Annotated in this window: 57 protein-coding genes and 1 pseudogene (1 of these 58 running past the window's edge); 32 read left to right on the top strand and 26 right to left on the bottom strand. The window is 63.1% G+C overall.

The window, feature by feature from the left end:
• A protein-coding gene (locus AC1DX4_RS33640) for a lytic murein transglycosylase (protein ID WP_477224424.1) crosses the window boundary here: on the top strand, window positions 1-717 show its 3' portion. 81 nt of this gene lie to the left of the window's left edge; the window shows 717 of its 798 coding nt (coding positions 82-798); its start codon lies off the left edge, out of view; its stop codon occupies window positions 715-717.
• A gap of 176 nt (window positions 718-893) precedes the next feature.
• Here the strand turns inward: AC1DX4_RS33640 and AC1DX4_RS33635 are convergent, their stop codons facing one another.
• The 3 genes from AC1DX4_RS33635 to AC1DX4_RS33625 all read right to left on the bottom strand — a co-directional run bounded on the left by AC1DX4_RS33635 (window position 894) and on the right by AC1DX4_RS33625 (window position 3,138).
• On the bottom strand, window positions 894-1,481 hold the full coding sequence (locus AC1DX4_RS33635) for a hypothetical protein (RefSeq protein ID WP_477224423.1): 588 nt from the start codon (window positions 1,479-1,481) through the stop codon (window positions 894-896).
• The gene (locus AC1DX4_RS33630) at window positions 1,478-1,792 is read right to left on the bottom strand and encodes a hypothetical protein (RefSeq protein WP_477224422.1); all 315 of its coding nucleotides are present in this window, start codon (window positions 1,790-1,792) and stop codon (window positions 1,478-1,480) included. Before AC1DX4_RS33630 ends, AC1DX4_RS33635 begins: the two co-directional genes overlap by 4 nt.
• A 122-nt stretch (window positions 1,793-1,914) precedes the next feature.
• The gene (locus AC1DX4_RS33625; RefSeq protein WP_477224421.1) at window positions 1,915-3,138 is read right to left on the bottom strand and encodes an argininosuccinate synthase; all 1,224 of its coding nucleotides are present in this window, start codon (window positions 3,136-3,138) and stop codon (window positions 1,915-1,917) included.
• A gap of 381 nt (window positions 3,139-3,519) precedes the next feature.
• On the opposite strand from AC1DX4_RS33625, the gene AC1DX4_RS33620 reads away from it, so the two are divergent.
• Window positions 3,520-5,574: a putative bifunctional diguanylate cyclase/phosphodiesterase gene (locus AC1DX4_RS33620; protein ID WP_477224420.1), complete on the top strand. Its 2,055-nt coding sequence runs from the start codon at window positions 3,520-3,522 to the stop codon at window positions 5,572-5,574.
• A gap of 15 nt (window positions 5,575-5,589) precedes the next feature.
• Here the strand turns inward: AC1DX4_RS33620 and AC1DX4_RS33615 are convergent, their stop codons facing one another.
• Window positions 5,590-6,951 (bottom strand): hypothetical protein, encoded by a 1,362-nt coding sequence (locus tag AC1DX4_RS33615; protein WP_477224419.1) that lies wholly within the window; start codon window positions 6,949-6,951, stop codon window positions 5,590-5,592.
• A gap of 416 nt (window positions 6,952-7,367) precedes the next feature.
• On the opposite strand from AC1DX4_RS33615, the gene AC1DX4_RS33610 reads away from it, so the two are divergent.
• The gene (locus tag AC1DX4_RS33610; RefSeq protein ID WP_477224418.1) at window positions 7,368-8,009 is read left to right on the top strand and encodes a LysE family translocator; all 642 of its coding nucleotides are present in this window, start codon (window positions 7,368-7,370) and stop codon (window positions 8,007-8,009) included.
• Here AC1DX4_RS33610 and AC1DX4_RS33605 read toward each other — a convergent pair.
• The 3 genes from AC1DX4_RS33605 to rlmN are packed head-to-tail and all read right to left on the bottom strand — an operon-like array spanning window position 7,981 to window position 10,138.
• Window positions 7,981-8,463 carry a hypothetical protein gene (locus AC1DX4_RS33605; protein ID WP_477224417.1) on the bottom strand — a complete coding sequence of 161 codons (483 nt, stop codon included), beginning with the start codon at window positions 8,461-8,463 and terminating at the stop codon, window positions 7,981-7,983. The genes AC1DX4_RS33610 and AC1DX4_RS33605 overlap by 29 nt on opposite strands.
• Entirely contained in the window at window positions 8,460-8,909 is a 450-nt protein-coding gene (locus AC1DX4_RS33600) for a hypothetical protein (protein WP_477224416.1), read from the bottom strand. The genes AC1DX4_RS33605 and AC1DX4_RS33600 overlap by 4 nt, the downstream gene beginning before the upstream one ends.
• Entirely contained in the window at window positions 8,906-10,138 is a 1,233-nt protein-coding gene (rlmN, locus tag AC1DX4_RS33595; protein WP_477224415.1) for a dual-specificity RNA methyltransferase RlmN, read from the bottom strand. Before rlmN ends, AC1DX4_RS33600 begins: the two co-directional genes overlap by 4 nt.
• Window positions 10,139-10,267: 129 nt before the next feature.
• On the opposite strand from rlmN, the gene AC1DX4_RS33590 reads away from it, so the two are divergent.
• Window positions 10,268-11,623, top strand: coding sequence for a chloride channel protein (locus tag AC1DX4_RS33590; RefSeq protein ID WP_477224414.1), 1,356 nt, complete (start codon window positions 10,268-10,270; stop codon window positions 11,621-11,623).
• Window positions 11,624-11,676: 53 nt separating this feature from the next.
• Here AC1DX4_RS33590 and AC1DX4_RS33585 read toward each other — a convergent pair whose 3' ends face one another.
• From AC1DX4_RS33585 to AC1DX4_RS33575, 3 genes are all read right to left on the bottom strand, one after another.
• Window positions 11,677-12,180 carry an invasion associated locus B family protein gene (locus AC1DX4_RS33585; RefSeq protein WP_475455703.1) on the bottom strand — a complete coding sequence of 168 codons (504 nt, stop codon included), beginning with the start codon at window positions 12,178-12,180 and terminating at the stop codon, window positions 11,677-11,679.
• Between the two features lie 274 nt (window positions 12,181-12,454).
• Complete coding sequence (locus tag AC1DX4_RS33580; RefSeq protein ID WP_095202663.1) at window positions 12,455-12,817, bottom strand: YkvA family protein; 363 nt, start codon at window positions 12,815-12,817, stop codon at window positions 12,455-12,457.
• 128 nt (window positions 12,818-12,945) lie between these two features.
• A complete protein-coding gene (locus AC1DX4_RS33575; protein WP_477224413.1) occupies window positions 12,946-13,242 on the bottom strand; it encodes a 4a-hydroxytetrahydrobiopterin dehydratase in 297 nt (98 codons plus the stop codon).
• Between the two features lie 104 nt (window positions 13,243-13,346).
• On the opposite strand from AC1DX4_RS33575, the gene AC1DX4_RS33570 reads away from it, so the two are divergent.
• Complete coding sequence (locus AC1DX4_RS33570) at window positions 13,347-13,865, top strand: low molecular weight protein-tyrosine-phosphatase (RefSeq protein ID WP_477224412.1); 519 nt, start codon at window positions 13,347-13,349, stop codon at window positions 13,863-13,865.
• Here AC1DX4_RS33570 and thpR read toward each other — a convergent pair.
• Together thpR and AC1DX4_RS33560 are read right to left on the bottom strand one after the other, a co-directional pair.
• Window positions 13,769-14,365, bottom strand: coding sequence for an RNA 2',3'-cyclic phosphodiesterase (thpR, locus tag AC1DX4_RS33565; RefSeq protein ID WP_477224411.1), 597 nt, complete (start codon window positions 14,363-14,365; stop codon window positions 13,769-13,771). The genes AC1DX4_RS33570 and thpR overlap by 97 nt on opposite strands.
• A gap of 128 nt (window positions 14,366-14,493) precedes the next feature.
• Window positions 14,494-15,138, bottom strand: a complete 645-nt coding sequence (locus AC1DX4_RS33560) for an arylesterase (protein WP_477224410.1) — start codon at window positions 15,136-15,138, stop codon at window positions 14,494-14,496.
• Between the two features lie 88 nt (window positions 15,139-15,226).
• On the opposite strand from AC1DX4_RS33560, the gene AC1DX4_RS33555 reads away from it, so the two are divergent.
• The 4 genes from AC1DX4_RS33555 to AC1DX4_RS33540 all read left to right on the top strand — a co-directional run bounded on the left by AC1DX4_RS33555 (window position 15,227) and on the right by AC1DX4_RS33540 (window position 20,165).
• Entirely contained in the window at window positions 15,227-15,922 is a 696-nt protein-coding gene (locus tag AC1DX4_RS33555) for an ABC transporter ATP-binding protein (protein WP_477224409.1), read from the top strand.
• Window positions 15,922-18,471, top strand: coding sequence for an ABC transporter permease (locus AC1DX4_RS33550; RefSeq protein WP_477224408.1), 2,550 nt, complete (start codon window positions 15,922-15,924; stop codon window positions 18,469-18,471). Before AC1DX4_RS33555 ends, AC1DX4_RS33550 begins: the two co-directional genes overlap by 1 nt.
• A 228-nt stretch (window positions 18,472-18,699) precedes the next feature.
• A complete protein-coding gene (locus AC1DX4_RS33545; protein WP_477224407.1) occupies window positions 18,700-19,473 on the top strand; it encodes a Bax inhibitor-1/YccA family protein in 774 nt (257 codons plus the stop codon).
• Window positions 19,474-19,592: 119 nt separating this feature from the next.
• Window positions 19,593-20,165, top strand: a complete 573-nt coding sequence (locus tag AC1DX4_RS33540; protein WP_477224406.1) for an N-acetyltransferase family protein — start codon at window positions 19,593-19,595, stop codon at window positions 20,163-20,165.
• A gap of 98 nt (window positions 20,166-20,263) precedes the next feature.
• On the opposite strand, the gene AC1DX4_RS33535 is transcribed toward AC1DX4_RS33540, so the two are convergent.
• Together AC1DX4_RS33535 and AC1DX4_RS33530 are read right to left on the bottom strand one after the other, a co-directional pair.
• Window positions 20,264-20,650 carry a DUF2794 domain-containing protein gene (locus AC1DX4_RS33535; RefSeq protein ID WP_477224405.1) on the bottom strand — a complete coding sequence of 129 codons (387 nt, stop codon included), beginning with the start codon at window positions 20,648-20,650 and terminating at the stop codon, window positions 20,264-20,266.
• A 635-nt stretch (window positions 20,651-21,285) separates the two neighbouring features.
• Window positions 21,286-22,071: a DUF1223 domain-containing protein gene (locus tag AC1DX4_RS33530; protein WP_477224404.1), complete on the bottom strand. Its 786-nt coding sequence runs from the start codon at window positions 22,069-22,071 to the stop codon at window positions 21,286-21,288.
• A gap of 178 nt (window positions 22,072-22,249) precedes the next feature.
• Between AC1DX4_RS33530 and AC1DX4_RS33525 the strand changes: the two genes are divergently transcribed.
• Window positions 22,250-22,927 (top strand): ceramidase domain-containing protein, encoded by a 678-nt coding sequence (locus AC1DX4_RS33525; RefSeq protein WP_477224403.1) that lies wholly within the window; start codon window positions 22,250-22,252, stop codon window positions 22,925-22,927.
• Window positions 22,928-23,021: 94 nt separating this feature from the next.
• On the opposite strand, the gene acnA is transcribed toward AC1DX4_RS33525, so the two are convergent.
• The gene (gene acnA, locus AC1DX4_RS33520; protein WP_477224402.1) at window positions 23,022-25,712 is read right to left on the bottom strand and encodes an aconitate hydratase AcnA; all 2,691 of its coding nucleotides are present in this window, start codon (window positions 25,710-25,712) and stop codon (window positions 23,022-23,024) included.
• Window positions 25,713-25,998: 286 nt separating this feature from the next.
• On the opposite strand from acnA, the gene ccmA reads away from it, so the two are divergent.
• The 5 genes from ccmA (at window position 25,999) to AC1DX4_RS33495 (ending at window position 28,341) form a co-directional block, all read left to right on the top strand.
• The gene (gene ccmA / locus AC1DX4_RS33515; protein WP_477224401.1) at window positions 25,999-26,607 is read left to right on the top strand and encodes a heme ABC exporter ATP-binding protein CcmA; all 609 of its coding nucleotides are present in this window, start codon (window positions 25,999-26,001) and stop codon (window positions 26,605-26,607) included.
• A 193-nt stretch (window positions 26,608-26,800) separates the two neighbouring features.
• Window positions 26,801-27,466 carry a heme exporter protein CcmB gene (gene ccmB, locus AC1DX4_RS33510; protein WP_477224400.1) on the top strand — a complete coding sequence of 222 codons (666 nt, stop codon included), beginning with the start codon at window positions 26,801-26,803 and terminating at the stop codon, window positions 27,464-27,466.
• Window positions 27,453-27,602, top strand: a complete 150-nt coding sequence (locus tag AC1DX4_RS33505) for a hypothetical protein (protein ID WP_477224399.1) — start codon at window positions 27,453-27,455, stop codon at window positions 27,600-27,602. The genes ccmB and AC1DX4_RS33505 overlap by 14 nt, the downstream gene beginning before the upstream one ends.
• Window positions 27,599-27,766 carry a heme exporter protein CcmD gene (ccmD, locus tag AC1DX4_RS33500; protein WP_477224398.1) on the top strand — a complete coding sequence of 56 codons (168 nt, stop codon included), beginning with the start codon at window positions 27,599-27,601 and terminating at the stop codon, window positions 27,764-27,766. Before AC1DX4_RS33505 ends, ccmD begins: the two co-directional genes overlap by 4 nt.
• On the top strand, window positions 27,763-28,341 hold the full coding sequence (locus AC1DX4_RS33495; RefSeq protein ID WP_477224397.1) for a DsbE family thiol:disulfide interchange protein: 579 nt from the start codon (window positions 27,763-27,765) through the stop codon (window positions 28,339-28,341). The genes ccmD and AC1DX4_RS33495 overlap by 4 nt, the downstream gene beginning before the upstream one ends.
• A 197-nt stretch (window positions 28,342-28,538) precedes the next feature.
• Here the strand turns inward: AC1DX4_RS33495 and AC1DX4_RS33490 are convergent, their stop codons facing one another.
• Window positions 28,539-28,703, bottom strand: coding sequence for a hypothetical protein (locus AC1DX4_RS33490; RefSeq protein ID WP_477224396.1), 165 nt, complete (start codon window positions 28,701-28,703; stop codon window positions 28,539-28,541).
• 275 nt (window positions 28,704-28,978) lie between these two features.
• Here AC1DX4_RS33490 and AC1DX4_RS33485 point away from each other — a divergent pair, with 275 nt between their 5' ends.
• Together AC1DX4_RS33485 and AC1DX4_RS33480 are read left to right on the top strand one after the other, a co-directional pair.
• Window positions 28,979-29,899: an SMP-30/gluconolactonase/LRE family protein gene (locus AC1DX4_RS33485; RefSeq protein WP_477224395.1), complete on the top strand. Its 921-nt coding sequence runs from the start codon at window positions 28,979-28,981 to the stop codon at window positions 29,897-29,899.
• Between the two features lie 153 nt (window positions 29,900-30,052).
• On the top strand, window positions 30,053-30,259 hold the full coding sequence (locus tag AC1DX4_RS33480; protein ID WP_010912352.1) for a tautomerase family protein: 207 nt from the start codon (window positions 30,053-30,055) through the stop codon (window positions 30,257-30,259).
• Window positions 30,260-30,327: 68 nt separating this feature from the next.
• Here the strand turns inward: AC1DX4_RS33480 and AC1DX4_RS33475 are convergent, their stop codons facing one another.
• The 9 genes from AC1DX4_RS33475 to AC1DX4_RS33435 form a co-directional block, all read right to left on the bottom strand.
• Window positions 30,328-30,858 carry an NADPH-dependent FMN reductase gene (locus AC1DX4_RS33475; protein ID WP_477224394.1) on the bottom strand — a complete coding sequence of 177 codons (531 nt, stop codon included), beginning with the start codon at window positions 30,856-30,858 and terminating at the stop codon, window positions 30,328-30,330.
• Between the two features lie 39 nt (window positions 30,859-30,897).
• A complete protein-coding gene (locus tag AC1DX4_RS33470; protein ID WP_477224393.1) occupies window positions 30,898-31,518 on the bottom strand; it encodes a pyridoxamine 5'-phosphate oxidase family protein in 621 nt (206 codons plus the stop codon).
• Window positions 31,519-31,537: 19 nt separating this feature from the next.
• Window positions 31,538-32,212, bottom strand: a complete 675-nt coding sequence (locus tag AC1DX4_RS33465) for a septation protein A (RefSeq protein WP_172222168.1) — start codon at window positions 32,210-32,212, stop codon at window positions 31,538-31,540.
• Window positions 32,213-32,257: 45 nt separating this feature from the next.
• On the bottom strand, window positions 32,258-34,057 hold the full coding sequence (gene ftsY, locus AC1DX4_RS33460; RefSeq protein ID WP_477224392.1) for a signal recognition particle-docking protein FtsY: 1,800 nt from the start codon (window positions 34,055-34,057) through the stop codon (window positions 32,258-32,260).
• A gap of 12 nt (window positions 34,058-34,069) precedes the next feature.
• The gene (mtaB, locus tag AC1DX4_RS33455; protein ID WP_477224391.1) at window positions 34,070-35,407 is read right to left on the bottom strand and encodes a tRNA (N(6)-L-threonylcarbamoyladenosine(37)-C(2))-methylthiotransferase MtaB; all 1,338 of its coding nucleotides are present in this window, start codon (window positions 35,405-35,407) and stop codon (window positions 34,070-34,072) included.
• A complete protein-coding gene (dapF, locus tag AC1DX4_RS33450) occupies window positions 35,407-36,291 on the bottom strand; it encodes a diaminopimelate epimerase (protein WP_477224390.1) in 885 nt (294 codons plus the stop codon). Before dapF ends, mtaB begins: the two co-directional genes overlap by 1 nt.
• Before the next feature lie 73 nt (window positions 36,292-36,364).
• The gene (locus AC1DX4_RS33445; RefSeq protein WP_027059387.1) at window positions 36,365-36,526 is read right to left on the bottom strand and encodes a DUF1328 family protein; all 162 of its coding nucleotides are present in this window, start codon (window positions 36,524-36,526) and stop codon (window positions 36,365-36,367) included.
• A gap of 97 nt (window positions 36,527-36,623) precedes the next feature.
• Entirely contained in the window at window positions 36,624-37,190 is a 567-nt protein-coding gene (locus AC1DX4_RS33440; RefSeq protein WP_477224389.1) for a hypothetical protein, read from the bottom strand.
• 72 nt (window positions 37,191-37,262) lie between these two features.
• Entirely contained in the window at window positions 37,263-38,282 is a 1,020-nt protein-coding gene (locus AC1DX4_RS33435) for an MBL fold metallo-hydrolase (RefSeq protein ID WP_477224388.1), read from the bottom strand.
• 164 nt (window positions 38,283-38,446) lie between these two features.
• Here AC1DX4_RS33435 and AC1DX4_RS33430 point away from each other — a divergent pair, with 164 nt between their 5' ends.
• From AC1DX4_RS33430 to lpdA, 15 genes are all read left to right on the top strand, one after another.
• Complete coding sequence (locus AC1DX4_RS33430; protein WP_477224387.1) at window positions 38,447-39,856, top strand: hypothetical protein; 1,410 nt, start codon at window positions 38,447-38,449, stop codon at window positions 39,854-39,856.
• A 180-nt stretch (window positions 39,857-40,036) separates the two neighbouring features.
• Entirely contained in the window at window positions 40,037-40,576 is a 540-nt protein-coding gene (locus tag AC1DX4_RS33425) for a protease inhibitor Inh/omp19 family protein (RefSeq protein ID WP_172222184.1), read from the top strand.
• An 82-nt stretch (window positions 40,577-40,658) separates the two neighbouring features.
• Window positions 40,659-41,873, top strand: a complete 1,215-nt coding sequence (gene zapE, locus AC1DX4_RS33420; protein WP_477224386.1) for a cell division protein ZapE — start codon at window positions 40,659-40,661, stop codon at window positions 41,871-41,873.
• The gene (locus AC1DX4_RS33415; RefSeq protein WP_477224385.1) at window positions 41,870-42,721 is read left to right on the top strand and encodes an ADP-ribosylglycohydrolase family protein; all 852 of its coding nucleotides are present in this window, start codon (window positions 41,870-41,872) and stop codon (window positions 42,719-42,721) included. Before zapE ends, AC1DX4_RS33415 begins: the two co-directional genes overlap by 4 nt.
• Window positions 42,722-43,052: 331 nt before the next feature.
• On the top strand, window positions 43,053-44,021 hold the full coding sequence (mdh, locus tag AC1DX4_RS33410; protein WP_477224384.1) for a malate dehydrogenase: 969 nt from the start codon (window positions 43,053-43,055) through the stop codon (window positions 44,019-44,021).
• A 47-nt stretch (window positions 44,022-44,068) separates the two neighbouring features.
• The gene (gene sucC, locus AC1DX4_RS33405) at window positions 44,069-45,262 is read left to right on the top strand and encodes an ADP-forming succinate--CoA ligase subunit beta (protein ID WP_477224383.1); all 1,194 of its coding nucleotides are present in this window, start codon (window positions 44,069-44,071) and stop codon (window positions 45,260-45,262) included.
• A gap of 4 nt (window positions 45,263-45,266) precedes the next feature.
• On the top strand, window positions 45,267-45,638 hold the full coding sequence (locus AC1DX4_RS33400; RefSeq protein WP_477224382.1) for a cupin domain-containing protein: 372 nt from the start codon (window positions 45,267-45,269) through the stop codon (window positions 45,636-45,638).
• Between the two features lie 2 nt (window positions 45,639-45,640).
• Complete coding sequence (locus AC1DX4_RS33395; RefSeq protein WP_477224381.1) at window positions 45,641-46,138, top strand: DUF1579 family protein; 498 nt, start codon at window positions 45,641-45,643, stop codon at window positions 46,136-46,138.
• A gap of 12 nt (window positions 46,139-46,150) precedes the next feature.
• Complete coding sequence (sucD, locus tag AC1DX4_RS33390) at window positions 46,151-47,053, top strand: succinate--CoA ligase subunit alpha (RefSeq protein WP_477224380.1); 903 nt, start codon at window positions 46,151-46,153, stop codon at window positions 47,051-47,053.
• 149 nt (window positions 47,054-47,202) lie between these two features.
• The gene (locus AC1DX4_RS33385) at window positions 47,203-50,190 is read left to right on the top strand and encodes a 2-oxoglutarate dehydrogenase E1 component (RefSeq protein ID WP_477224379.1); all 2,988 of its coding nucleotides are present in this window, start codon (window positions 47,203-47,205) and stop codon (window positions 50,188-50,190) included.
• A gap of 51 nt (window positions 50,191-50,241) precedes the next feature.
• Window positions 50,242-51,531: a 2-oxoglutarate dehydrogenase complex dihydrolipoyllysine-residue succinyltransferase gene (gene odhB / locus AC1DX4_RS33380; RefSeq protein ID WP_477224378.1), complete on the top strand. Its 1,290-nt coding sequence runs from the start codon at window positions 50,242-50,244 to the stop codon at window positions 51,529-51,531.
• Between the two features lie 10 nt (window positions 51,532-51,541).
• Window positions 51,542-52,123 (top strand): hypothetical protein, encoded by a 582-nt coding sequence (locus tag AC1DX4_RS33375; RefSeq protein WP_477224377.1) that lies wholly within the window; start codon window positions 51,542-51,544, stop codon window positions 52,121-52,123.
• A 65-nt stretch (window positions 52,124-52,188) separates the two neighbouring features.
• Complete coding sequence (locus tag AC1DX4_RS33370; protein WP_477224446.1) at window positions 52,189-52,641, top strand: hypothetical protein; 453 nt, start codon at window positions 52,189-52,191, stop codon at window positions 52,639-52,641.
• Window positions 52,638-53,393 carry an SDR family oxidoreductase gene (locus AC1DX4_RS33365; RefSeq protein WP_477224376.1) on the top strand — a complete coding sequence of 252 codons (756 nt, stop codon included), beginning with the start codon at window positions 52,638-52,640 and terminating at the stop codon, window positions 53,391-53,393. Before AC1DX4_RS33370 ends, AC1DX4_RS33365 begins: the two co-directional genes overlap by 4 nt.
• 23 nt (window positions 53,394-53,416) lie before the next feature.
• Complete coding sequence (gene lpdA / locus AC1DX4_RS33360; RefSeq protein ID WP_477224375.1) at window positions 53,417-54,823, top strand: dihydrolipoyl dehydrogenase; 1,407 nt, start codon at window positions 53,417-53,419, stop codon at window positions 54,821-54,823.
• A gap of 20 nt (window positions 54,824-54,843) precedes the next feature.
• On the opposite strand, the pseudogene AC1DX4_RS33355 reads toward lpdA, so the two are convergent.
• Window positions 54,844-55,082, bottom strand: a pseudogene (locus tag AC1DX4_RS33355) (IS110 family transposase); the annotation flags it as partial.

The following is a 55,082-nucleotide window of genomic DNA, read 5'->3' as shown; positions in this document are numbered from 1 at the left end:
GCCAGTTGTGGCAGCACCGGTGCCGGCTTCGATGCTTGGAAGCCGGGGTTCGCCGCAGAGGCCAAGGGCGAAGGTGTCGGCGCCAAGGGTCTGGCCGCGCTGGCTGGCGCCACTTACGCGACAAAGACGATCTCCGTCGACCGCGGCATCCACAAGGCTTTCAGCGGCTCGGTGGAAGCCTTCATGAAGCGCCGTGGCGGGGCGGCGATCATTTCCAAGGGCCGTTCGCTGAAAAAGTCGAATGCGGCGCTGTTCAGCCAGATCGAAAGCAATTACGGCGTGTCGCCGGGTGTGCTGCTGGCGATCTGGGGTATGGAGACCGGCTTCGGTTCGTCCATGGGCAACCAGAATACGGTTTCCGCCATTTTGACGCTTGCCTATGATTGCCGCCGCCCGGCGTTTTTCCACCCACATGCCATTGCGGCCCTGAAGCTGGTTGATCGCGGGGCTTTGAGCTCCTCGTCGGTCGGCGCCGCGCATGGCGAGATCGGCCATACGCAGTTCCTGCCCGGGAATGTCCTGAAATATGGCGTCGGCAGCGGAAACCTGCGCGACAAGGCGACCGCATTGGCTTCCACCGCCAATTTCCTCAAGGCCCATGGCTGGCGGCGGGGTGCGAGCGCTTCGGCCAATATCGGGGCAATTGCCGGCTGGAACGACGCAAACGTCTACCAGCAGGCCATCGTGCTCATCGCCACGGCGATCGATGGCGATTGATTGAAAGCTCTGTTCGACAGAAGAGCCCGGCCATGCGCCGGGCTTTTTTGTTGATGGAACCATCATGGACATTCGGGAATGCCTGAAGCCTCCCCAACTTCGTCATTCTAGGGTCTGCGCCGCGTCGCTACGCTCCTTGCTCCGCCCGTGGATGACGAAGCGATTGATGTTCCCGGCTAATCGCCAACATCAACCGCGTAGGAACAGCCGGCCAGCGTCTTGCCGGGGTGGGTGCCGACGGTCGAGACATTGAGCGTGATGCTCGTGGAAAGACTGATGCCGCCGGTTTCCTCGGTGCTTTCGGTCACCACCTTCTCGCCAAGGAATTTATCCGGCGTCGAGACCATCGCTGGGACCCCGAGCTGCCGGGCGAGGTCGGGCGCGGCGATGCCCTCAAGCACGGCCATCGGCCCTGTCGCGGTAAAGACGATTGTTCCCGTCTCGCGCCCGAAGACGTGGACCGGAGCGGGCAGTTCATATTGGCTGAGAAATGGATTGCCTGATGCAACCCCTTTCCAGCCAAGCGTCTCCACCGCACCCGGCTCGCCGCTCAGCCAAAGGGCAAAGCCGTTATAGGCCGGCACGTCGGCCTTGCATTCGATGAGCGCGGCGAGGTCGAGGGAGACGGGATCGAAATCCTCGGCCACGGCGGTCACGGGACTCGTTAGAACAACCAGCGGCGTCAGCCATCCGCCGAGATTGCGCAGCCAGGCTGGGCACAAAATGCCGACTCCCACCGATGGTTCCGATGCGGCGACGGTCATTTGCCCTTTATGATCCTCCAAACGTCGGTGGATTGGTTGGTCTGCAGCCTGTTTATGTCGGAGAGGGTCAGTCGCCCGCTAAGCATCGCATCGACCAGGCGTCGGCAGAAGACGGTCGGCATGTTTGCCGCCGAAACGCCCATGAAAGCGGTGGCTTCGTGCTTGGCCGTGATGTTCCAGGTCGCGACATTTGCCATGCATCGGCCAAATGCCGCCTTTGGGTCCTGCTTCACAGCCTCCTGGCTGCTCTGGCAGCCAGCCAATGCGACGATCATCGCAGACACTGTCAAAAATCGGACCTTCATGATCAATCGCCCCAAACCCGTTGCGACGAGGCTAGATAAGACCCTGTAAAGATCAAGTAAGAAAGCGCTGATATAGTGGGCTCTTCAATCAAAAACCCGGCATTGGCCGGGTTTTTATTGTTGAACAATCAGCCGTTGCGGTTGCGCGCGGCGAGCGTGCGCAGCCTCAGCGCGTTGAGGCGGATGAAGCCGGCGGCGTCCTTCTGGTCGTAGGCGCCGCGGTCGTCCTCGAAGGTGACCAGCGCGTCGGAATAGAGCGTCTTCTTCGACTTGCGGCCGGTGACGATGACATTGCCCTTGTAGAGCTTCAGCCGCACCGTGCCTTCGACGTCTTCCTGGCTCTTGTCGATCATCGCCTGCAGCATCAGGCGCTCGGGCGAGAACCAGAAGCCATTGTAGATGAGCTCGGCATAGCGCGGCATGAACTCGTCCTTGAGGTGGCCTGCACCCCTGTCGAGCGTGATCGATTCGATGGCACGGTGGGCCACGATCAGGATGGCGCCACCGGGCGTCTCGTAGACGCCGCGCGATTTCATGCCGACGAAGCGGTTCTCGACCAGGTCGAGCCGGCCGATGCCATTGTCGCGGCCGAGATCGTTGAGCGCGGCCAGCATGGTCGCCGGCGACAGCTTCTTGCCGTTGAGCGCGATCGGATCGCCCTTCAGGAACTCGATCTCGATCTCGGTGACCTCGTCGGGCGCATCCATCGGCGAAACGGTGCGCTGGTGGACGAATTCAGGCGGCTCCACCCACGGATCTTCCAGCACCTTGCCCTCGGAAGAGGAGTGCAGGAGGTTGGCGTCAACCGAGAACGGCGCCTCGCCCCGCTTGTCCTTGGCCACCGGAATCTGGTGCTGCTCGGCGAAGTTGATCAGGTCGGTGCGCGACTTGAAAGACCAGTCGCGCCACGGCGCGATGACCTTGATGTCGGGGTTCAGCGCATAGGCCGACAGCTCGAAACGCACCTGGTCGTTGCCCTTGCCGGTGGCGCCATGAGCGATCGCGTCGGCGCCGGTCTCCCTGGCGATCTCGACGAGGTGCTTTGAGATCAGCGGCCGAGCGATCGAGGTGCCGAGCAGGTAGGTGCCTTCGTAGACGGTGTTGGCGCGGAACATCGGGAAGACGAAGTCGGAGACGAATTCCTCGCGCACATCGACGACGCGGATGTCCTTGATGCCCATCATCTCGGCTTTCTGGCGCGCCGGCTCCAGCTCGCCACCCTGACCGAGATCGGCGGTGAAGGTGACGACCTCGGCGCCGAGTTCGGTCTGCAGCCATTTCAGGATGATGGATGTGTCGAGACCGCCGGAATAGGCGAGCACGACTTTCTTGACGTCTTTGGTCTTGGACATTTCTGCTCCGTCGATGGCGGACGCTCGGGCAAGGGCGTCACGGATTGTCGGAGCGCCTTTTAGCAGGAACGGCAAAGCGAGCAAGCGCGCGAGGCGCCAGACTGCTGATCCAGCGCGAGACGGCGGGATCATGCCTGTTTGTTGGAGCATGATCTCAGGACAAACGGAAACCGTTTGCCCGAGAAAACCGGTTGCCACTTTTCGGGATCATGCTCTGGGGAAACAACCTGGTACAATCATGGGCTGCATTTATGCCCAGGATTTAAGCAAGTTTTCATGTCCTGCCGCTAAATCAGCGAGACAGAGCTGCACTGGCCACGCGAGTGCCGAAGCGGCTTTTGCCCGCGCAATGCGGGTGTTCTCGGGCTTGGACCATTCCTGATGCGCGTTATATCATGCATCGTCACGGAGCATAATCTGTGGCTCGTCCTGCTGGCGGCGCTGATGTGCGTCACCGGCTGCTGGGTGACGATCGGTCTCCTGGACCGCGCCAGGAAAACCGTCGGCGTGCAGATGCGGGGATGGCTGTTCCTGACCGCGGTCGCCGCCGGGTCTTCGATCTGGTGCACGCATTTCATCGCCATGCTGGCCTATCAGCCCGGCGCGCCGATCACCTTCGATCCGGCGCTCACCATGATATCGCTGGTCATCGCCATGGTTGGAACCGGCGCGGGCTTCGGCCTTGCCCTGGACAAAGGCCGCGGCCTGGCGCCGGAATGGGGCGGATGCGTCGTCGGGCTGGCGATCTCGGCCATGCATTATACCGGCATGATGGCCTATCACGTGGCCGGCATCGTCGAATGGGACGCCCGCTATGTTGTAGCTTCGGTGCTGATCGCGATGGCGTTCTCCGCCGCGGCGATCGGCCAGGCGGCGCGCCGGCCCTATCGCTGGTCGCACTATCTCGGCATAGGGCTTTTGGTACTGGCGATCGTCGGCCTGCATTTCACGGCGATGGCGGCGGTGGCGGTGACGCCGCTCTCCTTCATCACCACCGGCACCAATCCCGATATCCTCGAAGCGATGGCCGTCGCTGTCGCCGTGGTCGGCATGATCGTCGCGGCCACCGGGTTCGCCAGCTATCTGATCGACGAACGCGGCCGGCTCGACAGCTTCGAGCGGCTGCAGCATCTGGCGCTGAACGACTCGCTCACCGGCCTTGCCAACCGGGTCTCCTTCAATGACCGCCTCGACCATGAGATCGAGCGGGCGGGCGAGGATAAGGACACGAAGACCGCCGTCATCGTCATCGATCTCGACCGCTTCAAGGAAATCAACGACCTCAGGGGACACGCGGCCGGCGACCAGGCGCTCAAGATCATTGCCCGCAGGTTGGCGAAACTGGCCGGCGACGGCGAGTTCGTCGCCCGGCTCGGCGGCGACGAATTTGCCGCCATCAAGCGCTTCAAGGACCAGAACGACCTGCTCGGCCTGGTGTCGCGGCTGGAAAAATCATTGTTCCAGCCGTTGCGGATCGACGATTTCGAGACAGTCACCGGCGCCAGCATCGGCGTCGCCGTTTATCCGCGCGACGGCGCCGACCGGGAGAGGCTGGTCAGCAATGCGGATCTGGCCATGTACCGGGCCAAGAACGATGTGACGCGGGCCGTCTGCTTCTACGAATCGACCATGGACGAGACGGCGCGGGCGCGCCGGGCGCTCGCCACCGACCTTCGCCTGGCGATCGAGCGCGGCGAGCTCTCACTGCACTATCAGGTGCAGACCTCGGTCGCGACCGGCGCCACCTGCGGCTACGAGGCGTTGCTGCGCTGGACCCATCCCGTGCACGGCATGGTCCCGCCGGCCGAATTCATTCCGATCGCCGAGGAGAATGGCTCCATTCTGCCGATCGGCGAGTGGGTGCTGCGCACCGCCTGCCGCCAGGCGGCGTCCTGGGACAATGGCCACAAGATCGCGGTCAATCTGTCGCCGGTGCAGTTCGCCCATGCCGACCTCGCCAAGCTCGTCCATCAGATCCTGATCGAGACCGGCCTTTCGCCGAAGCGTCTCGAGCTCGAGCTCACCGAATCGACGATCGTCGCCGACAAGGTGCGCACGCTGCACGTGCTGCGCCAGATCAAGGCGCTGGGCGTGACGATCGCGATCGACGATTTCGGCACCGGCTATTCGTCGCTCGACACGCTGCGCTCGTTCCCGTTCGACAAGATCAAGCTCGACCGCTCCTTCATGGCCGATGTCGAGCGCAGCCCGCAGGCCAAGGCGATCATCCGCGCCGTGCTGACACTGGGGCGCAGCCTCGACATTCCCGTGCTTGCCGAAGGCGTCGAAACCCACGTCCAGCTCACCATCCTGCAGGTCGAAGGCTGCAACGAGGCGCAAGGCTATTTTCTGGGCCGCCCCAAGCCGATCGATCAGATTTTGTTGACCGGAACGGCAGCCCTAGTGCTGGCCGAGATGGATCTGTCGGCGGCCTAATCCCGTTCGAACGCGTCACGTCCCCGACTTGGCCAGGACAAGTTCGAGGAACATGCGTACGAAACGGGTCTGCACGAACGCGTTGTGGACGGCTGCTGTGACCTTGGTGTCAGGGCTACATCCGTACTGGCAGCTGTCGCTTAGATCATTGCGACAATCGTTGCTGTTTCCCTTGCCGGGTGCATCGATGCCTTCCTCGTTGGTATGCACGTTCCACATCCAGCCTGGCGCGGAGGCATATCTCTCCGGAGGTCCTACACGAGCTAATTTCGATAGGTAGAATTGAGAATCACACTGGGTTTCAGGGCTGAGATAAAATAGCTGTACATTTTTTTCCTGCTTTCCGGCATCAATCTGGTACCATTGCGTCTGCCTCGGATATTTGTCGGCAAAAGGGAAATCCGGCTTCTCCGTGTCTGAAATAAAACACTTGCCGACCTTGAAACATGCGCCCCCGTCTGGACACGCTTCTCCAGATGGGACCCAAGGCATTTCGAGCGTGTGGGTAAGATACGGCGCGTAGTGTCCAATTGATCTGAATGCGCTTTTTGGGAAAATCTTGTCGGTGATGCCGATCTCCAGGCCAAGCATCCGGCCAATGGATGCCCCTATCGGAAAGCCCAAATCAGTGGCCCAATCGTCGCTTGATGTGACGTTGATCCAATAGGGCAGTTTGGAACCGTTGGGATAATGGGCCTGCATGAAGTCGTCGAAGGCATCCGCGCCGATCGCCGGATTGATGGTTGCCACCAGGCTCCTGGGACCAAACGGCTGAACCGGGCCGTGTGCCAGCTTGGCCTGCTTCAACATGTATCGCGATAGCAGCCTGCCGCCGAACGAATGGCCGATGACCAACACAGGCGTTACGACGCCATGTGGTGGGTTGACCGCATCGTTGATGCGCTTCATGTCGGCTGCGAAACTATCTGAATTGCCGATAGCATCTGCTGCGCTGCCAATCTTGCCTGCATTCAGGTAGTTGGAATCCGGCCCGCCATTCCAGCCGATGTAGATACCAAAAACCTTCCGGACTTCTTTCTGTTCGACCTTCTGTTCGCCTTGCTGTTCGCCGAGTTCGTATTTGGTCTTGGCGAGAACATGTTTGAAAGCCAGCAGGTTGCCATCCTGGTTGTAGGGCCGGTCGCCGCCCAACCTGATCCTGGTGCTGTCTTCCCTGGCGTTGTGATGCCAACCGTGCGCGAAGATAACCAGCATGACCGGCCCCTCCGCCACGAGTCTATGAAGCTCGTCGACAATCGCATCGGCCTGCTGGCAATCTAGGAGCTTGCCGGCCTCCGGGCCGCTGGTACTATACTCGAGTGTGGCATATTCGAAAGGCTGCGGCTCAAGTCTGCCATCATCTGGCAAGGCATCCATGCGACTGGTATCCCATCCATCGTTGCCGACACCGAAACACCTATCCCTCTTTTCACCGGTACATTCGTCTCTGTGCTGTATGTATGCTGAAAGAGGAGCACGGTCGACGCTCTTCAGTGTGTTGCATATCGAGTGATAATTGACGTCCGGATCGGAATCGAAGGCCTTCGACAACAGGATTAGATAGAACGGCAAGATCAAGAAAGCCGCGATTATACATCTCTTCCATCTGCTTTTCATATTGATTCCCCCAGGCACCCAAGAAAAAGTGTATAGTGGAATTACCTGAAGGTAAATTCGCGGCCCAATTCCTTGTCTGGTGGCACTGTCGTTATCAGAAGCCGGAAGAAATCTCGGGATATTGACGAGCGATCGGAATGTCAGAATGGTCGGGTCCGCCAACACAGGAACCGCCCATGTCCTTCATTCCCGACACCACTACGCTGATCCAGTTCGCCATAGCCACGGTCATCCTGGCGATCACGCCTGGGCCTGACATGACCTTGTTCGTCTCGCGTACGCTGAGCCAGGGGCGTGCCACCGGCTTTGCCTCGATGGCCGGCGCGCTGTGCGGCACGCTGATCCACACCACGCTGGTGGTGGTCGGTGTCTCGGCGCTGATCGTCGCCTCGCCGATGGCCTTCTTCGTGCTGAAGATTTTTGGCGCCGGCTATCTCGTCTTCCTGGCCTGGCAGGCCATCGCCAAGGGCTCGGCCTTTTCGCCCGAAAAGAAGACGGGACCGCAGATCTCGCTGTTGCGCAGCTGGGCGGCGGGGCTTGGCGTCAATTTGCTCAACCCGAAGATCATCCTGTTCTTCATGACCTTCCTGCCGCAGTTCGTCTCCGCCCATGATCCGCACGCACCGGGAAAGCTGTTCTTCCTCGGCGCCATGTTCATCGTGCTGTCGATCCCGGTAACAGTGCCGATGGTGCTGGCGGCGGAGAAATTCTCGGCGGCGATGAAGGCCAGCCCGCGCGTCACGCGAGTGGTCGACTATCTCTTCGCCGGCGTGTTCTCGGCCTTCGCGCTCAAGATCCTGACGGCCCAGGCGAAATAGGGGCGTTTCCGTCCTTCCACCAGCTTCCGGCCCAGCGACCGGCGCTCAGCCAGTAGAAGATGCCGCCGACCATGCCGCCGCCGATCACCGCCATGATGGCGCTGGTTTCGGTGACCGCGAAGGTGGACTCTTGGGCATGGTCGACCAGGCCGAGGAAGACGGCCGCCACCACCGCACCCGCCAGCGCATAGTACAGCCAGTCACGCCGGCCGAGGATTTCGGCAACCAGGATGACGACTGCCGCCGGCAGGAAGGCGAAATAGGCGACGAACAAAGCGACGAAGGGGATCGAGAAATACAGCGAAGCCGTTGCCGTCGGGTGCGTGTGATCAGGCGTATAGCCGAGCGAGGCCAGGAACAGGATGTTGAGGAAGGCGCTCGCCGCCAGCGAGGCGACGGCATAGCCGAACAGGATCATGGCAAAGCGGACGAGGTAGGAGACGAAGCGGGTCATCCCGCATCCCGCTGTTTGAGCTGACCGGACCCGCGCCCGGCCAGAAGCCAGTAGACCCAACCGGCGGCGGTGCCGGCCGTAGCCAGAAAACCAAGAAAGCCCGGATTGAAAACAAACCCTCCCGCCGAGCCCGGGACCAAGACACCAAAGGCGGTGGAGGTGATCGCGCCCGTGGCTGCGAAGTAGAACCATCCTTGCAGCGACCGCCATTCAGCGAGAACGATGGCAGGGCCGACGATCAGCAGCGCGCAGATCGCCACGGTCAACACGGCGAGCGGAAAGGAGCCCAGCCAGTCGAAGGTGAAGACCAGGGACCAGTTGCCATACTCGATTCCTTCGAGAAGGGTGATCAGCAGCACAGGCACCAGGATTGAGGTCAGCACAGCGGCGATATAGCCGACTGCTATGATAACGAAGCGCTGCGACCAGGCGACGAGACGGCTCACGCCTCGCCGTGCCCCGCGATCATCATGGCTTCCAGCGCCAGCCGGTCGACCTTGCGCATGCGCTCGGAGTCCGACTTCAGCTGACCGCAGGCGGCGAGGATGTCGCGGCCGCGCGGCGTGCGGATCGGCGAGGCATAGCCGGCATTGTTGATGTAATCGGCGAATTTCTCGATCGTCTCCCAGTCCGAGCACTGGTAGTTGGTGCCCGGCCACGGGTTGAACGGGATCAGGTTGATCTTGGCCGGAATGCCCTTGAGCAGCTTTATCAGGCCCTTGGCGTCCTCGATGGAATCGTTGACGTCCTTCAGCATCACATATTCGAAGGTGATGCGCTTGGCGTTCGACAGGCCGGGATAGGCGCGGCAGGCAGCAATCAGCTCTTTCAGCGGATACTTCTTGTTGATCGGCACCAGCAGGTCGCGCAGATCGTCATTGGTGGCATGCAGCGAGATCGCCAGCATGACGCCGATCTCCTCGCCGGTGCGGAAGATTTCCGGCACGACGCCGGAAGTCGACAGCGTGATGCGGCGCTTCGACAGGGAAAGCCCGTCGCCGTCGGAAGCGATCAGCAGCGCCTTCTTCACCGCCTCGAAATTGTAGAGCGGCTCGCCCATGCCCATCATGACGATGTTCGACACTTTGCGGCCCTCGGCCGGCACGATGGCGCCGTCCGGCGTGTCGCGGTCGGGGAAGTCGCCGAGCCGGTCGCGCGCGGTGAGCAATTGCGCCAGGATTTCCTCAGCGGTCAAATTGCGCACCAGCTTCTGCGTGCCGGTGTGGCAGAACGAGCAGGTCAGCGTGCAGCCGACCTGCGAGGAGATGCAGAGCGTGCCGCGGCCTTCCTCTGGGATATAGACGGTTTCGATCTCGACCGGCCGGCCGGCGCCGCGCGGCGGGAAGCGGAACAGCCATTTGCGGGTGCCGTCGGAAGAAATCTGTTCCTCGACGATCTCGGGCCGGGCGACGGTGAAGTGCTTGTCGAGTTCGGCGCGCAGGTCCTTGGAGATATTGAGCATGCCTGGGAAGTCGGAGACGCCGCGCACATACATCCAGTGCCAGAGTTGCTGGGCGCGCATCTTTGCCTGGCGTTCCGGCACGATACCGGACGCGACGAGCGCCTCTGCGAGCTCGACACGCGTCAGGCCGATCAGCGACGGCTTTTCGGGCGCGGCGCGGGCGCGCAACGCGTCACGGGCACCCTCAGTGGTGAGGTCGAAGGAAAGGGTCATGGTTGCACTGATATAAGCGGTTTACGGCCGATTTCATCCATCGCGCCTGATATGAAGCGCGGCGCATAGCACAGGTTGACGTGAGAGTCATGCGGCGCTAGGCCGAACCACCCCCCTCCGAGAACAGACATGGCCGGCACATCGCGAAAATACCCCATGCTGCGGCGTTCGCGCTCCATGCTGGGTTCACGGCGCGTGTGGCAGCCGCGGCTGGTGTTCTGGGCCGGCGCGGTTGGCATCGGTGTGATCAGCGTGCTGTTTGCGGTGCTGGCCGACAAGGCGCAGGCGCTGTTCCACTTGATGACAGGAAACGGCGGCGACCGGCGTTTCTACCTGCCGCTCATTGTTACGCCGCTGGGTTTCGTGCTGTGCGCCTGGCTCGCCCATGCTTTTTTCCCCGGCTCGCAAGGCAGCGGCATTCCGCAGGCGATCGCCGCTCGGCATCTGCGCGACGACGACGATCGCAGTCACATCCTGTCGCTCAAGCTGGTGGTCGGGAAGATTGCACTCACCGTCGTCGGCCTGTTCTGCGGCGCTTCGATCGGCCGCGAAGGCCCGACCGTGCAGGTCGGCGCCTCGCTGATGCTGCAGGCGGCGCGCTGGGGCGGCATGGCGCAGGCGCGCGGTCTGATCCTGGCCGGTTCGGCGGCCGGCATTGCGGCCGCGTTCAACACGCCGCTGGCTGGGATCGTCTTTGCCATCGAGGAGATGGGCCGCACCTATGAGGCGCGTACCAACGGGCTGGTGCTGACGGCGGTGATCCTGGCCGGCCTCGCTTCGCTCGGCCTGCTCGGCAACTACACCTATTTCGGCGTCTCGAAGGAGACGATCTCGTTCGCCGCCGACTGGCCGCTGGTGCTTGGCTGCGGCGTCATTGGCGGCGGCCTCGGTGCGCTGTTCTCGCTGCTGGCGCTGAAGACAACGCGGCGGATCCGGCGCTGGCACACGCAGCAGCCCTTGGCGCGCGCACTGCTGGTGGCCGCTGTCTGTGGGCTTGCCGTGGCGGTGATCGGCATCGCCTCGGGCGGACTGACTTTCGGCACCGGCTATGCGCAGGCGCGCGGCGCCGTCGAAGGCACACCGCTGCCATGGTTCTTCTTTGCCGAAAAGTTCCTCGCCGGGCTGCTGTCGATGGTTTCGGGCATTCCCGGCGGCATCTTCGCGCCATCGCTGGCGGTCGGTGCCGGCATCGGCAGCTCGCTCGGCCTGCTGCTGGGCGCCAGCACCGGTGCTGCAGCGCTGCTCGGCATGGCCGGCTATTTCGCCGGCGTCGTGCAGGCGCCGATGACGGCCTTTGTCATCATCCTGGAGATGACCGGCAATCACGACAATGTCATTGCACTGATGCTGGCGTCGATGCTGGGCTATGGCACGGCGCGGCTGATCTCGCACGAGCCGCTCTATCACGCGCTGTCGCGCGTCTTCATCGCCGAGGCGATCCGGCGGCGGCGGGCGGAGGCGGAACCAGAGCCGGGCCATGGCTGAAAAGCAAAAGGCCGGGATCGTGGCCCGGCCTTCGGTTCAAATACGGCTTGTGCTCACTTGCACTTGGCGATCGATGTCAGCGCCGCCGAAATGCCTTTCAGGGAGAAGACATAGGAGGTGGGATTGCCGCGGCCGGACTTGGCCGTCACCTTCATGTCGGTGCCGGTCTTCATGGCGGCGATCAGCACCGGTTCCTCGGCGGCGTTCTCGACCCAGGCCGACTTGCCTTTCGTGAACATCGAGAAGGACTTCTTGTCGATGGTGACGGTGGCCTTGGAGCCTTCCTGGAAGGTGTAGCCGGCAATGAACTGCGGCTCGTAAGACACCTGCTGTCCCGGCCGCTGGCTGACGAAGAAGAACATGTCGCCATGGTCGAGCGTCGGCGGCTGCTTGTCGGTCGGCACGGTGAGCACGTAGCAGACCTTGCCGCCCGATGCCTGGTAGCTGTAGGTGCCCCAGGCATTGTGCTGGCCGATCTTGGTCGCCTGCTGCGCCAGAACAGGCGCTGCCGAGGCCACCAGGACCAGACTCGAAACTAGTGCTATCAATCCGCGCATCGTCTTTCCCGTATTCCAAATGGTGCGGAGGCGGGCCGCTTGGCGTCCTGCCGTCGCTTCATTTTGATTTAATCTGGGTTACCAAACGGTGAATTTCCCTCAACAAAAGGACGCTCACCCCAGGAAACCGCCGCCATTTCCGCGCCGCCGCCTTGTCAGCGGTCGGCGCGACGTCCCTTCGGCGACTTGGAGGCCACGAAAGCGGCAAGAGTTTGACTTTTTCGCCGGCCGCTGAAGGCCTGGGATCCAGGGGACACGTGCCGGCTGAAGGCGCTCAGCCCTTGTCGGCGATGGCGTCCTTGGCGGCCTGGCGATGCGCCGGCGTGATGTGGGCGCTGACGGCGGTGATCGCGGCGGTCAGCACGGCGATGTCGTCGGTGAAGCCGAGCCCGAAAATGAAGTCGGGGATGAGGTCAAAGGGCAGGACGAAATAGCCGAGCGCGGCCACCAATATGCCCTTGGCGCGCATCGGTGTGTTCTTGTCCATGGCGCAGTAGTAAGCGGCGACCACGTCTTCCATGAACGGAATCTGCCGCGCGGCCTTCTTGGCCGTGCGCCAGAATTTTTCGCGCACTTCGCTTTCGCCGCCGAGCTTGTCGCCAAAGCCAAAGAAATCAAAACCGGGTTGCTGCGCCATCAATCACTCCTTGCGGGTCTCATGCGCATCCTGGCGCACGCCTCGCGAGGGAAAATGTGGTGAAAGCTGAACCCGGCTACAAGATGCGGGCGCCGATTTGGGATCGACGCTTGCGGCCAAGCGTACATTCAGCCGCCGAAATACCCGTTCATCTTCTTTGCCAGCGCTATGTCGAGCGCCGTGACGCCGCCAGCGTCATGGGTGTTCAGCGTCACGTCCACGGTCTTGTAGACGTTTGACCAGTCGGGGTGATGGTCCATCTTCTCGGCTGCCAGCGCGACGCGGGTCATGAAGGCGAAGGCTTCGGAAAAATTCTTGAAGACGAAGCTGCGCTTGATCGAGGCGCCGTCCATGGCCAGCGACCAGTCGCCGAGTTCCGCAAGGGCAGCGGTGATGGCGTCCTTGCTGAGTTTTTCTCTCGTCATGATGATTTCCCGTGCTATCTCGAATTTGACCCTCACCATAATGCAAGTCGTCCAGAAGTGCTTTGCGGTTTTAGGGTTCCAAATGCACAAACGGCGCATATCGAATGAGCATAAAGCCCATAAATTCCATTCTCTTCGTTTGCCTCGGCAACATCTGCCGGTCGCCGCTGGCCGAGGGCGTCTTTCGCGCCGTCTGGGCAGAGCATGGCGGGGGCCGGGATATCCAGCTCGATTCAGCCGCCACCAGCGCCTGGGAGGTCGGCTCGGCGCCTGATCCACGCTCGATCGCGATTGCCTTGCGTCACGGCATCGACATTTCCGGACAGCGGGCACGCAAGGTCACGCCGCAGGATTTCTCCCGTTTCGACCTGATCCTCGGCATGGACGGCTCGAATGTCGCCGATCTCAAGGCACTGGCGCCGGCGGCTGCGCGCGACCGGGTGCAGTTGTTCCTGGAGTTCGCGCACGGACAGGCGCGCGACGTGCCGGATCCCTACTATGACGGGGCGGAGGCCTTTGCCGAAGTCTACCGCATGATCCGCGAGGCGTCGGAGGCGCTGGCGACGCGGCTGGCGGCACGCGCATCGGTGCCTGACAGCGGCCAGGCTTCCTCGACGATGTAGGGACCGCCACCGACCGAATCGCGCGACGACATCAGGACGAAGCGGCCGATGCGGAACGGCAGCGTTGAGAAATTGCCGCGCGCCGACAGATATTGCGCGACGTCCAGCGGGGTCGAATTGCGCAGCCGCGCCAGCGTCACATGCGGCATGAACTTGCGCGGGTCGGCTGGGATGCCGAGCCGCTGGCAGATGCGTTCGATTTCGCCCTGAAGGGCGGCGAGATCGGGCGAAGCGGAGGCGCCGGCCCATACAGCATGCGGCTTCTTCTGGCCGAAAGCGCCGACACCGGACAGCGTCAGCGAGAAGGAGGGGCGTTGAACCCGGTCGAGCGCGTTGGCGATCTCATCGGCGACATGACCGGGGACATCACCGATGAAGCGCAGCGTCAAATGGTAGTTTTCGACGTCGATCCAGCGGGCGCCGGGCAGGCCGCCCCGCAGCAGGGACAGCGAAAGGGCGGCGTCACGCGGAATTTCGAGGGCGGTGAAAAGACGCGGCATGATGAGCCTCCCTTCCTCGAATCGAACTGTCATCCCTAGCGAATCATCGATAGTCAAACGGGGCAAGAGGTTTGTTGGTCACAGGTGTCGCAAAAAGTTTCCCCAACGGAAACAGGCCAAGATCGGCCTCATCTGCCTCCGGGCACCGCCGCCATGGCCTTCTCGACGGTGGGCAGAATGCGCTCGACCATCACGTCGACACCTCTGGCATTCGGATGCAGACCATCCTCGAGCTGCAGGCCAGGCTGGCCGGCGACGTCGTCGAGGAAGAACGGATAGAGTGGGACGCCGTACTTCGCGGCCAGGTCCGGAAAGATGGCGTCGAAGGTGGTCTGGTAGTCGGCGCCAAGATTGGGCGCGGCGCGCATGCCGGCCAGCAGCACCGCGATATTGCGCTGTTTGAGCTTACCCAGCATCTCGTCGAGGTTCTTCCGGGGGATATCAGGCGAGACGCCGCGCAGCATGTCGTTGGCGCCGAGTTCGAGGATGACCAGCTGGGTTCCGTCCGGCACCGACCAGTCGAGCCGCGCCAGGCCGCCGCTGGTGGTGTCACCGGAAACGCCGGCATTGGCGACGGTCACGTCATGGCCTTTGGCGCGCAAAGCTGCCTGGAGCTTGTCGGTAAAACCCTCGCCCGGCCCGAGGCCGAAGCCCGCCATCAGGCTGTCACCGAAGCCGACGATCTTGAATGGCTCGGCCCGCGCCGACGAAATGGCGCCGCAAACGGCGAGGAAAAGGATCAAGCATGCGGCTATCTGGCGTTTGAAAGACATGCGGCAGGCCCCATATGACAAAAATATTCTTCCGGGCGACTGCTTCCGGCAAGCAGAGCCTTCACGTTCCATATAGGACACTTTCATTTTGACAGAAGCCGTCATCGCGCTGAAAGACGTATCGCTGACGCTCGGCGAGGGCGCTTCGTCCGTCCATGTGCTGAAAGGCGTCAGCCTCGAGGTGGCGCGCGGCGAGGCGACCGGCATCGTCGGGCCGTCTGGATCCGGCAAGTCGACCTTGCTGATGGTGCTGGCAGGCCTGGAAAGGGTCGATTCGGGTACGGTACGAATCGCTGGCGAGCTGCTCAACGGCAAAAGCGAGGATCAGATTGCTTCGTTTCGTGGCCGAAACATTGGCATCGTGTTCCAATCCTTCCATCTCATCCCCAACATGACGGCGCTTGAAAATGTCGCGGTGCCGCTGGAACTGGCCGGCCATGCCGATCCCTTTTCTGTGGCGGCACGCGAACTGGCGGCGGTGGGCCTCTCCGACCGCGTCACCCATTATCCCGGCGAACTCTCCGGCGGTGAACAGCAGCGCGTGGCGATCGCCCGGGCGCTGGCGCCGTCGCCGCGCATTCTCATCGCCGACGAGCCGACCGGCAATCTCGACCAGGCGACGGGGCGGCAGGTCGCCGACCTCCTGTTCGCCGAGGCGGCCGAGCGCGGCATGACGCTGGTGCTGGTCACCCATGATCCTGCACTTGCGGCACGCTGTTCGCGACAGGTCTCGATGCGCTCCGGCCGGATCGAAGCGCCGGCGCCGGTCAAGGTTACTGCCTGATGCCGTTGGCGCAGACGCTGAAGCTTGCCGTCCGCTTCTCGCTGCGCGAGATGCGTGGCGGCCTGTCCGGCTTCCTGATCTTCCTCGCCTGCATCGCGCTCGGCGTCGCCGCGATCGGCGGCGTCAATTCGGTTGCCCGTTCGATCAGCGCCGGCGTCGCCGATCAGGGCCAGACGCTGCTCGGCGGCGATCTGCGCTTCCAGATCAACCAGCGCGATGCCAGCCAGGCGGAGCGCGGCTTCCTCGATGGGCTCGGCACCGTTTCGCGCACCGCCAGCATGCGCTCGATGGCGCGCCTGGCCGATGGTTCGGACCAGGCGCTGGTCGAGGCCAAGGCGGTCGATGACGCCTATCCGCTCTATGGCGCGTTGGAAACCGAACCGAAGCTGTCGAAGCAGGAACTGTTCGGCGAAGAATTTGGCGTCTTCGGCGCGGCGGCGCCCGATCTGTTGTTCGAACGGCTGCATCTCAAGCTCGGCGACCGGCTGAAGCTCGGCACCGCCACTTTCGAATTGCGCGCCAGGCTGGTCACCGAGCCGGATGCCGTGTCCGACGGTTTCGGTTTCGCGCCAAGGCTGATGATCTCGACCGAAGGCCTGGCCGCCAGCGGGCTGGTGCAGCCGGGTAGCCTGGTCGAAAATGCCTACAAGATCCGGCTGCCCGCCGACGCCGACGAGGCGCGGCTGAAGGCCATCCAGGACCAGGCAGCGAAAGATTTTCCCGAGGCCGGCTGGTCGATCCGCACACGCAGCAATGCGGCACCGGCACTGTCCTCCAACATCGAGCGCTTCTCGCAGTTCCTGACGCTGGTCGGGCTGACGGCGCTGGTGGTCGGCGGCGTCGGCGTCGCCAACGCGGTGCGCGCCTATCTCGACGGCAAGCGCGGCGTCATCGCCACCTTCAAGAGCCTCGGCGCTTCCGGCGGCTTCGTCTTTGCCGTCTATCTCGTGCAGATCCTGATCATCGCCGCACTCGGCATCGTGCTCGGCCTGGTGCTTGGCGCGCTGATGCCGTTTGCCGCGAGTGCCGCGCTGCAGTCCGTCATCCCGGTGCCGGCGGAGGGCGGCTTCTATCCCGGTGCGCTCGGGATGGCGGCGCTGTTCGGGCTGCTGGTGACGCTGGCCTTCGCGCTGCTGCCGCTTGGCCGCGCCCGCGATGTGCCGGCGACTGCGCTGTTCCGCGAAATGGGTCTGGAAGGCCGTGGCTTGCCGCGTCCGATCTATGTCGCCTCGGCCATTGGCATCGCGCTGCTGTTGGCGGCGCTCGCCATCCTGTTCTCGGGCGACCAGCGCATCGCCTCGATCTTCGTCGGCGCCACCATTTTCGCCTTCCTGGTGCTGCGTCTGGTTGGCGCACTGGTGCAATGGGCGGCAAGGAAGAGCCCGCGCGTGCGCTTCGTGGCGCTCAGGCTCGCCGTCGGCAATATCCATCGCCCGGGCGCCTTGACGCCATCGGTGGTGCTGTCGCTGGGGCTCGGGCTGACGCTGCTGGTGACGCTGGCGCTGATCGACGGCAATCTCAGGCAGCAGATCTCCGGCAGCCTGCCGGAGCGGGCGCCGAACTTCTTCTTCGTCGACATCCAGGGCAGCGATGTCGACGCGTTCTCCGCTTTGATCGGCAAGGAGGCACCACAGGGCACGCTGGCCAAGGTGCCGATGCTGCGCGGCCGGGTGATGGCGCTCAACGGCGTCGATGTCGACAAGGTCAAGGTGCCGGCCGAAGGCGCCTGGGTGTTGAAAGGCGATCGCGGCCTGACCTATGATGCCAAGCAACCGGCAAATGCGACGCTGACCGAGGGCAAATGGTGGCCGGACACTTATGCCGGCGAGCCGCTGGTTTCGTTCTCGGCGCAAGAGGGCAAGCAGATCGGGCTGAAGCTCGGCGACACCGTCACCGTCAATGTGCTTGGCCGGAATGTGACGGCGAGGATCGCCAATTTCCGCCAGGTTCAATGGGAAACGATGGGCATCAATTTCGTCATGGTGTTCTCGCCCAACACATTCGCGGGTGCGCCACATGGCTGGATGGCGACGCTGACCGAGAAGAGCGCGACGACGGCCGACGACGCGCGCATTCTCAATGCCGTCACCCGCGCCTTCCCGGCGGTGACGACAGTGCGCGTCAAGGATGCGCTCGATGTCGTCAACCGGCTGGTCGGCCAGCTCGGCACGGCGATCCGGGCGGCGGCCGGCGTGGCGCTGATCGCCTCGGTGCTGGTGCTGGCCGGTGCGCTGGCCGCCGGCAACCGGGCGCGCATCCATGACGCGGTGGTGCTGAAGACGCTCGGCGCCACCAGGAGAACGCTGATCACGGCGTTTTCTCTCGAGTACATGCTGATCGGACTGGCCACCGCACTCTTCGCACTGGCCGCCGGCGGCATCGCGGCTTGGTACATTGTCGCCCGCATCATGACACTGCCGTCGCATTTCATGCCGGAGGTGGCGGTGGCGACCATCCTGTTTTCGCTGGTCATTACCGTCGGCATCGGCCTTGCCGGCACCTGGCGGGCGCTCGGTCAAAAGGCAGCGCCGGTGCTGCGCGAGCTGTAATTTCGGGGCCAGAGCGGCCATTCCGGATTAAATCTTGGTAAGGATGCCGGTTGGAAAGCCCGCGAATCGGCCTTTCGGCCTCTCACGAACCGTTACATCCGGTTACGGTCTTGTTCTTGACGCGAATAACCATCATATTTCGCCACAGGCATGCTGGAGTCCCGCCAGCGGCGCCTGGGTCCGCAAGAGGCCCGACACCGGACGGGGCAGAAGCAATAGAGGATTCCAATGGCTGATCCCATTCGCAACTATCAGACGTCGGCGGTGCCCGGCGTCCGCGCCGACATCGATCAGGGTCTGCGCGCCTATATGATCAAGGTCTACAATTTGATGGGGCTTGGCCTCCTCATCACCGGCCTTGCCGCCGTCGGCACGATCATGCTGGCCACCACCACCGATCCGGCCTCGGCTGTCGCAACGCTGCCGAGCGGCGAGATGCTGACGTCCTTCGGCTATGCGATCTTCGGGTCGCCGCTGCGCTGGGTGGTGATGCTGGCGCCGCTGGCCGCCGTGTTCTTCCTGTCGTTCAGGATTCAGTCGATGAGCGTCGCTGCCGCGCAGACGACGTTCTGGGTCTATGCCGGCCTCGTCGGCCTGTCGCTGTCGTCGATCTTCCTGGTCTACACGACGGCCAGCATCTCGCAGACCTTCTTCGCCACCGCCGCCGCCTTCGGCGCGCTGTCGCTGTTCGGTTACACGACCAAGCGCGACCTGACGGCGATGGGTTCGTTCCTGATCATGGGCGTGTTCGGCATCATCATCGCGTCGGTGATCAACATCTTCCTGCAGTCGTCGGCGCTGTCCTTTGCCGTATCGGCGATCGGCGTGCTGGTTTTCGCCGGCCTCACCGCCTACGACACGCAGAAGATCAAGGAGATGTATTTCGAGGGCGATGCTTCCGATGTCGCCGGCCGCAAGGCCATCATGGGCGCGCTGAGGCTCTATCTCGACTTCATCAACCTGTTCATGTTCCTGCTGCAGTTCATGGGCGACCGCCGCTAAGGCTTCGCATCATGGTCTGACTGGACCATAGGTTTTGGAAAGGGCGGCCCAACGGCCGCCCTTTTCTTTTGCCCCGGTGTTTGCTGTTATCGGAGGCAGACAGAAGGCCTGCATAAAAAATGAGCAATATTGTGATTCGGCCGGCCAGCGCGGCCGACCTCGACACCATCACCGAAATCTACGCCGATGCAGTGACACATGGAACGGCGAGCTATGAACTGGAGCCGCCAAGCCGTGCCGAGATGGGCACGCGATTCGACACGCTCACGGCCGGCGGCTTTCCCTATCTGGTGGCGGAAAAGGACGGCGCCGTGCTCGGCTATGCCTATGCCGGCGCCTTCCGGCCACGCCCGGCCTATCGCTTCGTCATCGAGGATTCGGTCTATGTCGCGCCTGAAGCCAAGGGCCAGGGTGTCGGCCTCCAGCTGATGCAGAGCCTGATCGCGGCGGCCGAGGCGGCGGGTTTCCGCCAGATCATCGCGGTGATCGGCGACGGCCATGCCGACAGCGCCTCGGTCAGGCTGCACGAAAAGCTCGGCTTTCGCCATTCGGGCCGGCTCGAAGGCTCCGGCTACAAGCACGGGCGCTGGCTGGACACGGTGTTCATGCAGCTGTCGCTGAACCGCGGGGCGACGTTGCCCCCGGATCCGGCTTCTCTGCCGGAGCGGAAGTTTCGGGGGGAATTGAACTGAGGAATTGAAGAATTTGGGAATTGAAGAACAAAAACCGGCGCTTACATCAGACGCCGAGTGCCATTTTCCTCAATTCCTCAGTTCTCCAATTCCGTAGCTCAAGCCTCCACAACCCTGAGCTTGCTGTCGAACACGCCAAGCACGCGGCCGAGTTCCTGGCCGCGTTTGAGGATGCGGCCGCCGGCGGCGATGACGGCGAAGGCGCCTTGCTTGCGCGCCAGTTTCGGATCCTTGACGATCTGGAACAGCGGCACTTCGCTGGCACGGCGGAAGACGGAAAACACCGCTCTGTCGGTGAGATGATCGATGGCATAGTCACGCCATTCATTGGCGGCGACCATGCGTCCGTAGAGTCTCAGGATCTGGTCCAGTTCACGCCGTTCGAAGCGTACCGGCTGGTCGAGGCGCTCTCTTCGCGCCTCGTGCAGCGGGATCAATATTGCGGATGCGTCACCATCCCCCGTCCCGCCGCTGTCGTCAGTCATGCCTCGATCCTTCAAATGAATCTTTGCCAACCAAAATTGGCCTCTTCGCGCTGCAATTGCAAGAGCCGGCGAAGCGGTGGCGGCGGCGCGCCTTTTCCGTCACGTCCAGTCACGTTTGCAAACCGCATGTTGGAATTGGTGATGCTTCGCCACATTTCTGCCTTTTTTTATCCGCGCTCATGCCCCAATGTCCGACGAATTTACCGGTGTTGCCTGAGACGGTTCGGTCCGGCACCGGCTCGTAAACCCCAAGCCCCCCGCCCACGGGTCTGCGTCGGATCGAACCAACCTCGGTTTTTCCTCGGAAGAATCGGGTGCGACGATCCCAAAACCTAAATGACCGACGTCAGAAGCAAGCTGACGTCGGTTTTTTCATGGGCTGATGCGCTAGGCCTTCCTTCTCCCCTTGTGGGGTGAGCAGCCGGTTCGCGTAGCGAATTCATCGTGCCAGTGGCACGATGAAAGGCCAGCGAACGCCGGGACGCTGCGAAGCAGCGGGGACCCGGCAGGTGGATTGGCCACTACCGGCCCTTCGCAGGCTCAGGGCGTTCGAAGCTCGAAAAGCCAAGCAATTGGCTTTTCGTCCGCTACGCGGACCGCTTCTCACCCCACAAGGGGAGAAGGGAGAGAGCCAATCAAGGCTTGTGAATAAACGCGGCGCCGAGAATGGGACCCGGCATGCCGTCCTTGCCGACCGACTGCAAAAGCACGGCGCAGCCGCCCTTCTTGGTGATCTCGCTCATCGGCAATTCATAGCGCTGCGCCTTGCCGTGCCACATGCCGGCGGTCTGGATGCCGGTGACCGCGTTCCAGTAGGTCATCTTGCGGCCGGAGTTCTCGCCCTGGGCGATCTTGACCGTCTGTGGCTGCTCGAAATAGACGATGACGACATGGGCGTCGCTCGGACCGGTGCCGGCATCGCCGGCGTCAATGATGACGCGGTCGCTGGTGCGGCTGACCTTGACGGGCACGTGCATGCCTTCGCCGGATCTCGCCATGCGGGCGAGTGCGCCGTCAACCTCGCCGCGATTGGCGCCGTTGACGTGCACGCGGCCATTGAGAACCGCCTGTGGCGTATAGACGGAGCGGCTGCCGAAGGAGCGCATGTAGTCATATTGCCGCTCGGTGTTTTCCTTGCGGCTCAGCGTGTCCTTCCAGCCGAGATAGTCCCAGTAGTCGACGTGATAGGAGAGCGCGACGATGTCTTCCTTGGTGGCAAGTTCGGCGAAGAAGGCATCGGCCGGCGGACAGGAACTGCAGCCCTGGCTGGTGAACAGTTCGACCACCCCGAGCGGTTTGTCCTGCTGGGGCTTGTCGGCCTGGATTCGTTCGGCCTCGCCCGCATGGCCGGCACCGGCAGAAGCCGAGAAGGCCAGCGCAAAGGCTGCCAGCCAAAGTGATCTTCGCCAGGCCATGACCATTCCAATTCCCGCCGGTGGCGCCGGCTTTGTTCTGATTGTCTGAAATATGTGGCAGAAGCGGAAGTCAACGGGAAGTCACGTTGAGGTGAAATTTTGCCATTGCAGTTGGAGGTAAGGCCGCAATAGGAGAGACATTGCATTTCACGACGTGTTTCGATTCGGGGACGGCATCATCACCATGTGGCAAACTCTCCTGACCCCCGTCGATCTCTATTGCGAGCGGACCGGCCCTGGACTTTGGGCTGAGCCGACAAATGCTTTGACCAACCTTGCTTTCATTGTCGCGGGATTGTGGGGTGTGCGGGAAGTACGGCGATGCAAGGCCGGCACCTTCGCCGAGGTGCTGGCCTGGTGGGTCGTGGCGATCGGCATCGGCTCGACGATCTTCCATACCTTTGCCACCAAGGGCACGATCTGGGTCGATATCCTGCCGATCGCCGGCTTCACGCTCGCTTACACGCTGTTCAATCTGCGCCGCTTCCTCGGCATGGACTGGGGCAAGGCGATTGCGGTCTTCGTCGTCTTCTATCCGGTGGCCGGCGCCATAACCTTCGCCGTGCCGGACTGGCTGCGCCAGGCGTCGAACGGCACGACGGGCTACCTGCCGCCGTTCCTGGCGCTCGCCTTCTTCGGCATTTGGGTGACGGCAAGCGGCAACCGGGCCGGCTTGTACAATCTGGCGGGGTCGGCGATCTTCGTGGTGTCCGTCATCTGCCGCATGATCGACCCGATGGTCTGCGGCAGCTTTCCGCTCGGCACGCACTTCCTGTGGCACATCTTCAACGGGCTGATGTTGGGGGTGCTGCTGGCGGCGACGGCGCGATTTGGAGCGCCGAAAGTAGGCAGTAGGCAGTAGGGCGGTAGGGCAGTAGGGCAGTAGGGCAGTAGGGCAGTAGGGTGTCTGCTTCCTTGCCCTACTCCCTTACTGCCCTACTGCCTTATTCCCTTACCTACGCTGCCAGATCGCGCAGCACGTATTGCAAGATGCCGCCGTTCTTGAAGTAGTCGAGCTCGTCCAGCGTATCGATGCGGCAGATGATCGGCACGTTCTTCACCGTGCCGTCGCCATAGGTGACCTTGGCGGTCATCGTCTGGCGCGGCTTGATGCTGCTCAGCCCGTCGATCTCGACCAGTTCGTCACCCCTGAGGTTGAGCGAGGCCCATGAGGTGCCGTCCTCGAAGACGAAGGGGATGACGCCCATGCCGACCAGGTTCGAGCGATGGATGCGCTCGAAGGACTGGGCGATGACGGCGCGGACGCCAAGCAGGTTGGTGCCCTTGGCTGCCCAGTCGCGCGACGAGCCGTTGCCGTATTCGACACCGGCGAAGATGACCAGCGGCACGCCTTCCTTCTTGTACTCCATCGCGGCGTCGTAGATCGATTCCTCTTCCTTCGACGGATAGTGGATGGTGTAGCCGCCCTCGCGGCCGTTCTCGCCCAGCATGTGGTTGCGGATGCGGATGTTGGCGAAGGTGCCGCGCATCATCACCTCATGGTTGCCGCGCCGCGTGCCGTACTGGTTGAAGTCGGCAACGCCGACGCCGTGGTCGGTGAGGTATTTGCCGGCCGGCGAGGCGGCCTTGATCGAACCCGCCGGCGAGATGTGGTCGGTGGTGATCTTGTCGCCGAAGAGTCCCAGCACGCGCGCGCCCTTGATGTCGCCGATCTTGCCGAAACCGGCGGTCATGCCGGCGAAATAGGGCGGGTTCTGCACATAGGTCGAGTTGTCGTCCCAGGCATAGGTCTGGCCTTCCGGCGCCTGCACCTTCTGCCAGTGCTCGTCACCCTTGAAGACGTCGGCATATTTGCGGGCGAACAGCTCGCGGGTGACGTTCTTCTCGATGAACTCCTGGATCTCGGCCGAGCTCGGCCAGATGTCCTTGAGGTAGACCGGATTGCCGTTCTTGTCCTCGCCGAGCGGTTCGGTGGTGAGGTCCTTGGTGACGGTCCCGGCCAGCGCATGGGCTACGACCAGGGGCGGCGACGCCAGGTAGTTGGCCTGCACGTCGGGCGAGACGCGGCCTTCGAAGTTGCGGTTGCCGGAAAGCACCGCGGCAGCGATCAGGCCCTTGTCGTTGATGGTTTTCGAGATCGGCGCCGGCAGCGGGCCGGAATTGCCGATGCAGGTGGTGCAGCCGAAGCCGACCAGGTTGAAGCCGATCTGGTCGAGCTCCTTCTGCAGGCCGGATTTTTCGAGATATTCGGCAACCACCTGGCTGCCGGGGGCGAGAGAGGTCTTCACCCACGGCTTCTGCTTGAGGCCGAGGCGGTTGGCGTTGCGGGCCAACAGGCCGGCGCCGATCAGCACGCTCGGGTTCGAGGTGTTGGTGCACGAGGTGATGGCGGCGATGACGACGTCGCCATGGCCGAGGTCATGGTCGGTGCCTTCGACGGCATAACGCTTGTGGATTTCGGCTGCCTTCTTGTATTCGGTCTCCATCGCCTTGGCGAAGCCTTCCGGAATGCCTTCCAGCGCGACACGGCCTTCGGGGCGCTTGGGGCCGGCCATCGACGGCACGACGCTACCAAGCTCAAGCTCGAGCAGATCAGTGAAGACCGGGTCGGCGGAGCCGGTGTCGCGCCACAGGCCTTGCGCCTTGGAATAGGCCTCGACCAGCGCGATGCGATCCTCGCTGCGGCCGGACATTGTGAGGTAGCGGATGGTCTCGCTATCAACCGGGAAGAAGCCGCAGGTGGCGCCATATTCGGGCGCCATGTTGCCGATGGTGGCACGGTCGGCCAGCGTCATGTTGGACAGGCCCGGGCCGAAGAATTCGACGAACTTGCCGACGACGCCCTTCTTGCGCAGCATCTGGGTGACGGTGAGCACGAGGTCGGTGGCGGTGACGCCTTCCTTGAGCTTGCCGGTGAGGCGGAAGCCGATGACTTCGGGCAAAAGCATGGAGACCGGCTGGCCGAGCATGGCCGCCTCGGCCTCGATGCCGCCGACGCCCCAGCCGAGCACGCCAAGGCCGTTGATCATGGTGGTGTGCGAATCGGTGCCGACGCAGGTGTCGGGATAGGCCGTGGTTTCGCCGTCCTCGCTGTTGGTCCACACGACCTGGCCGAGATATTCGAGGTTGACCTGGTGGCAGATGCCGGTGCCGGGCGGCACGACGCGGAAGTTGCGGAACGCCTGCTGGCCCCATTTGAGGAACTTGTAGCGCTCCTCGTTGCGCTCATATTCGAGCTCGACATTGCGGGCAAAGGCCATCGGCGTGCCGAACTCGTCGACGATGACGGAGTGGTCGATGACGAGGTCGACGGGAACCAGCGGGTTGATCTTCTGCGGATCACCGCCGAGCGAGGCCATGGCGTCACGCATGGCGGCGAGATCGACCACGGCCGGAACGCCGGTGAAATCCTGCATCAGCACGCGGGCCGGGCGATAGGCGATCTCGACGCCGGCGGTGCCCTTGTCGGTGAGCCAGCCGGCGACCGCCTGGATCGATTCCTTGGTGACGGAGCGGCCGTCCTCGTTGCGCAGCAGGTTTTCCAGCAGCACCTTCATCGAATAGGGCAGCTGGGCGATGCCGGTGAGGCCGTTCTTCTCGGCCTCGATGAGGTCGAAATAGGCATATTCGGTGCCGCCCGCGGTCAGCGTGCGACGGCAATTGAAACTATCGAGGGATTTTGACACGTGCGGTCCGTCCTTGTCTGTTCAGCCTGAAAGGGAACGGACGCCGATGGCATGCAATCACGCGCAAAGGTGCGGGTACGGCCATTTCCGCTGTCCGTTCCCAAGCAACCCGAGCCGTTCAAGGCGGCGCGTGCGCTGGTTCGGCGCAAATTCTTCTTCCCGTGCCGACCGCTGGCACGGATGACCCGCATATAGAGAATTTTCTGGAATAGTTCTAGACAGTCGGAGAGCAAATTTGTGCGATGCGGCAGCGCTCGCGAAACATTGTTTTCAGGGCAGGCGAGGGATGCGGCTTATCGCCGAAAATCTGGGCGGCGAACGCGGCGGCGAGCCGGTTTTTTCCGGCATCGGTTTTGCGCTCGGTCAGGGCCAGGCGCTGGTCGTCACCGGGCCGAACGGATCCGGCAAATCGACCCTATTGAGGATCATTGCCGGGCTGCTGCCGGTGGCGGAGGGCCGGTTGCTGCTCGAAGGCGGTGGCGAGGCGTTTCCGTCTGTTGCCTCGGCCTGTCACTACCTTGGTCACCAGAACGCGATGAAGCCGGCGCTCAGCGTGACGGAAAATTTGCGCTTCTGGCGCGATTTCAATGGCGGTGGCGATTCGAGCGTCGATGAGGCGCTGGAGACGGTTGGGCTTGATGGCATTGGTCATCTGCCGTTTGGGTATCTCTCGACCGGGCAAAGGCGGCGCGCGGCGATCGCGAAGCTTTTGGTCAGCCATAGGCCGCTATGGCTGCTCGATGAGCCGACAGCGGGACTGGACAAGGCTTCGGAGGCGCGGTTTGCGGGGCTGATGACGAAGCATTGTGCTGGGGGTGGGATGATTGTCGCGGCGACGCATTTGCCGCTGGGGTTGGACGGGGCGACGGAATTGAGGATGGGGGAAACGGATTGATGACGGTGCGAGGCACCCCCCTCTGTCCTGCCGGACATCTCCCCCGCAAGGGGGGAGATCAGATGTTGTCTCGGCCTTCGCCAATCTCCAACGTTCGAAGGCTGGCGAGGCGTATGAACTGCCAATCTCCCCCCTTGCGGGGGAGATGTCCGGCAGGACAGAGGGGGGTGCCTGGGCGCAGACATCTCGAATCATGCTAGCCCTCTTCCTCCGCGACATCCGTCTCAACATCCGCGCCGGCGGCGGGGCGTTGACCGGCGTCATCTTCTTCCTCGCCGTCATCGCCACCATTCCGTTCGGCGTCGGCCCCGACCTCAAGCTGCTTTCGCGCATCGGTCCGGCGATCCTGTGGATCGGGGCGCTGCTGTCCTGCCTGCTCGGCCTCGACCGGCTGTTCCAGGCCGATCGCGAGGACGGCTCGCTCGATCTGCTGGTGCTCGGCAATGACCGGCACATGCTGGCGCTGACCGTGCTGGTCAAATGCCTGGCGCATTGGGCGGGCAGCGTGCTGCCGCTGGTCATCGCCGCGCCGCTGCTCGGCCTGTTCATGAATATGGAGCCGCTGGCCATCGGCGCCACCGCGCTCACACTTCTGGTTGGCACGCCGGCGATCACCTTCATCGGTGCCGCGGGTGCCGCGGTGGCAGTGGCGCTGCCGCGTGGCGGGCTGTTGATCTCGGTACTGGTGCTGCCGCTGACCATTCCGGTGCTGATCTTCGGCGTTTCGGCGAGCTATGGCGCGACGGCCAATCCCGATCCCTTCCTGCAGCCCTTCCTCATTCTTGCCGCGCTGACGTTGTTTCTTGCGGTGCTCGGCCCAGTCTCGGCGGCGCTGGCGCTGCGGCATGGAACAGATTGATGTGGCCGCACAAGCCTGGAGCCGCGACGCGGCGTCCGATTGCGAAGCCGGTGGCGCGAGGCTAAGGGAAGGCATGTTTGAATTGGGCGACAGGATCCGTCTGGAAAGCGGCGCTTCGGCGGGGCCTGCCGCATGAGCGCACACGCCCTTTATGTCACCGCCGCCTATGGCATCACTGCGATCGTGCTGGCTGGGCTGATCGGCTGGATCCTGTTCGACCAGCGGGCGCGCAAGCGCGAGCTCGCCGAACTGGAAGCCGCCGGCGTGCGCCGGCGTTCCGACAAGGTCGCCAAGCAATGAGTTCAGAGACGGAAACCCCGACGCGCGGTCGCCGCCTGTTCGTGCTGTTGCCGCTGCTGGTCTTTCTCGGCCTGGCCGGCCTGTTCCTGTCGCAACTGCTTTCTGGCCGCGATGTCTCGGAAGTGCCGTCGGCGCTGATCGGATTGCCGGCGCCGCCGACCAATCTGCCGGCGCTGGACGGGTCAAACCTGCCAGGGCTCGATTCCAGGGCGTTTGCCGGCAAGGTCACGCTGGTCAATGTGTTTGCGTCATGGTGCGCGCCGTGCCGGGAAGAGCACCCGGTGCTGTTGGCGCTGTCGCAGGACAAGCGCTTCGTGATGACGGCGCTGAACTACAAGGACCGGTCGGAAAATGCCCGCCGGTTCCTCGGCGATCTCGGCAATCCGTTCCAGGCGATCGGCGTCGATGAAGCCGGCCGTACGGCGATCGACTGGGGTGTTTACGGCGTGCCGGAGACCTTCGTCATCGGCAAGGACGGCAGAATAGCCTACAAGCATGTCGGCCCGCTGACGGCGGAGTCGGCGCGGGATTTATTGCTACCACAGATAGAAAAGGCGCTGGCGGTTTCGGGTTAGGCGCTGGCGCCAGACCCCCTCATCCGGCCGCTGCGCGGCCACCTTCTCCCCGTGGGGGAGAAGAGATGACGCCGGCGCTGACCAGCTCCTCTCCCCTCGGGGAGAGGTCGGATTGCCCCGAATTGCCTTTGCAATTCGGTTTCGGCAATCCGGGTGACGGGACAATGCCCCGCTGTCCGGAAAACCGACTGGAAAGATCAGCCGTAGATCTGCTTGTGGATCTGGTAGAGCATTTCCGAGCGGTCGGCACGCATGTCGGCCAGATCGCGGCTGGAGAAGCTGTCGATTTCGGCGACGAGGCGGTTGTAGTGCTTGCGCTTGGCGATGCTGCTGCGAGCGCGGGTCATGAGATCGAAGATCATAGCAAGGGTTCCTTCTGTGCCGCATTCTGGCGGCCGGTTCTTCCTCCCTTGGTCAGTACGGAACATGACATAGTAATGGTGCGTTGCAAAAAGAAGATGTTGCAATGCACCATTGCACGCAGCGCATAGCCGGTTAATCGAGTCCTAAGGCGAGCCAGCCCTGGTCGCGCGGCTGGCTCCTCTCCGTTTTGTCATACAAATTGCGAAGGCCCCGTCTTGCCAGATCGATCGCGGGCTGGCTTGATCCGGCGTCACCTGATGCCGGGAGGAAATGCATGGCGGCCGAAGATTATTACGAAATTCTCGATCCGCGCTTCGCGCGCCTGTTCAACGGCAACGCGCAGGTGGAGAAGCTGTTCACCGGATGCCGCTGGGCGGAAGGGCCGGCCTGGTTCGCCGCCGGCCGCTACGTCGTCTGGTCCGACATTCCGAACAACCGCATGCTGCGCTACGACGAGACGGACGGCAGCGTCAGCGTCTTCCGGCAGCCGTCAGGCAATTCCAACGGCAACACCGTCGACCGGCAAGGCCGGCTGGTCACTTGCGAGCATTCGGGCCGCCGCGTCAGCCGCACCGAGCATGACGGCTCGGTCACCACCATTGCCGCCAAGTGGAAGGGCAAGCGGCTGAATTCGCCCAACGATGCGGTGGTGAAGTCCGACGGCTCGATCTGGTTCACCGACCCGACCTATGGCATCGACACCGACTATGAGGGCGACAAGGCCGAGAGCGAGATCGGCGCCTGCCATGTCTACCGGGTCGATCCCGATACCGGCGAGATCGAGGCCGTCATCACCGACATGGTGAGACCCAACGGGCTTGCCTTCTCGGTCGACGAGAGCCTGCTCTATGTCGTCGACACCGGCCGTACGCATGGCGCTGAAAACCCGGCGCATATGCGGGTGTTCAATGTCGGCAAGCACGGCAAGAAGGTGTCCGGCGGCAAGGTCTTCGCCGACTGCACGGCCGGCCTGTTCGACGGCTTCCGGCTCGACGTGGACGGGCGCATCTGGACGAGTGCCGCCGACGGCATCCACTGCTACGATCCGGACGGCACGCTGATCGGCAAGATCAAGGTGCCGGAGGTGACCGCCAATTGCGTGTTCGGCGGCGCCAAGCTGAACTGCCTCTACATCGCCGGCACCACCTCGCTCTATTCGGTGCGGTTGATGGTGAACGGGGCCAAGACTTTTTGAGGCTGCTTCGAACTTTTCTCTGGCGGGCCTTGATGGCGTTTCTACGCATGCCCGTGGCGCCACGGCTGCCGGCACCGCCACCATTCAGTTCGCCCGAGGGGATATCGAAGCAGTCTCTTGCCGGAAACCAGCACAATTCAAGGGGAGGACGTCATGCCATTCGTCAACATCCGCATCGTCAAGGAAGTGATCGCCGCCGATCCGGCAGGCAAGAAGGCTGATATCGCCAAAAAAGTCACGGCGGCCATCATGGAGGCCACTGGGCTCGGCAATGACGATGTCTGGGTGGTTTTCGAGGAGGTCAACGCCCGCGATTGGTATGTCGGCAAGACCGATGTCGAGACGTTGAGGAAGGGGTAGTCGGCTGCAGCCGTAGTGCGAACGTTATGAAAGGCTGGCGGGACACCCATCGCATGGTGGCCGCGGGCTCAACGCGTGCGGATGAACTCCGTGAAACCCTGCACCGCATCGCGCATCGCCAGCACATTCGCGGGCTCAGCCAAAATCGCCTCCACCTCCGGCGGCTTCTTCCCCAACAGCGCAATCTCCAGCCCGTCGTCATACATCGCGAACGACATCGTCCGCATGATCTCGGCCAAGGCGGCGCGGGCGAACAGCGAACGTGGCGAGGCGTGCGCCAGCATGGCCGGTTTGGCGACGGCGGCGTCGCGCGAGACCAGCCAGTCGAGCGCGTTCTTCAGCCCGCCCGGCACGCCATGGGCATATTCGGGACAGGAGACGATGATGCCGTCAGCGCTGGTGACGGCGTCGATCAGGTATGCCGCTTCGCGCGGTGTCCGCTCGCCCTCGTCGTCGGGGTTGAAGATCGGCAGCCGGCCAAGCCCGTCATAGACAGTGACGCGGCAGCCAGTCGGCGCGTTGCGCGCCAGTGCCGCGACCAGGGCCGAATTGGTGGAGGCCGCGCGCAGGCTGCCGGAGATGGCGAGGATGTTCAGCAAGGTGTGGAGCCAGTTCGGACGAATCGTCGTCCCGAAATCCTACCACATGGTCTGCTTGTAATCGTCGTCCAGCCAGCGGTCGGTCGCCTCGACGGAGTCGGCGAGCGCCAGCTGGTCGCGCAGGATCTGACCGAGCGTCGGCAGCGTCGCGCGGTCGTACCAGCTCTCCGGCTTCCACAGATCGGAGCGCATGAAGGCCTTGGCGCAGTGCATGTAGGCGGCCTTGACGGCGACGACGATGACGCTTTGCGGCTCCTTGCCGTCGACCGCCAGGCGCTCGCGCAAACTGGCGTCGACGGTGATGCGGGCATCGCCATTGATGCGCAGCGTCTCGTTCATGCCGGGGATGAGGAAGAGCAGGCCGACCGAGGGATTGCGCAGGATGTTTTCCAGCGTGTCCAGCCGGTTGTTGCCGGGCCGGTCGGGGATGGCGATGGTCCGGTCGTCGAGAATGGCGGCGAAGCCGGGCTTGTCGCCCTTGGGCGTCACGTCGGCATTGCCTTCGCCGTCGGAGGAGCCGATCAGCACGAACGGGCTCTTGCCGATGAAGGAGCGGCAATGGCCGTCGAGTGCCTTCAGTTCCTTGCGGATCGATCCATCGGTCGGGCGCGGCGTCTTGTAGATCGTCCTCAATTCCTCGCGCGTGGAGACAAATTCCATGGCTCTCCCCCTATTTTGACTACTTGCCGGGCTTTTCTTCCCCGCTCGCCTTGTCGTCCAGCGAATGATGCAGGATCAGCGGCATCTGGCTGAAGGTGAACAGAAGCGTGATCGGCATGATGCCCCAGACCTTGAAGGTAACCCAGGCGTCGGTGGAAAAATTGCGCCACACCACTTCGTTGACGACGGCCAGGAAGATAAAGAACAGGCCCCAGCGGAAGGTGAGTTTCCGCCAGCCTTCGGCATCGAGCTTGAAGGCGGAATCGAAGACATAGCCAAGCAGCGACCTGCCGAAATAGAGGCCGCCGAGCAGCACGCCGCCGAACAGCGTGTTGACGATGGTCGGCTTCATCTTGATGAAGATGTCGTCCTGCAGATAGAGCGTCAGCGCGCCGAAAATGAAGACGACGACGCCTGACACCATCGGCATGATCGGCAAGGTGCGCGTCAGCAGCCACGAGGCGATCAGCGCGATAGCCGTGGCGGCCATGAACAGGCCGGTGGCGACGAAGATCGGGCCGCCGAATTCACCGAGAACGGGGAATTTCTGCACCAGCCATTCGCCGCGCGCATTGGCGAAGAAGAAGACCAGCAGGGGTCCCAGCTCCAGCACCAGCTTGAGCACGGGATTGACGCCTTCCTTCTTCTCTTTCTGCGGGTCGGACGGATCGCGTTCGAGAATGGGTGGGTTCATGATCTTCCTTCTTACACACGGTCCCGCTCAAAAGGGATCATGCCGTTACGCCACTCCGGCGATCGCCCTGGCGAATTCGCTTGCGGAGAAAGGTTCGAGGTCGTCGACCTGTTCGCCGACGCCGATGAAATAGACCGGCAATTTGTGCTTTGCCGCGATTGCTACAAGAATACCGCCGCGCGCCGTGCCGTCCAGCTTGGTCATCACCAGGCCGTTGACGCCGGCGATGTTGCGGAAGATCTCGACCTGGTTGAGCGCATTCTGGCCGGTGGTGGCGTCGACCGTCTGCAGCACGGTGTGCGGCGCTTCCGGATCGAGCTTGCCGAGCACGCGGACGATCTTTTCCAGTTCCGCCATCAGCTCGGTCTTGTTTTGCAGCCGGCCGGCGGTGTCGATGATCAGCACGTCGGAGCCTGCCTCTTTCGCCTTCTCGAAGGCATCATAGGCTAGGCCGGCGGCATCGGCGCCGATCTTGGAGGCGATGACAGGCGATTTGGTCCGCTCGCCCCAGATCTTCAGCTGTTCGATCGCGGCGGCGCGAAAGGTGTCGCCAGCGGCGAGCATCACCGACAGGCCGCCATCGGTGAGTTTTGCCGCCAGCTTGCCGATGGTCGTGGTCTTGCCGGTACCGTTGACGCCGACCACCAGGATGACATGCGGCTTGTGCGAGAGATCGAGCTCCAGCGGCCGGGCGACAGGGGTCAGCACCTTCTCCACCTCGGCCGCCATGACGGTGCGGACATCCGTATCGGAGACGTCCTTGCCGTAGCGGCTGGCGGCCAGCGCGTCGGTGATACGAAGCGCGGTCTCCATGCCGAGGTCGGCGCGGATCAGCACATCCTCGAGGTCCTGCAGCGTCTCTTCGTCGAGCTTGCGCTTGGTGAAGACGCCGGCGATGTTGCCGGTGAGTTCGCGCGACGAACGGGCAAGACCGTCCCGCATGCGCTGGAACCAGGAGCGCCTCGGCGCCGGCTCCGGTGCTTTTACCGGCTCGGCCTTCTGCTCGACCTTTTTGGTGACGGTCACCTTGCCGGGAGCGGGTTTCGGCTCCGGCAGGGGTTGTGGCGCAGGTGGCGGGATGGGCTGCGGCTCGGGCGCGATCTCGGCAATGACGGGCTGCGGCGCGACCGGCGCCGGCTGGCGAATGGGCGGGGCGATTTCCGCTGCCGGGGCTTCCGGCGACACCTCGATGGTTGGCGCTTCCTCTTCGATGTCCGCAGGAGGAGGCGCGGCGCCAGCCGCTGAAGCTGGCTGCACTGAAGTCTCTGCCGATGGCGGCACTTCAACTGGTATCTCAACCGGAATCTCGGCAGGCGGGGCCGGCACTTCCATCGGCGCCGGTGCGGGCTGCCTTTCCGGGCGCGGCGGCGCAATCTCCGGCTCGGCCGGCGCGGGAGCAGGGACTTCTTGCGGCTGCGGTTCCGGCGTGGGTTCCGGAGCAGGCGTGGGGAGCGGAATTTCCTCAGGTGCCGGCTGCTCTGGGGTCTCTGGAGCGGGTGCCGGTTCCTCTTTCGGCGCGGGCTCCGGCAGTGGTTCCGGTTCGGACGGTACAGTCGGCTCAGGCGTTGGCGGGATGATCGGAGAGGGCTCGGGTACTGGTTCTTCGACAGGCGTCGGTTCCGGCTGCAGCGCTACAACAGGCTCGACCGCCGGTGCCGGCACGACCTCTGCCTCGGGCACAGGCTCGCCGCGCTTCAAGAACTCCGGAACAACCTGTTCGGCCGCCGGCTTCAGCGCATCGAGCTGGTCCCATTTGATCGGCGGCAGGGGCGCGGTCTCGTCGACGCGCTCTTCGACAATTTCTTTCTTGCCGAACGAAAATATCTTCTTGAAAAAACCAGCCATGCTTTGCGTTTCTCAGGCGGCGCGTGCGGCAAGCGGGGCTGCGATCAGCCTGATACCATCGTGGCCAGTAATTGTCGCTTCGACGATTTCGCCCGGCGTGCCGGTGCCGAGCGCGGCAAGCGTGAAGCCTTCGGTGCGGCCAAGGCCGTCGCGTTCGACCAGGATCGACTGACGGGTGCCGGGCAGCGAGGACAGATGGCGCCGATACGCGGCCTCACCGGCGGTACGCAGCCGAGCGGCGCGTTGCTTGACCACTTCGCGGCGCAGCTGCGGCATGCGCGCGGCGGGAGTGCCCTCGCGCGGTGAAAACGGGAACACGTGGAGGTGGGTCAGGCCGCATTCCTGGACGATTTTTTCCGAGTTCTCGAACATGGCGTCGGTCTCGGTCGGGAAGCCGGCAATGATGTCGGCGCCGAAGACGATTGCGGGGCGCAATTTTCGCACATCCTCGCAGAAACGGATGGACTGGTCGCGCAAATGGCGGCGTTTCATGCGTTTCAGGATCATGTCGTCGCCCGATTGCAGCGACAGATGCAGATGCGGCATCAGCCTGGGTTCGGTGGCGATGGCGTCGAGCAGATCGTCGTCGGCTTCGATCGAATCGATCGACGACAGCCGCAGGCGTTTTACGTCGGGCACCTGCTTGAGAATCGTCTTCACCAGCTTGCCGAGTTTCGGTGCGCCCGGCAGGTCGGCGCCGAAAGACGTCATGTCGACACCGGTCAGAACGATCTCTGCATAACCGTTGCCGGCCAGCCGCTTGACCTGTTCGACGACGGCGCCCATCGGCACCGAGCGCGAATTGCCGCGGCCGTATGGGATGATGCAGAAGGTGCAACGGTGGTCGCAGCCATTCTGCACCTGAACGAAGGCGCGCGCCCGGCCCTCGATGGCGTCGACCATATGGCCGGCGGTCTCGCGCACCGAGAAAATGTCGTTGACGCGGGCCTTCTCGGTGTCGTTGACGCCGAAATCCGGCAGCGCGCGATAGGAGTGCGCCTTCAGCTTCTCTTCATTGCCGAGGACGAGGTCGACCTCGTCCATGGCGGCGAATTTTTCAGGCTCGGTCTGGGCGGCGCAGCCGGTGACGATGATGCGCGCCTGCGGGTTGTCGCGGCGCGCCTTGCGGATCGCCTGCCTGGCCTGGCGCACCGCTTCGCCGGTGACGGCGCAGGTGTTGAAGATCACGGCGCCGCCTTCCAGCGTCCCGAGCCCGGCGCTTTCGGCCTCGCGCCGCATCACTTCGGATTCATAGGTGTTCAGTCGGCAGCCGAAGGTCACCACGTCAATGCGGCTGGCGGCCTCGGAGAGCGAATCCTCGTAGGCCGGGCTCTTCGACAGAGCCGACATCAGGCCGCGCTTTCGGTGTCGCGGGCCCAAATGCCGGTCGAGGGATCGAAGCTGCCGGAAAATTCCCATTCTGCGGCACCGGTCAGGATGACGTGGTCGTCGTCGCGCCATTCGACATGCAGCGTGCCGCCGCCCGGGGTCAGCAGGTTGACGCTGCGGCCGGTCCGCCTGGTGCGGGCCGCGGCCACCACGGCGGCACAGGAGGCCGAGCCGCAGGCCTTGGTCAGGCCGGCGCCGCGCTCCCAGGTGCGGATGATCATGGTTTCGGGCGAAGTCACCTGCGCGATGGTGATGTTGGCGCGCTCGGGGAAGATCGGGTGGTTCTCGAGCAGCGGACCGAAGCGTTCGAGCTCATAGGACCAGACGTCGCGGTCGACCCAGAAGATGGCGTGTGGATTGCCCATCGAGACGGCGGAGGGCGAATGCAGCACCGGCGCGTCGATCGGGCCGATCTGCAATTCGATCATGCGGGTGTCGCGGAACTCTTCCGCCAGCGGAATCTCCTGCCAGCCGAAATGCGGCATGCCCATGTCGACCGAGATCGAGCCATCGGCATGTTCCCGGGCATTGAGAATGCCGGCGCGGGTCTCGAAGGTGAAGGTCTTTTGCCCGGTCTCGGCGGCGAGCGCCTGGACGACGCAACGCATGCCGTTGCCGCAGGCCTGCGCACTGGTGCCGTCGGAATTCAGGATGTCGACATAGTAGGCGGTGCCCGGCGTCTTCGCATCATGGATCGCCATGATCTGGTCGAAGCGTGTCGCGGCATCGGCGTTCAGCGCAAGCGCGGCGGCCGCCGTCACCTGATCGGCACGGCCACGCATGTCGGCAACGATGATCTCGTTGCCGATGCCGTTCATCTTGGCGAAAGGGGCAGTGCTTGCCATTGCTCCGCGAAATTCCGTGTCCGTTTGGCGCTATATGGCGGAAACGGGCAGGAATTACCAGTGCGCAGGCGTTTTACGTGACGGCGAAAATGCCGAGCACCACCAGCAGGAAGATGACCAGAACGATGCCGATGAGGACGCGCGCGCCGGTGGCGGCCGCACCCGCCAGCGCCGGCATGCCGAGCAGGCTCGCCGCGGCGGCGACGATGAGCAGAATGATGATCCATTTGATCATGGGAATGCCTCGCAAACCGACAGATTTTAAAACCGCATGAAAACGCGGCTGTCGTGCTTGGGTTCCGTAGGCTGCGAGGCTATGTCCCTGGCAAAAACTAGCCGGCGATCTCGATGTCGGTGCTGAACGGTGCCGTCTTGGTCGAGTTCTGGTCATGCATGAGGAAGTTGCACTTGTATTTCCCGGCCGGCAGGCCATCGAGGGACAGGTCGAGCTTGAAGAAGAGTTCGCGGTTGTGCGAGCGGGAGGCGACCTGAACGCTGCCGATCTTCTCGAACGTGCCCAAAGCTTCGCCTGAGTCGGAAAGCACGGTGAGGTCGACGGCAAGCGCGATCTGGCTGTTGCCGAGGCCGTCCGAGCCGTAACCGTAGCCGACAGGCTCCATGTAGAGCACGACCTTCTCGCCTGGCTTATAAATGTGATTGGGGCGTTCACTGTAGATGCCGAAGCCGCCGGCCGAGTCGACCTGTTTGACGTTCTGCACGGCAAGTGGCATCGCTTGCCACAACGCCTCCTCGGCACTGCGGAATTTCTCCAGCGCGCCGGCGCCATCGCCGGCTTGCAGCGCCTTTTCGGCTTCGGCGGCATGATCGGCGATTTCCCCTGCGAAAGCCGCCGGCGCCGAAATTGCCAGCGCCATCAGAGCTGCAACGATCGATTTCATCTGAAGTCCCCCTTTTTTGCTGGCCGGACCATCGGCGAAAATGACCGTGCCGTAAATGGCCAATGCAGGACTTCAGCCTTGTTCGACCTCCGGTACCGTCCAGACCTCACCGGGCAGCAAGGCACGGAAACGTTCCTGCCGGATGTCTTGATCCTCGAGCGCCTCGGCCAGTTTCCGGACCGGCTCGTCCATCGGTTCGTCGGTGAGCTGAAAAGTGCCCCAGTGGCAGCCGGCGGCGAAGGCGGCATTGCACAGTTTCATGCCTTGCACCGCCTCTTGCGGATTCTGGTGCTGCGGCGCCATGAACCATCGCGGCTCGTAGGCGCCGATCGGCAGGATGGCGAAGCGGAAGCCGCCATGCTTGTCCGCCATCAGCCGGTAGTTGATGCCGTCGTGGAAGCCGGTATCGCCGGCGAAATAGATGTTTCCGCCCGGCGTCTCGATGACGAAGCCGGCCCACAGCGCCATGCGGCGGTCGCGGGCGCCGCGCGCCGACCAGTGATGCGCCGGCTCGATGTGGACGAAAACGCCGTCACCGATCTCAACCCTGGCGCCCCAGTCATGCGCCGACAGCCGCATGTTGGGGACCGCCTCGCCGATCAACACATCGTTGCCGAGTGGCGTCACCACCAGAGGGTCGTGCTTTTCCTTTAGCCGTTTAAGCGTGGCGAGGTCGAGATGGTCGTAGTGGTTGTGGCTGACCAGCACGAGGTCGATCGGCGGCAGATCGTCAAAGGCGATGCCCGGCGGATTGACGCGTTTTGGTCCGGCGAAGGAAAACGGCGAGGTGCGTTGCGACCAGACGGGATCGGTGAGGATGTTCAGCCCTGCCGTCTGGATCAGCAGCGTGGAATGGCCGACCATGGTCACGGTCAGATCGGAACCGTCGACACGTGCGGCCGGCTTTGCCTGCGGAAAGGGGCTCGGACTGGTCGCCGGCCATTTCGCACGCTGGCCGTTCAACTGCCATTTCAGCAGATCGGTGAAGCGGCCGGGCATCTGGCCGCCGGGATTGAAAAACAAGGTGCCATCGAAATGGTCGCTGGGTGGGCCGCGATAATAGCGGTTGGCGGCGTTCTTTCCTGCGGCCAAGGTTTGCGCTCCAGCGGTTTCGGCTCCTTGACATAGGTCCTGTGCCGGTTGGCGCAAGCATTGCTTTGCGGAATTCCAAGGTCGCGGCGCCTGGGCAGCAGGCTGCGCGCTGTGACGGCCGCAACTTTCGGTGTACCATCGGCAGGCGCAAGGAGGGTCTCGCCATGCGGCGGCTGGCAATTCTGGTCATCGCAATCGCGTCGATGTCGTCGATGGCCGCGGCGCAGACACGGCAAGACAAGCCCGGCGCCTGCAGCCATGCACCAACCATCATGGCGGCGACCGATTTTCTGCTCGCCGAGCCGGCAAATTTTCCGAATTTCTGGCGCGATCGTTACGGGGACGACGCTGCGTATCTGAAGATACGCTATGGCGATCTCACCTATGCCGACGGTTCGGCGCTTCTGGCTGACTTGGAAAGACGCAGCCATCCGCCGCTGCGCATTGTCGAACTGAGGCTCGCTTATGCCAAAACAGCGGATCGGGCGGCGATGATTGCCGGCATGCAGCCGCAGCCCAATGCGAAGTCGATTTTGCCTCAGCTTGGGCCACCTGCCTTGCGCGTGCTTGTCACCGAGGATGGTGGCGATTGGCTGCTGGGCGAACTGGGTCACTTGCAGACGTTGGATCTTTACCAGGCGTTAGACGCCGCCAAAGCAATTGCGGGCGCGCTGTCCGTTCTCGATGACGAGGCAAAGTCTCGGTTCGCCCAAAGGGCCGAAAATGCAGGCGTTTGGCCGCTGGCTCTCGAGATGCGGGCAGTCAAGGACGACCTCTCCGACTACGTCGCGTACCTCGACAAGCTTCCACCCCACAAGGGCAGTCGTACGGGGTTTATCCGCAATGCCCTTTACTCAGCCGATCTTCGCCCTTCGTTCGATATCTCCAAACAGCCAGCCGAAGTGCAGGCGCTCGACCGTCAAAACGATATGGGGCCGGCTATCCGACAGATCGGGCGGCTGATTGACTATGCTCCTCAGGCCGCGATCTTGCTGCCTCTCGTCAACCAGACCGGCGACCTGCGCCTCGGCACCACGGTGGCAGCTGGGCTCAACGCGCAGATTGCCGAAAAGCAGCTCGACCCGATCAACGATCCCGATGCTGTTACGACAGCCATGCTCGACGGGATCGATTATGTTCTTGGTCACCGCGACCGGGAGGATAACCTGCGTCACGCTCTAATCTTTGAAATGGGCGAAACGGCAGAGTCGTTCATCGACAGGGCGTTGGCCCGGTCGACGTTGGCCTCCTTCATGCAAGGCAATGGCGCCAAACCGCCACCTCGCCCGAAACTGCTCACAGCGGCCTTCCCTTGGGAACAGTGGGTCGGATTGGCCGGGAGACTGAAGGCCGGCGAAGCCATCGCGCCGGAAGATCGCATCGTTGCGGCCGATCTCATGATCGCAGCCGACCGTCCTGCGGATGCGTTGGCCTTGCTGAAAACGACCGGCGATTGGAAGACGGCAGTGCGGCGCTCTCATGAGCTGGCGCTTGGGCTGGACCGCCGATGCGCCGACCTGCTGCGGCCACCGATGCCGATTTGGCAGCCGCTCTACCGGTTCGAGTCGCGCTAGGGGCGCCTCCGATGACCGACGAGCGCGCCTTTGGCCGGATGATTGCGATAAATTTGCAACAATTCTTGCCGCAAACCCTATTTTAACCATATCAGGTTGAAATTTCGCCACCTTCTCCATCTTGGTGGAGGTGAGATTGCGCGGACGGCATCCCCCCAGCCGGATCCGACGGAGGTTGGAATGAATTTTTCGAAAAGCGGCCTTGTGGCCGTATCGCTGGCTGCGCTCGTTGCGAGTGGCTGCTCGACCACACGCTTCTCGTCGATGGACGACCAGCAGCCCGCGCCGCTGCCCGCGGCTCCGGCCGGCCAAGTGAGTTCCAACCAGCTGCCGCCGCCGGCCTCGCCCGGCACCACCGACCCGTCGCAATTCCCGACCGCACCGGCAAACACGCAGGTTGCGTCCTTGCCGCCGGACGGCTCGGCGCCCGCCGGTGCCTCGGATCTCAGCGCGGCTGCCGTCGCCGGCGTCTGGAACGCCAGCGTTTCCGGCCAGAGCTGCAAGATTGCGACGCCGCAGACCAAGTTCGGCGCCGGCTTCCGTGCCGGGCCGCTGCATTGCCCAGCCCCGATCGACGGCATCAAGTCGTGGAACGTCGCCGGCAAGCAGCTGACGCTTTATGATGAGAATGGCGGCTCGCTGGCCCGGCTCTATTCCTCGGGCGGCTCGAAATTCGATGGCCAGACCTCCAGCGGTCAACCGATCTCGCTTACAAGGTAAGCTCGACCTCTCCAGTGCATGTCGCCCAAAACCGGTGCCCGGTTTGGGTCAACGACATGCATAAGAACAAACGACGTGACCGATGCATCTGCGTGACGGCCTCCAGACCCATGCGACCGTCAGGCAGCGCTACGACCATCTGGTGGACACCGGCGCGATCGAGCGCGATCCGGCGCAGGAACGCATCGCCGCCGCGCTCGACCGGCTGACATCGGAAATCTCGGCAAAACGGCTGGCGCACAAATCCAGTGCGCTGGGCTGGCTGTTTGCCCGCAAGCGCGAGACGCGGGAGATCGTCAAGGGCCTCTACATCCATGGCGGCGTCGGCCGCGGCAAGACCATGCTGATGGACATGTTCTTCGAGCTGCTGCCGGTTCGGCGCAAGCGCCGCGTCCATTTCAACGACTTCATGGCCGACGTGCAGGACCGCATCCAGAAGCACCGGCAGGCGCGCAAGGACGGCACGGTCAAGGAGGACGATCCGATCCCGCCGGTGGCAAAAGCCTTGGCCGAGCAGGCCTGGGTGCTGTGCTTCGACGAATTCTCGGTCACCGACATTGCCGATGCGATGATCCTGTCCAGACTGTTTTCGGCGCTGTTCACCAGCGGCGTCGTGCTTGTCGCCACCTCGAACGTGGCGCCGGAAGATCTCTATCGCGACGGGCTGAACCGCCAGCTGTTCCTGCCGTTCATCAGCATCTTGGAACGGCACGCGCAGGTGCTGTCGCTCGACAGCGACAAGGATTACCGGCTGGAAAAGCTCGCCCGCACGCCGGTCTATGTCATGCCAGTGGACGCGGCAGCCGACCGGGCGCTCGACGAGGCCTGGCGGACGATGACGCGCGGCGCGCCGACAGAAGCGACGTCGCTGACGCTGAAGGGAAGGCAAGTGGTGGTGCCGGCCGCCGCCGGCGATGCGGCGCGGTTTTCCTTCGCCGATCTCTGCGAAAAGCCGCTCGGCGCGCGCGATTTCCTGGCGATCGCCGGGCGCTTCTCGACCATCTTCATCGATCACGTTCCGGTGCTGGGCGAAGGCAAGCGCAACGAGGCCAAGCGCTTCATCCTGCTGATCGACACGCTTTACGATCATCACGTGAGGCTGGTGGTGAGCGCCGAGGCGCCGCCGCAAGAGCTTTATGTGGCCAAGCGCGGCGTCGAGGTGTTCGAGTTCGAACGTACATCGTCACGCCTGATCGAGATGCAGAGCCGCGACTGGCTGGAGGACTGGGCGGAGCGGCGCAAGGCGAAGGCGGCGAAGGCATCCGACGAGCCGCGCGCCGGGCAGGCCGCGCAATGATCGACGGCAGGCGCGACCGGGCGATCGGTGCGCTTGTCGGCCTTGCGGTCGGAGACGCGGTGGGGACCACGCTGGAATTCGTCGAGCGCGACAGCTGTCCGCCGATCACAGATATGGTTGGCGGTGGTCGTTTCGGCCTGAAGTCTGGTCAATGGACCGACGACACTTCGATGGCGCTCTGTCTGGCCGATTCCCTGATTGCCAAAGACGGCGCAGTCGTGCCGCGCCATCTTCTGGCTTGCTTCGTCAACTGGTGGCGCCATGGGTTGAATTCGGTAACCGGCGCCTGCTTCGATATCGGCATGGCCACGTTCGTTGCACTGGACGCTTTCGAACGCAATGGCACGCTCGAAAACAATGCCGATCCCGAGCGCCAAGCCAACGGATCGATCATGCGGCTTGCGCCGGTGGCGTTGTGCGCCCGCTCCAGGAGCGAGGCGGTCACGCTTGCGCTGGCGCAAGGCAGGACGACGCACGCCGCGCCGGTACCGCAGCAATGCTGCGGGCGATTGGCGGCCTTTCTCTGGGAAATGATCGAGACAGGCATTCTGCCGCAAAATGTATCGGCGAAAGGCGACTGCGATCGTCGTGATGTGATCAGCTCCGGCCACGCCCCCGCGACGCTCGACGCTGCCTGCTGGTGCGTGGCGACGACCGGTGATTTCGGGTCAGCTGTGCTCAAGGCAGCCAATCTCGGCGACGATGCCGACACGGTCGGCGCTGTCACCGGGCAGCTTGCGGGCGCGCTCTATGGCCTGTCGGGAATTCCGTCGGACTGGCTGGAAAAGCTGGCCTGGCGCGACGACATAATTGGGCGGGCGGAGAAATTGTGGCATCTTCGGTCTTGATGCCGTCCGGGCTCACAGGCTCGTCGAACACATTCCCCGGAGACCTGCATCACAAGGGCGTCATCGCCTCTTCAAGCCTTCTGATTGCCACTCTAATTGTATAATGTCCAACAAGTCGGCTTACAAACTTTGACGTTTACGTAAATCCCAAACCATCTAACCGATTGAAAATGCTCACCCCAAAATAATCGTTTGAATTTATCTCGCACCGGGGCTATTGGGTGCGGCGAAATCTCGCGGGTTTCCGCTGCATTCCGGCCTCTTCCTCGACGCCGTCATCAAGTCGTCAAAGATTTGGGCGCAGTCACAGACAAAGGGAAAACATCCTCACATGGCACGCAACAAGATAGCGCTTATCGGCTCGGGCATGATCGGCGGCACACTGGCCCACATGATCGGCCTCAAGGACCTCGGCGACGTGGTGCTGTTCGATATTGCCGAGGGCATTCCGCAGGGCAAGGGGCTCGATATCGCGCAGTCGTCGCCGGTCGATGGTTTTGACTCGCGGCTGACCGGCGTCAATGACTATGCCGGGATCGAGGGTGCGGATGTCTGCATCGTCACCGCCGGCGTGCCGCGCAAGCCGGGCATGAGCCGCGACGACCTGCTGGGCATCAACCTCAAGGTCATGGAACAGGTCGGCGCCGGCCTGAAGAAGTATGCGCCGAAGGCTTTCGTCATCTGCATCACCAACCCGCTCGACGCCATGGTGTGGGCGCTGCAGAAGTTTTCCGGACTGCCCAAGACCCATGTAGTCGGCATGGCCGGCGTGCTCGACAGCGCGCGCTTCCGCTATTTCCTGGCCGAGGAATTCAAGGTTTCGGTCGAGGATGTCACCGCCTTCGTGCTCGGCGGCCACGGCGATTCCATGGTGCCGATGATCCGCTATTCGACGGTGTCGGGCATTCCGCTGCCCGACCTCGTCAAGATGGGCTGGACCTCGAAGGAGAAGCTCGACCAGATCGTGCAGCGCACCCGCGACGGCGGCGCCGAGATCGTCGGCCTGCTCAAGACTGGTTCGGCCTATTACGCGCCGGCCGCCTCGGCGATCCAGATGGCCGAAGCCTATCTCAAGGACAAGAAGCGCGTGCTGCCTTGCGCGGCGCACCTCTCCGGCCAGTATGGCGTCAAGGGCACCTATGTCGGCGTGCCCGTGGTGATCGGCGCCGGCGGCGTCGAACGCATCATCGAAATCGACCTCAACAAGGCCGAGCAGAAGATGTTCGACAGTTCGGTGGCGACCGTGCAGGGCCTGACCGAGGCCTGCGTCAAGATCGCGCCGCAGCTCGCCTCGAAGTGAACCTCGCCAAAAAACAACCCCGGCAAAAGACCTGGAGATAGTTCCCGATGAACATCCATGAATATCAAGGCAAGGCGCTGCTGAAGAGCTTTGGCGCGCCGGTGGCCGAAGGCGTGCCGGTGTTCAAGGCAAGCGAGGCCGAAGCCGCCGCCAAGGCGCTGCCCGGCCCGCTCTATGTGGTGAAGAGCCAGATCCATGCCGGCGGCCGCGGCAAGGGCAAATTCACTGAGCTTGGCCCCGACGCCAAGGGCGGTGTGCGGCTGGCGAAGTCTGTCGCCGACGTCGTCACCAATGCCAACGAGATGCTCGGCCACACGCTGGTGACCAAGCAGACCGGCCCGGCCGGCAAGCAGGTCAACCGCCTCTATATCGAGGACGGCGCCGACATCGAGCGCGAGCTCTATCTGTCGATCCTGGTCGACCGCTCGGTCGGCCGCGTCGCCTTTGTCGTCTCGACCGAAGGGGGCATGGACATCGAGGCGGTGGCGCATGACACGCCGGAAAAGATCATCACCGTGGCCATCGACCCGGAAAAGGGTGTCACATCGGCCGATCTGAAGGCGCTTAACGGTGCGCTGATGCTCGACGGTGACGCGGCCAAGGACGGCGATACGCTGTTTCCGATCCTCTACAAGGCCTTCGTCGAGAAGGACATGAGCCTGCTCGAGGTCAATCCGCTGATCGTCATGAAGAACGGCCGGCTGCGCGTGCTCGACGCGAAAGTGTCGTTCGACAACAATGCGCTGTTCCGCCATCCGGACGTGCTCGAACTGCGCGATACCACCGAAGAGGACGAGAAGGAGATCGAGGCGTCGAAATACGACCTCGCCTATGTCGCGCTCGACGGCAATATCGGCTGCATGGTCAACGGCGCCGGCCTCGCAATGGCGACGATGGACATCATCAAGCTCTATGGTGCCGAGCCCGCCAACTTCCTCGATGTCGGCGGTGGCGCGTCGAAGGAGAAGGTGACGGCGGCGTTCAAGATCATCACCAAGGATCCGGCTGTCAAAGGTATTTTGATCAACATCTTCGGCGGCATCATGAAGTGCGACATCATCGCCGAGGGCGTCATCGCCGCGGTCAAGGAAGTCGGCCTGAAGGTGCCGCTGGTGGTGCGTCTCGAAGGCACCAATGCCGAGCTCGGCAAGAAGATCATCAATGACAGCGGCCTCAACGTCGTGTCGGCCGATGACCTAGACGACGCAGCCAAGAAGATCGTGGCGGCGGTGAAGGGCTGAGCCTGTGCCTCCGTGCAAGATAAACCTCGTCGAGGCGGCGGACGCGAAGATCAGCAAGGTCTTCGATCCGCATATCGCCGGCGACGTGAACGACAGCCAGGCCAAGGTCGCCAAGTTCGGCGAGGCTTTCGACTGGCATGCGCATGAGCATGAGGACGAAGCCTTCCTCGTGCTGCGCGGGCGTATTGCCATCGATTTTCGCGATGGTCCGGTCGAGCTCGGCGAGGGCGATTTCATCGTCGTGCCGCGTGGCGTCGAGCATCGGCCGCGCTCGCTGACCGCAGAGCCCGTAGTGCTGATGTTCGAGCCGTCGACGACGCTCAACACCGGCAATGCCAAGAGCGACCTCACCGTCACCGACCTGAAGCGGCTCTGACCATGAACGCTGCATCCTTCTCTTCGCTCTCGGCCGATCACCAGCGCCTGCAGGCGCTGGTCGGCGCGTGGCGCGGCGAGGAAGAGGTGGCGGACACACAATGGGCCGATGGCGGCCCGGCGACGTCCGAAGTGCTGGCAGAGGCTCAGTTCGGCGGCCTGTTCGTGGTGCAGCGCTATCGCCAGCGTCGCGACGGCACGATTTCCTTCGGCGCGCACAGCGTGTTCGGCTTCGACCAGCAGAACAGCCTCGTCACCATGCACCAGTTCGATTCGATGGGCTTTGTGCCGGCGTCGCCGGCCACGGGCAGCTGGAACGGCAGCGAGTTGGTCCTGAAGCGGTCGTCGCCGCGCGGGTCTGCCCGCGTGACGTATATTTTTGACGATGCCGACATCTACCGCATGCGACTGCATTTCAAACCTGCCGGCAGCGATGCCTGGCAAGACATGGTGAGCGGCGTCTACAAGCGCGTCTCGCCTTCCTCGATCAACGGTTTTTAGAAAAGGGCTCCGATGTCCATTCTCGTCGACAAGAACACCAAGGTGCTGGTGCAGGGCCTGACCGGCAAGACCGGTACGTTCCACACCGAACAGGCGCTGGCCTATCACGGCACCAAGATGGTGGGTGGCATCCACCCCAAGAAGGGTGGCGAGACCTGGACCGGGTCGAAGGGCGAGAGCCTGCCGATCTTCGCCACCGTCGCCGAAGGCAAGGAAAGGACCGGCGCCAATGCGTCCGTCGTCTACGTGCCGCCGGCGGGCGCCGCCGAAGCCATCCTGGAAGCGATCGAGGCGGAAATTCCGCTGATCATCTGCATCACCGAAGGCATTCCGGTGATGGACATGATCAAGGTCAAGGCGCGGCTCGACCGTTCGACCTCGCGGCTGATCGGCCCGAACTGCCCGGGCGTGCTCACCCCCAACGAATGCAAGATCGGCATCATGCCGGGCAGCATCTTCCGCAAGGGCTCGGTCGGCGTTGTTTCGCGCTCGGGAACGCTTACCTATGAGGCAGTCTTCCAGACCACCAATGTCGGGCTCGGCCAGACCACCGCCGTCGGCATTGGCGGCGACCCGGTCAAGGGCACCGAGTTCATCGATATGCTCGAGATGTTCCTCGCCGACGACGAGACCAAGTCGATCATCATGATCGGTGAGATCGGCGGTTCGGCCGAGGAAGACGCCGCGCAGTTCCTCAAGGACGAAGCCAAGCGTGGCCGCAAGAAGCCGATGGCCGGCTTCATCGCCGGACGCACGGCACCGGCCGGCCGCACCATGGGCCATGCGGGCGCGGTCATCTCCGGCGGCAAGGGCGGCGCGGAAGACAAGATCGCGGCGATGGAATCGGCCGGTATAAAAGTTTCGCCCTCGCCGGCACGTCTCGGCACGACGCTGGTCGAGGCGATCAAGGGTTAAGGCAGTAAGGGAGTAGGGCAGTATGGCAGTAGGGGAATAGGAAGAACGGAACGAGCGGCGGCAACGCCACTTTCCCACTGACCTATTGCCTTACTGCCCTACTCCCCTCCAAACGCAAGGAGACGGAGCCAGGGCTCCGCAGGCAAAAAATGGCAAGACAAGATCAGGCCAACGACCAGTTTTCGCTTACCTCTTTCCTCTATGGCGGCAACGCCGATTACATCGACGCGTTGTATGCCTCCTATGAGGACGATCCGGAGTCGGTAAACCCCGAATGGCAGGAGTTCTTCGCTGGGCTGAAGGACGATGCCGGCGATGTGCGCAGGAACGCCAAGGGCGCTTCCTGGGCGAAACCCTCCTGGCCGCTGCAGGCCAATGGCGAACTGGTGTCGGCGCTCGACGGCAATTGGGGCGTCGTCGAAAAGCACCTGGAAAAGAAGGTCAAGGACAAGGCGGTCACCAACGGCGTCGTGCTCTCCGATGCCGACGTGCACCAGGCGACGCGCGACTCCGTGCGCGCCATCATGATGATCCGCGCCTACCGCATGCGCGGCCATCTGCATGCCAATCTCGATCCGCTCGGCATCGCCAAGCCGCTCGAGGATTACAACGAATTGTCGCCCGAGAATTACGGCTTCACCGAAGCCGACTACGACCGGCCGATCTTCCTCGACAATGTGCTGGGGCTCGAATTCGGCTCCATCCGGCAGATGCTGGAGATCCTGACTCGCACCTATTGCTCGACGCTGGGCGTCGAGTTCATGCACATCTCCGATCCCGAGGAGAAGGCGTGGATCCAGGCGCGCATCGAAGGCGCCGACAAGGAGATCTCGTTTACCGCCACCGGCAAGAAGGCGATCCTCTCGAAGCTGGTCGAGGCGGAAGGCTTCGAGCAGTTCATCGACGTCAAGTACAAGGGCACCAAGCGCTTCGGCCTCGACGGCAGTGAAGCGCTGATCCCGGCGCTGGAGCAGATCGTCAAGCGCGGCGGCCAGCTCGGCATGAAGGAAATCGTGCTCGGCATGGCGCATCGCGGCCGGTTGAACGTGCTGTCCCAGGTGATGGCGAAGCCCCACCGCGCCATCTTCCACGAGTTCAAGGGCGGCTCGGCCGCACCCGACGAGGTCGAAGGCTCCGGCGACGTCAAGTACCATCTCGGCGCCTCGTCGGACCGCGAGTTCGACGGCAACAAGGTGCATCTGTCGCTGACCGCCAACCCGTCGCATCTGGAAATCGTCGACCCGGTGGTGATGGGCAAGGCACGCGCCAAGCAGGACTATCTGTTCGGCCGCGGCCGCGAGGAGATCGTGCCGCTGGAAGAGCGGGCCAAGGTGCTGCCGCTGCTGTTGCACGGCGACGCCGCCTTCGCCGGCCAGGGCGTGATCGCCGAAATCCTCGGCCTGTCAGGCCTGCGCGGCCATCGCGTTGCCGGCACGCTGCATTTCATCATCAACAACCAGATCGGCTTCACCACCAATCCGCGCTTCTCGCGCTCGTCGCCCTATCCGTCCGATGTTGCCAAGATGATCGAGGCGCCGATCTTCCACGTCAATGGCGACGACCCGGAAGCCGTGGTGCATGCCACCAAGGTGGCGATTGAATTCCGCATGAAGTTCCACAAGCCGGTGGTCGTGGACATGTTCTGCTACCGCCGCTTCGGCCACAATGAGGGCGACGAACCGGCCTTCACCCAGCCGCTCATGTATCGCAACATCCGCACCCACAAGACGACGGTGCAGATCTATGGCGAGCGGCTGATCGCCGAGGGCCACATCAGCCAGGCCGAGCTCGACCAGATGAAGGCCGACTGGCGTGCGCATCTGGAATCAGAATGGGAAGTCGGCCAGCACTACAAGCCCAACAAGGCCGACTGGCTGGATGGCGCCTGGTCTGGCCTGCGCACGGCCGACAACCAGGACGAACAAAGGCGCGGCAAGACCGCCGTGCCGGTCAAGACGCTGAAGGAAATCGGCAAGAAGCTGACCGAGGTGCCGAAGGGTTTTGAGGCACACAAGACGATCATCCGCTTCCTCGAGAACCGTCGCGAGGCGATCGATTCGGGCGAAGGCATCGACTGGTCGACGGCCGAGGCGCTGGCTTTCGGCGCCATCCTGCTCGACGGAAATCCGATCCGCCTGTCGGGGCAGGATTCCGAACGCGGCACCTTCTCGCAACGCCATTCCGTGCTCTACGATCAGCGCGACGAGACCCGCTACATCCCGCTCAACAATCTATCGGCGGCACAAGCCGGCTACGAAGTCATCAACTCGATGCTGTCGGAAGAAGCGGTGCTGGGCTTCGAATATGGCTACAGCCTGGCCGAACCGAAGGCGCTGACCTTGTGGGAAGCGCAGTTCGGCGACTTCGCCAACGGCGCCCAGGTGGTGTTCGACCAGTTCATTTCCTCGGGCGAACGCAAGTGGCTCAGAATGTCGGGCTTGGTCTGCCTGCTGCCCCATGGCTATGAAGGCCAGGGTCCGGAACATTCCTCGGCCCGGCTGGAACGCTTCCTGCAGCTTTGCGCCGAAGACAATATGCAAGTGGCAAACTGCACCACGCCGGCCAACTACTTCCACATATTGCGCCGGCAGCTGAAGCGCGACTTCCGCAAGCCGCTGATCCTGATGACGCCGAAGTCGCTGCTGCGCCACAAGCGGGCGGTGTCGACGCTGCCGGAAATCTCTGGCGAAAGCTCGTTCCACCGGCTGCTGTGGGACGATGCCCAGCTGCTTTCCGGACAGGCGATCAAGCTGGTCAAGGATTCGAAGATCCGCCGCGTCGTGCTGTGCTCGGGCAAGGTCTATTACGACCTCTACGAGGAGCGCGAGAAGCGCGGCATCAACGACATCTACCTGCTGCGCGTCGAACAGCTCTATCCGTTCCCGGCCAAGGCGCTGATCACCGAACTGTCGCGTTTCCGCAACGCCGAGATGGTGTGGTGCCAGGAGGAGCCCAAGAACATGGGCGCCTGGTCGTTCATCGACCCGTATCTGGAATGGGTGCTGGCGCATATCGATGCCAAGCATCAGCGCGTCCGCTACACCGGCCGGCCGGCGGCGGCGTCGCCGGCGACCGGGTTGATGTCCAAGCACCTTGCCCAGCTCGCCGCCTTGCTCGAAGACGCGCTTGGCGAATAGAGCAGAATTGGGCGAATAAAGAACAGAACCGAAAGAAAACGGACAGGCACAATGGCTACCGAAATCCGCGTTCCCACTCTCGGCGAATCCGTCACCGAGGCGACCATCGGCAAATGGTTCAAGAAGGTCGGCGATGCCATTGCCGTCGACGAGCCGCTGGTCGAGCTCGAAACCGACAAGGTGACGGTTGAGGTTCCGGCCGCCGCTGCGGGCACGCTGAGCGAAATCACCGTCAAGGAAGGCGAAACGGTCGGCGTCGGCGCTCTGCTGGGTTCGATCTCGGCAGGCGGCGCTGCCGCCGCCCCGGCGACCAAGCCACAAGCGGTGTCGCAGGCCTCGTCGCCGGATGCGGCACAGACCACCAAGCAGGCCGCGGCCGAGACCGCCAAGATTGCCGGCGATGCCGGCGCGGTCGAGCCGCGCAGCATGCCGCCGGCGCCTGCGGCGGCCAAACTGATCGCCGAGAACAATCTCGCGGTCGACCAGCTTTCGGGTTCCGGCAAGCGCGGCCAAGTGCTGAAGGGCGACGTGCTCGACGCCATCTCCAAGGGCGCGCCATCGCAGCCGGCCGAGACGCCCAAGGCAGCGCCGGCACCGGCAGCACCGATTGCCGTGCGTGCGCCATCCTCGGGCGACGATGCTTCGCGCGAGGAGCGCGTGCGCATGACCAAGCTGCGCCAAACCATCGCGCGCCGGCTCAAGGAAGCGCAGTCGACCGCCGCGATGCTGACCACCTTCAACGAGGTCGACATGTCAGCGGTGATGGCGCTGCGGACCAAATACAAGGATGTGTTCGAGAAGAAGCACGGCGTGAAGCTCGGCTTCATGGGCTTCTTCACCAAGGCCGTCACCCACGCGCTGAAGGAAATCCCGGCGGTCAATGCCGAGATCGACGGCACCGACATCATCTACAAGAACTATGCCCATGTCGGCGTCGCTGTCGGCACCGAGAAGGGCCTCGTCGTGCCTGTGGTGCGCGATGCCGACCAGATGTCGATCGCCGAGATCGAGAAGGAGATCGGCCGCCTGGGCATCGCCGCGCGCGACGGCAAGCTGTCGGTCGCCGACATGCAGGGCGGCACGTTCACGATTTCCAATGGCGGCGTCTATGGCTCGCTGATGTCGACGCCGATCCTCAATGCGCCGCAGTCGGGCATTCTGGGCATGCACAAGATCCAGGACCGGCCCGTCGTGGTCGGCGGCCAGATCGTCATCCGGCCGATGATGTACCTGGCGCTCAGCTACGATCACCGCATCGTCGACGGCAAGGAAGCCGTGACCTTCCTGGTGCGGGTCAAGGAAAGCCTGGAGGATCCGGAACGGCTGGTACTTGATCTCTAAGGTTGGTTCGGTGGCTGAATCTGTCGAGCCAATCGATCTGTTCGAGCTTGTAACGACAGGCCGGGCGGGACCTTTGGAGCTCGGCAAAAGCAGCCGCGAAACGGTTCGAGACCTGATAGATCCGGAGGATCTGCGCGCCGATAATCATTTTCGCCACGGAGACACCGAGTCGGCGTGGTGCATCTACGGTGCGAATTGCGAGTTCTTCTTCAGTCCCGATTTTCGCTTGCGGTCGATTAGCGTAGAGCCCGTCTTCGGAAGATTGCAATCGAGTGGAACGACGGCGACCTGGTACGGCCATCTGGACGTCAATGTGGGGCGGCATCCCGTAACTTTTGCAGGCACAAAGCCGATAGCCATACATACTTTGCCCAAGGCACTGCAGTTTTTGAACAAGAGTGCATTCAAGTGGGCAATCGGCGGCGGTCGTGAACGTGACGTTCATATCGAGCTGGCGGAGAGTTCTCGCAGCTTGACGCTCAAATGCGAGGTGAACACCATTCCGGTCGATAGGGATGGAAACGTGGCATTCGAGATAGACTATTTTCTTTCGACAGTCTTCATTCTCGATCAAGCTGTTCAAGGCGGATAGCAGTGATGATCCGTTCCTTCTTGTCCAAAAGCCTCGCGACTGCATCGATAGCGGTCAGCGCGGCCATGGTCCCAGTGATCGCTTTCGCCGCCTGCCCGATCGAACTCGCTGTCTATGGCGACGCGCAAAGCGGCAGCGAGATCGATTTTACGCCGACCGGCCCATCGGCTGTTGTCACCAACAGCTTCCGCATGATCCTCGACAACAATGTGGTGCTGAACGGCATCGTGATGTGGAGCTCAGGTGAAGCGCGGCCGAACGGCTCCTTGATGTATAAATGCCCCGAGGGCGACATCACTGGCGGCGAGCTTGCCGCCTGCACGCTGTGGAACGGTGTGATCTATACGTCGGATGACAAGGGCGCGATCGGGCTGTTGCCGGCGCAAGGCGTCGATGCTCCGAAGACACTGATCTTTCCCGACCTCGGGCCGTCATTGCGGCACTCGCTGGCCTATGGCGGCAGTGGATTTTCGAAAGTGCCGTCGGATGTTTTTACGCTGAAGGGGTGCCAGGAATGAGTGAAGCGCAAAGAGTGCTGCTGGTCACCGGCGGCAGCCGCGGCATCGGCGCCGCCGTCTGCCGTCTCGGGGCGAAGGCCGGCTATCGCGTGGCAATCAACTATGCCTCGAACCAGGCTGCCGCCGACGCGCTGGTCGGCGACATCAAGGCCGCCGGCGGTGACGCTTTTGCGGTCAAGGGCGATGTCGGCAGCGAGGCCGATATCCTGGCTATCTTCGCGGCGGTAGACCGCACTTGGGGCCGGCTCGACGCTTTCGTCAACAATGCCGGTATCGTCGATGCCAAGGCGCGTGTCGACGAGATGAGCGCGGCAAGGCTGGAGCGCATGATGCGCATCAATGTCGTCGGCTCCATTCTCTGCGCCCGAGAAGCGGTCAAGCGCATGTCGACGCGCCATGGCGGCAAGGGCGGCTCTATCGTCAACATCTCGTCGGCGGCGGCGGTGCTGGGCGCGCCGGACAATTATGTCGACTATGCCGCCTCCAAGGGCGCCATCGACACGTTCACCATCGGGCTTGCCCGCGAGGTGGCGCTGGAAGGCATCCGCGTCAACGCGGTGCGGCCGGGCATCATCGACACCGATATCCACGCCTCCGGCGGACAGCCGGACCGGGTGGCGTTGATCCAGGACACGCTGCCGATGAAAAGAGCCGGCACCGCGGATGAAGTCGCGGCTGCGGTTCTCTATCTTCTATCCGACGCCGCGTCCTATACGACGGGCGCGATCCTGAATGTCAGCGGCGGCCGTTAAGCGCCAAGCAAAGGGAAAGAAACATGGCTTATGACGTCGTTATCATCGGATCGGGACCCGGCGGCTATGTCTGCGCCATCAAGGCGGCACAGCTTGGGCTGAAGGTCGCGGTGGTCGAGAAGAACGCGACCTTCGGCGGCACCTGCCTCAACATCGGCTGCATCCCGTCCAAGGCACTGCTTTACGCCTCCGAAATGTTCGCCGAGGCCGGCCATTCCTTCGATACGCTGGGCGTCGAGATACCCGCACCGAAGCTGAACCTCAAGAAGATGATGGCGCATAAGGATGCGACGGTGTCGTCCAACGTCAACGGCGTCGCCTTCCTGTTCAAGAAGAACAAGATCGATAGTTTTCGCGGGACCGGCAAGGTGGTCGCGGCCGGCAAGGTGTCGGTCACCTCCGAGGACGGCAAGGTCGAGGAGATCGAGACCAAGAACATCGTCATCGCCACCGGCTCGGATGTCGCCGGCATTCCCGGCGTCAAGGTCGATATCGACGAGAAGGTCATCGTGTCGTCGACCGGCGCGCTGTCGCTGGACAAGGTTCCCGGCCATCTGGTGGTGGTCGGCGGTGGCGTCATCGGGCTCGAACTCGGCTCGGTCTGGGCGCGGCTCGGCGCCAAGGTCACCGTGGTCGAGTTCCTCGACACCATTTTGGGCGGCATGGACGGCGAGGTGTCCAAGCAGTTCCAGCGCCTGCTGTCCAAGCAGGGCTTCGAGTTCAAGCTCGGCGCCAAGGTCACAGGCGTCGCCAAGGCCAAGAAGGGCGCCAGCGTCACCTTCGAGCCGGTGAAAGGCGGCGCGGCTGAAACCATCGCCGCCGATGTCGTGCTGATCGCCACCGGCCGCCGCGCCTTTTCCGACACGCTCGGCCTCAAGGAAGCCGGCGTCGAGGTCGACGAGCGCGGCCGGGTCAAGACCGACGCTCATCTCAAGACCAATTTGCCCGGCATCTACGCGATTGGCGATGTCATCGCCGGGCCGATGCTGGCGCACAAGGCCGAGGACGAGGGTGTCGCGGTGGCCGAAACCATCGCCGGCCAGGCCGGCCATGTGAATTACGAGGTGATCCCGAGCGTCGTCTACACCAGCCCGGAAATTGCCTCGGTCGGCAAGACCGAGGAAGAGCTGAAGAAGGCCGGCATCGACTACAAGGTCGGTAAATTCCCGTTCACCGCCAATGGCCGGGCGCGTGCCATGCTGCACACGGACGGTTTCGTGAAGATCCTCGCCGACAAGGTCAGCGACCGCGTGCTCGGCGTCCACATTGTCGGCTTCGGCGCCGGCGAGATGATCCACGAGGCGGCGGTGCTGATGGAGTTCGGCGGCTCGTCGGAAGACCTTGCCCGCACCACCCACGCGCATCCGACAATGTCGGAAGCGGTGAAGGAAGCGGCGCTGGCCACCTTCTTCAAGCCGATCCACATTTAGAGGCGCCCCACGCTTCGTCATCAACTCTGAGAAATGGCGGCGTCCCTTAGTCTTGCATTTAGGGTAACGATGATCTTTCGCATGACGGCAGCGATTGCCACCATTGGCTTTTTTCCGTTTGTGACGAGGCGTTTGTAGAAGGGTGCGAATTCGCCCCTTCCAGCTGCGGCGCGCAGGGCTGGCATGAACAGCGCGGTTCTGACATCAGGGCGCCCGCCACGGATTTTGCGGTAGCCTTGCTTTTGTCCGCTGTCGTTTG

This window comes from Mesorhizobium sp. P3_A8, assembly GCF_056402995.1.
The sequence above is the reverse complement of the archived record's forward strand: the minus strand, read 5'-3'. Positions and strand labels throughout refer to the sequence as shown.

Bases quoted from the DNA above. Each gene is read 5' to 3' on its own strand.
- AC1DX4_RS33635 (WP_477224423.1), bottom strand. From the start codon at position 1,481: ATGACCGTCGCCGCATCGGAACCATCGGTGGGAGTCGGCATTTTGTGC.
- AC1DX4_RS33625 (WP_477224421.1), bottom strand. From the start codon at position 3,138: ATGTCCAAGACCAAAGACGTCAAGAAAGTCGTGCTCGCCTATTCCGGC.
- AC1DX4_RS33620 (WP_477224420.1), top strand. From the start codon at position 3,520: ATGCGCGTTATATCATGCATCGTCACGGAGCATAATCTGTGGCTCGTC.
- AC1DX4_RS33615 (WP_477224419.1), bottom strand. From the start codon at position 6,951: ATGGATGCCTTGCCAGATGATGGCAGACTTGAGCCGCAGCCTTTCGAA.
- AC1DX4_RS33610 (WP_477224418.1), top strand. From the start codon at position 7,368: ATGTCCTTCATTCCCGACACCACTACGCTGATCCAGTTCGCCATAGCC.
- AC1DX4_RS33605 (WP_477224417.1), bottom strand. From the start codon at position 8,463: ATGACCCGCTTCGTCTCCTACCTCGTCCGCTTTGCCATGATCCTGTTC.
- rlmN (WP_477224415.1), bottom strand. From the start codon at position 10,138: ATGACCCTTTCCTTCGACCTCACCACTGAGGGTGCCCGTGACGCGTTG.
- AC1DX4_RS33590 (WP_477224414.1), top strand. From the start codon at position 10,268: ATGGCCGGCACATCGCGAAAATACCCCATGCTGCGGCGTTCGCGCTCC.
- AC1DX4_RS33585 (WP_475455703.1), bottom strand. From the start codon at position 12,180: ATGCGCGGATTGATAGCACTAGTTTCGAGTCTGGTCCTGGTGGCCTCG.
- AC1DX4_RS33580 (WP_095202663.1), bottom strand. From the start codon at position 12,817: ATGGCGCAGCAACCCGGTTTTGATTTCTTTGGCTTTGGCGACAAGCTC.
- AC1DX4_RS33575 (WP_477224413.1), bottom strand. From the start codon at position 13,242: ATGACGAGAGAAAAACTCAGCAAGGACGCCATCACCGCTGCCCTTGCG.
- AC1DX4_RS33570 (WP_477224412.1), top strand. From the start codon at position 13,347: ATGAGCATAAAGCCCATAAATTCCATTCTCTTCGTTTGCCTCGGCAAC.
- thpR (WP_477224411.1), bottom strand. From the start codon at position 14,365: ATGCCGCGTCTTTTCACCGCCCTCGAAATTCCGCGTGACGCCGCCCTT.
- AC1DX4_RS33560 (WP_477224410.1), bottom strand. From the start codon at position 15,138: ATGTCTTTCAAACGCCAGATAGCCGCATGCTTGATCCTTTTCCTCGCC.
- AC1DX4_RS33550 (WP_477224408.1), top strand. From the start codon at position 15,922: ATGCCGTTGGCGCAGACGCTGAAGCTTGCCGTCCGCTTCTCGCTGCGC.
- AC1DX4_RS33545 (WP_477224407.1), top strand. From the start codon at position 18,700: ATGGCTGATCCCATTCGCAACTATCAGACGTCGGCGGTGCCCGGCGTC.
- AC1DX4_RS33540 (WP_477224406.1), top strand. From the start codon at position 19,593: ATGAGCAATATTGTGATTCGGCCGGCCAGCGCGGCCGACCTCGACACC.
- AC1DX4_RS33535 (WP_477224405.1), bottom strand. From the start codon at position 20,650: ATGACTGACGACAGCGGCGGGACGGGGGATGGTGACGCATCCGCAATA.
- AC1DX4_RS33530 (WP_477224404.1), bottom strand. From the start codon at position 22,071: ATGGTCATGGCCTGGCGAAGATCACTTTGGCTGGCAGCCTTTGCGCTG.
- AC1DX4_RS33525 (WP_477224403.1), top strand. From the start codon at position 22,250: ATGTGGCAAACTCTCCTGACCCCCGTCGATCTCTATTGCGAGCGGACC.
- ccmA (WP_477224401.1), top strand. From the start codon at position 25,999: ATGCGGCTTATCGCCGAAAATCTGGGCGGCGAACGCGGCGGCGAGCCG.
- ccmB (WP_477224400.1), top strand. From the start codon at position 26,801: ATGCTAGCCCTCTTCCTCCGCGACATCCGTCTCAACATCCGCGCCGGC.
- AC1DX4_RS33505 (WP_477224399.1), top strand. From the start codon at position 27,453: ATGGAACAGATTGATGTGGCCGCACAAGCCTGGAGCCGCGACGCGGCG.
- ccmD (WP_477224398.1), top strand. From the start codon at position 27,599: ATGAGCGCACACGCCCTTTATGTCACCGCCGCCTATGGCATCACTGCG.
- AC1DX4_RS33495 (WP_477224397.1), top strand. From the start codon at position 27,763: ATGAGTTCAGAGACGGAAACCCCGACGCGCGGTCGCCGCCTGTTCGTG.
- AC1DX4_RS33490 (WP_477224396.1), bottom strand. From the start codon at position 28,703: ATGATCTTCGATCTCATGACCCGCGCTCGCAGCAGCATCGCCAAGCGC.
- AC1DX4_RS33485 (WP_477224395.1), top strand. From the start codon at position 28,979: ATGGCGGCCGAAGATTATTACGAAATTCTCGATCCGCGCTTCGCGCGC.
- AC1DX4_RS33480 (WP_010912352.1), top strand. From the start codon at position 30,053: ATGCCATTCGTCAACATCCGCATCGTCAAGGAAGTGATCGCCGCCGAT.
- AC1DX4_RS33470 (WP_477224393.1), bottom strand. From the start codon at position 31,518: ATGGAATTTGTCTCCACGCGCGAGGAATTGAGGACGATCTACAAGACG.
- AC1DX4_RS33465 (WP_172222168.1), bottom strand. From the start codon at position 32,212: ATGAACCCACCCATTCTCGAACGCGATCCGTCCGACCCGCAGAAAGAG.
- ftsY (WP_477224392.1), bottom strand. From the start codon at position 34,057: ATGGCTGGTTTTTTCAAGAAGATATTTTCGTTCGGCAAGAAAGAAATT.
- mtaB (WP_477224391.1), bottom strand. From the start codon at position 35,407: ATGTCGGCTCTGTCGAAGAGCCCGGCCTACGAGGATTCGCTCTCCGAG.
- dapF (WP_477224390.1), bottom strand. From the start codon at position 36,291: ATGGCAAGCACTGCCCCTTTCGCCAAGATGAACGGCATCGGCAACGAG.
- AC1DX4_RS33445 (WP_027059387.1), bottom strand. From the start codon at position 36,526: ATGATCAAATGGATCATCATTCTGCTCATCGTCGCCGCCGCGGCGAGC.
- AC1DX4_RS33440 (WP_477224389.1), bottom strand. From the start codon at position 37,190: ATGAAATCGATCGTTGCAGCTCTGATGGCGCTGGCAATTTCGGCGCCG.
- AC1DX4_RS33430 (WP_477224387.1), top strand. From the start codon at position 38,447: ATGCGGCGGCTGGCAATTCTGGTCATCGCAATCGCGTCGATGTCGTCG.
- AC1DX4_RS33425 (WP_172222184.1), top strand. From the start codon at position 40,037: ATGAATTTTTCGAAAAGCGGCCTTGTGGCCGTATCGCTGGCTGCGCTC.
- zapE (WP_477224386.1), top strand. From the start codon at position 40,659: ATGCATCTGCGTGACGGCCTCCAGACCCATGCGACCGTCAGGCAGCGC.
- AC1DX4_RS33415 (WP_477224385.1), top strand. From the start codon at position 41,870: ATGATCGACGGCAGGCGCGACCGGGCGATCGGTGCGCTTGTCGGCCTT.
- mdh (WP_477224384.1), top strand. From the start codon at position 43,053: ATGGCACGCAACAAGATAGCGCTTATCGGCTCGGGCATGATCGGCGGC.
- sucC (WP_477224383.1), top strand. From the start codon at position 44,069: ATGAACATCCATGAATATCAAGGCAAGGCGCTGCTGAAGAGCTTTGGC.
- AC1DX4_RS33395 (WP_477224381.1), top strand. From the start codon at position 45,641: ATGAACGCTGCATCCTTCTCTTCGCTCTCGGCCGATCACCAGCGCCTG.
- sucD (WP_477224380.1), top strand. From the start codon at position 46,151: ATGTCCATTCTCGTCGACAAGAACACCAAGGTGCTGGTGCAGGGCCTG.
- AC1DX4_RS33385 (WP_477224379.1), top strand. From the start codon at position 47,203: ATGGCAAGACAAGATCAGGCCAACGACCAGTTTTCGCTTACCTCTTTC.
- odhB (WP_477224378.1), top strand. From the start codon at position 50,242: ATGGCTACCGAAATCCGCGTTCCCACTCTCGGCGAATCCGTCACCGAG.
- AC1DX4_RS33370 (WP_477224446.1), top strand. From the start codon at position 52,189: ATGGTCCCAGTGATCGCTTTCGCCGCCTGCCCGATCGAACTCGCTGTC.
- AC1DX4_RS33365 (WP_477224376.1), top strand. From the start codon at position 52,638: ATGAGTGAAGCGCAAAGAGTGCTGCTGGTCACCGGCGGCAGCCGCGGC.
- lpdA (WP_477224375.1), top strand. From the start codon at position 53,417: ATGGCTTATGACGTCGTTATCATCGGATCGGGACCCGGCGGCTATGTC.